This is a genomic window from Nonomuraea sp. NPDC049758, assembly GCF_040674635.1.
Taxonomy (GTDB): Bacteria; Actinomycetota; Actinomycetes; order Streptosporangiales; family Streptosporangiaceae; genus Nonomuraea.
Genome location: NZ_JBFAMZ010000018.1, coordinates 226,377 through 267,716, shown reverse-complemented (window position 1 = coordinate 267,716; position 41,340 = coordinate 226,377). Strand labels below are relative to the sequence as shown.

Sequence of the window (41,340 nt, the reverse complement as noted above, 5' to 3'; positions counted from 1 at the left end):
CATATGGCACAACGATCACACCGGTCAGCCGATCAAGAGATCACTCACCCGCTACGACCACTGATCACCCCGACCCCTTGGACTCAACCATCTAGGAGCCTAGGAGTCCCTTCATGACCACCGTGATGCTGGTCCACGGCGCCTGGCACCGGCCGAGCACCTGGACGAGGCTTGAGCCCGAGTTGCACGCGCTCGGCTACGCCACGCGCACGCCCGCGCTCCCGAGCGCCGGCGAACGTCCCACCGCGGGCATGCACGACGACGCCGCCGTGCTGGCCGCGGAAATCGCCGCGGTCGAAGGCCCGATCGTGCTGCTCGCCCACTCCTACGGGGGCATCCCGACGACCGAGGCCGCCGCCGGAGCCGGCAACGTCGAGCGGCTGATCTACCTGGCCGCGTACCTGCCGGACCGGGGACAGTCGTTGTGCACCCTCCACGGCCTGCCGGACCCCGACGACACGAGCGGCCTGTTCCCCCTCATCGACCAGCCGCGCACCTCGCTCTACGGCGACCTGCCGGACGCCGAGGCCGAGGCCGAGATGAGCCGCCTGGTCAACCAGACCAGGCGGTCCTTCACGGAGAAGGCCGGCACGGCCGGCCGGCACGACATCCCCGCCACCTACATCATCACCGAGCGGGACCAGGCCGTCCCGCCCGCCTTGCAGGAGCGGATGGCAGCCCGAGCCGCCGAGATCCGCAGGCTGGCCAGCGGCCATTGTCCGTTCCTGTCCCAGCCGCACCGTCTGGCCGCTCTCGTCGACGGCATCGTGCGGTCCGCGGCCGGCTGACCTCTGCTCGCCGCGGCCTGTACGCCGACCGGGAGAGAGGCTCGGCGCTGAGCACGCCCGATCTCCAGGCCGGGCGGATCACGCCGCGTGCCTGGTGGGCAGCAGGGCGGTCAGCAGCCAGCCGCCGTCCTCGGCCGGGCCGGCGGTGAGGGTGCCGCCGAGCGCGTGGGCGCGTTCGCGCATGCCGCGCAGCCCTTGCCCGGAGGAGGGCAGGCTGAGCACGGCGGCGGGTGGGGGGCCGTTGCGCACCTCGACGGCCAGCTCGCCGGGGGCCGCGGTGAGGCTCACCCGCACCCGGGTGCCCGCCCCCGCGTGTTTGAGGACGTTGGTGAGCCCCTCCTGGACGATCCGGGCGGCCGAGGCGCGGGCCATCAGAGGCGCCCGCGCCACTTCGGGGCCGATGTCGAGCTCGACGAGCAGCCCCGCCGCGCTCATGCGTTCGGCCGACTGGCGCATCACGGTGGCCGGGTCGGCCAGCAGGTCGGGCTGCTTGTCGGGGTCGCGCAGCAGGTCGAGCAGGCCGCGGAGGTCTTCGAGCACCTGGTGGCCGGCGTCATGGATGTCGGTGAGCGCCTGGCTGGAGGGCCCGCCGGGGTCGGAGTAGCGGGCGGCGCCGGCTCGCAGGACCATGGCGCCGACGTGGTGGGCGACGATGTCGTGCATCTCGCGGGCGATGCTCTCGCGCTCGGCCAGCTGGTCGGCGCGCACCTGAGCCAGGGCGCGTTGTTGCGACTCGCGACGGCGCAGCCGTTCCGCCTGGCTCGCGGCCTGCCGGGCCCGCAGGTAGCGGCCGCTCGCCACGGGGGCCACGACGAGCGTCATCAACGCCAGGACCCGCGTCGGCTGCCTCTCGGCGGCCGGCCCGGCGTGGGCCATGGCGGCGGTGAAGGCGGCGATGGCGAGAACGGCGACGAGGTGGACGACGAACGTCCAGAGCCAGGAGGCCACCCGCATGGCGAACACGCCCACGGTGACCAGGACGAGCATGACACAGGTGGCCGTCGCCTTCTCGAAGTACTGGTCGGCCAGCAGCATGAGGACGACCTGAAGGACGAACACCAGCCCCGGCAGCCGCCGCGCGACGCCCAGGGACAGGCCCGCGAGCACCACCAGCGACGCGGTGACCCAGACCGGCCCGCCGGCGGTGTCCCAGCCCGTCCAGGTGTTCAGGACGGTCAGGGTGAGCCCGCCGCCGGCCAGCAGCACGTCCGGAGTGACGTCGCGCTCGGGTAGGCGTCCGGCCGGGCCGCGCAGGTAGACGCCGATCAGGACGGGCACCACGACGGCTCCGGCGCAGTACCACCAGGCGTTGGCCGTGAAGGGGTGGCCGGGATCGGCCAGGTTGACCGCGGTGGCCACGCCCACGACCAGGGCCGAGCAGGACACGGTGAGCGGCCGCGTCCTGTGGGCGACGACGCCGAGGGCCGCCAGGAGCAGGATCTGCACGGTGTTGACGGTGAACGCGCCGAGCTGGTCGGTGAGGACGAGCAGCCCCGCCAGGTAGCCGGTCACCGCCACCGGCCACCGCCGCAGGAACCCCATGGGAGCCCCGGCCAGCACGGAGAAGGCGCCGCAGATCACCACGGGCGCCGACGCGGTCCCCCAGGTGTGCCAGGTGGTCAGGACGTCGAAGCCGATGGCGGCCGTCACCAGCAGGACATCCAGCGCCTTGCCACGCCATCGCATGCGTCAACGGTATCCAGGCAGATCCGAAGATCGATACTCCCGTAGGAGGAGACCCTCTCCTCCTACTGGCCGATCGAGCCGGCGCCGGCCGAACGCCCGGTGCGCCGGCGCGCGGCACGCCCGGCTACCGTCACGTCGACAGATTCGTCACGCAGCGGATCAGCCTAATTTCGGTGTCACCTGAAAGAACATCGAAAGGGCTGGTCATGAAGACGACGCGGTTGGCGGGGATGGGTCTCGCGGTCGGCACGATGCTTGCGTTGTGCACGATCGCGAGCCCGGTTCAGGCCACTGAGGAGGGCTGGGACCGGGCGGCCGGCTGCGCCGACGCGCGGGCGGAGGTCTCCTCCATCAGCGGCTGGGTGTCGCCCAACGCCTGCACGTTCATCAAGCGGCAGATCACGTTCGGCAAGGTCACCACCCCTGACCGGGTGGGCGCCTATGTCGACATCTGGTCCAAGGACGCGACGCTGTGGGAACCGGCGAAGGCGAGCACTCCGCTGCTCCAGGGTGAGGAGGCCATCAGAAGGTCGATCAGCGGAACGCTCAGCCTGATGCCCGACTTCCGGTTCCGAGGGACGCGCGTCGCGGTGAACGGTCCCGCCGTGATGTTCGAAGCGCGCAACGAGGCCACGGTCAAGGGACACGAGGTCGCCTACGACGCGGTCTACCGGGTCCAGCTGACCGACGGCGGCAAGGTCGTGCAAGGACGCCGCTACTACGACCGGCACACCCTGTTCAGGCCCCTCGCCCCCGAGCTGCCCGACCTGTTCGCCGGCATCGCCGACGGCGGCGCCCCCGACCAGGTCCGCAGGCCGGTCCTCGGCCCCGACGAGCTCGTCGCCCGCGCCAAGGCGTGGAACGACGAGGACGCGCAGGCCCTGACGGCGCGGCTCACCGGTGCGCCGCTGTCCGCCCCCGGCCTGAACGGCGGCACGCTGCGCACCACGCAGGGCAAGCTCGCCTACCTGAACAGGTTCTTCGCACAGGTCAGCGACGTCCGGCTGGAGCCGGGGCAAGCCGTGAAGGTGAACGGCGCGACCTACCTGGAATGGCACGGCACGCTGCTGCCCAAGGGCCAGGCCGAGGCGATCAGCTTCGGCGTCGTCGAGCGCGTCGACGACACCGGCGGCGTCTCGAACGGCTGGACCCTGACCTTCGACCAGCTGCCGCTCGTCGCCGACGAAGCCGAGATCGCCGAGCTGTACGGCAGGCTCAGGTAGCGATCGTCTCAGGCTGGGTCAGCCGTTCAGTACGGATTGCACCAGTGCGGCGTACGCTCGCTGGCCCGCGGGGTTGGGGTGGTAGGAGGCTCCGTTTGTGGTGATGTCGATCGCCCGCACGTACGGGTCGTTGTCGCAGATCGCGTGGCCGGTGAAGGCCGGTACCGGGTCGATGAAGGAGATGTCGACCCCCTGCTGGCGCAGGCGGGCGATGACGGCCGTGCTGACGGCGTTCATCCGGTCGGTCATGTCGTTGAGCCACAGGGCGTCGAGCTGGCCGATGCGGAGGGAGCTGATGCAGGTCAGCGGCGCCTCGTTCTGCACGTTGAACAGGTGCGGGTAGCCCAGGACGATGACGCGGGCGTTCGGCGCCTTCTGGTGGATCTTGGTGAAGGTGTCGGTGAGCGGGCCGTCGAGCGCCGCGATGGCCCGTTCGGTGCTGTCGTCACGGCAGTTGAGGCCGACGGTGCAGCGGCTGATGACGTCGGAGAAGCCGGCGTCGTTGCCGCCGATCGACAGGGTCACCAGGTCGGTGTCGGCGTCCAGGTAGCCCTGGTCGATCTGCGGCGGCTCGCCGTTGGCGTACGCGTCGCCCGCGACGTGCTTGGTCTGGGCGCCCGAGCAGGCCAGCAGGGCGAAGCCGGTGGTGCCGTTGCCGGTGCGCGCCTCGCTCTCGATGGTGGCGGACGAGCCGGGCCATTTGATCATCCGCGCGTAGGCGTCGGCCTTGGACCGGTGGCAGGTCGAGCCGCGGGTGCCGAGGGTGAAGTTGCTGGTCTCGTCGTACGGCTCGTTGCCCTGCCCGGCCGAGTAGGAGTCGCCGAGGCCGACATAGTCGACCTTGGGCTTGCTCGTCGGGATGAAGGCCATGGCGTCGAAGGCGATGTCCCAGTCCCAGTTGCGGCCCTCCTCGCGCCTGGTCAGGTTGCTGAGCGACACACTGGCGCCCGAGTTGAGGTTGAACACGCCGAGGTCCACCCAGGTGTTCTTCTGCCAGTACTGGCCCACGACCCGGTGCCGGGTGGGGGCGTTGCCGCCGGGATCGATGACGTAGTCGGCGAGCTGGGTGTGCGCGCCGATCTCCGGGATGTGCACCTTGATGCGCGTCCACCCGGTCATGGAGCTCGGCGGGCGCCAGATGCCGGTGACGCCGAACTTCAGCTGGCCGACGTTGGTGGCGTCCCTGGTGTGGGTGAACCAGAAGTGGTCGCCGAAGCCGCCGCCGAGCTGGTGGAAGTCGACTCTGGAGACGTAGGGCGCCGGCTCGGTCTCGTTGAAGTACAGCGTGAACGAGCCGTAGTTGCCCCAGGTCCTGCTGCAGCCCGAGCGCACGATCGGCACCGAGGACGGCACGTCGTCCACGACGTAGGCGTTGGCCGGGATGCCGCTGAGCGAGCAGTTGGGCGCGTAGTGGGTGCCGTCGGGTTGCTCGGGATAGGAGGTGTCGAAGCGCAGCAGCTCGTGGCCGCACACGCCGCTGCCGCACATCCGGTACCACGTCGGGGTGTGCCACCAGCACTTCAGGTCGTACTGGCCGGAGGCGTCCTTGTGCTTGCACGGCGCTGCCGCGTCGCCCGGGTCGCAGTCGTTCTTGCCCGGCTCGCAGAAGGACGAGACGAGCGGCTTGGCGGCGTTGCGGTCGTCGACGCTGACCCACCAGGCGGGACGGAAACCGGGGCCGTCAGGGGTGGAGATGGAGTAGGCGGCGAAGCCGATGACCTTCTCCTCGTACGGCCACAGCTGCGGCTCCGCGGGGTCGTGCGGGTTGCTGTTGAAGAAGTGGCGGTTGGCCGGGTAGACGGGGTTGGCGGGGTTGTTGGCCCAGCCCACCCCCCACGGCGAGCCGTCGTGCTGGTCGGGGTGGAAGCCCGAGTTGTAGGCCCAGATGGCGAAGATCCAGTTCTCCAGCCACGCCGAGTCGCCGTTGCTGTGGATCAGGCCGGCGTTGCGCGTCTGGTTCCACTTGTCCTGCAGGATGCGCAGGCCGGCGGCCATGTTCGTGGCGTAGTCGACGGCGATCTCCCGCTGCTGCCAGGCGGGCAGCGCGACCTCGCAGAAGTTCTCGTCCGGCTTGCAGGGACGCTCGTGTCCCTGCTTGCGCATGCCGTCGGTGATCTGGGTGATGCCGTACCCGCAGTCGCTCTTGTCCCAGTTGATCACCCAGTCGTCGGAGGGGTCGTCGTTGTAGAGCTCACGGCCGTAGTAGTTGCCGATCAGCGGGTTGCCGGTGCTTCCCGGCAGCACGTGCCCCGTGGCCTGCCAGAGGTTCGTCTCCTGCGACATGATGCCGAGGAACACCTGGACCGGGACCCGGCCGCCGCCCGCCAGGGAGAGCGGCGGGAACTCGCCCTGCGGCCGCCACTGCGTCAGGCCCGACTGCTTCCAGCCGGTCGGGCGCAGCATCGTCAGGTTGCCGACCACCGCCTGGTCGGCCGCCCACTCCACCTGGCGCGGCGTCGGCTGGTACACCTGCGTGTACGGATCGTTGCGCGGCACGGAACAGTAGGCGCCGGTGTCGACGGTGCCGGTCATCGACGTGGCGGCCGTCACCGCGAGGGAACCGGCGGCGGCGCCGGTGTCGGGCACGCCGTCCGAGGTCCGTACCGTGAAACCGGTCTCCCGGCCGGTGGTCGTGATCCTGGTCTTCAGATGGACGACCTGGGGCTCGTCGGGGCGCTGTGACGTCATCGACCGCACCCATTCCGCGGACGGCTCCCGGCCCGATCCCATCGACGGCCGCTGCTGCGGCAGGACGGCCAGCCGCCCGTGCGAGGAGAGCCGGGCCGTGGCGGGGACGTCCACGCGGGTCACCGGGGCGGGCAGCGGCCGCGCGGTCGTGACGCTCCCCGTCAGGAACACCTTGCCGCCCGTGCCGGCGCGCACGTCGACCTCGGTGAGCGGCCCCGAGGCCAGCTCCGCCGCCTCGCCCCCGGCGACGGGCACGCGGCGCACGCGGGCGACGTCCCCCTGGTGCTCCATGAAGACCACGCCGCCGCCGGCGTCGGCGGCCAGCCTGAACGGCACCGACGCCGCCCTGGCGAGATCGCGCGGCTTCCCGCGCGCGGGAAGGAACCGCAGGCTGCTGCCGGCGGCGGCCACGATGCCGCCGTTCACGGGGATGGCGGACGTGATCTGCCCGGCCTGCTCGACGGGCGCGGCCATCCGTCCCGAGGCCGCGTCGAGCACGGACAGCCGGGTGCGCGCCGGTGGGCCGCCCGGCTGGTCCCCTCCCCTGGCCTGCGTGATCACGCTGCGCTCTCCCTGGCCGCAGCCGGGGTTGAAGTAGGCGAGCGAGGAGTGGATCGGCAGCTTGGTGACCTTGCCGGTGGGCACGTCGATGAGCGCGGTGAAGGCCCCGCGGTCGAACAGGTCCGCCTGGTTGGTGAAGGCGCGCGGCGCGTACACGGCCACCGCCTTCCTGCCGGAGGCGGTGAAGCAGACGTTGCCGATCCAGCGGTCGGTCTCGAAGCCGGGCTCGCTCAGCGTCGCCAGCGTGCGCCAGGTGTAGCCGGTGCGTTCCTCGGCCGTCAGCAGGTGGAAGCCGGTCGCGTCGCCCTCGGTGGTCCAGGCGAGGTCCGGCGAGGTACGCCAGTCCGCGGCCAGCACGCGGTCCCGCTCGGCCGGGGCCACCGACGAGGAAGGCTCCTGCGGCGGCGGGGTGTCCGGCGGAGCGGCCGCGCCCGCCGGGACGGTCAGCCCGGCCGTGAGCAGCGCGACGGCCGCGCCGATGCCGAGCGCTCTGATCGTGGATCTGTTCATGACGGGCTCCAAGGGGGGTGGCGGATGGCCGGCGGAACCGCAGAACCTGGAGGTCAGCCGGTGAAGCAGGCGTAGACGTCCACCGAGATCTTGACCGGGGAGGCGCCGGTGTTCCTCAGCACGACCGTGCCGTCCGGGCGGAGCGCGGCCGTGGCGAAGCCGACCGTGTTCCGGCCCGCCGTGTACGCGACCGTCCGCACGCCGGTGGCGCTGCCGGCGGGGACGACCTCGACCGTGCCGTTCGCCGTCCCGGTGGCGGTGACGGCGACGCCGACGGCCGTGACGCCCGCCGAGGGGACGTCGCCGCCGGAGGGACGCAGCACGTACGTGCCGCCGGCGGCGACCGTCACGCCGTCGCCGACCCGGACCGGGGCGATCGCCTTGACGAGTGAGGCGCGTTCGGCGGCGGTGTAGTAGCCGCTCACCTCGACCGAGACCTCGGCTGCGCCGCCGCCCAGATTGTGCAGATTGATCTTCCCGTCGGCGCCGGGCCTGACGATGGTGAAGAACTGCACGGGGGTGTTGGCGGGGTAGTCCACGTTGGCGTCGGCCGGGAAGGCGTCCCCCGCGGGATAGACCCGGATCGTGCCGGTGGAGGCGCTCTTGACCAGCACCGTCAGGGCTACGCTCTGCGGGGACGGCAGGCCGGGCGTCGTGAGTTCGAGATTCCCCAGCGCCGCGACCGGCACCCGGTCGGCGATCCGCGACGGCGCGACCGGGTGGTAGGTGCCGCCGACGTCGGACGCGGCGTGGTCGAGGGTGTAGCCGTGCACGTCGAGGTAGACGCGGACGGCCTGGCCGCTGCGGTTCTCCAGCTTGAGCGCGCCGTCCTCGCCGACCTTCGCCACGACCATGGTGGAGGCGTACCGGCTGGCGTCGTAGAACAGCACGTCACCCTTCGGTTCGGGCTCGCCGGACGGGTAGACGGCCAGCGAGCCGGTGTTGAAGAAGTCGCCCTTGGCGGCGATGTTGACCGCGACGGCGGCGATGCCGTCGGCGGGGAGCCCGGCGACGCCCGCGAGGGGGACGGTCAACGTCGAGTTCGCGCTGATCTGGACGTTGCCGAGGACGCGGGTGCGGGTCTGGAAGAGCTGGTGCGGGCCGGGGCGGGCCGCGGAGCCGAGAGCGGCCTCGTCGAGCTGGATGCGGGGAGCGGTGCCGCCGCCGTAGGCGATGGGCTTGCCGGTGTCCTTCAGCGCCGCCTCGATCTCGGCCGGCGTGGCGTCGGGACGCGCCTGGCGCAGCACCGCCAGAGCTCCGGCGACGTGCGGGGCGGCCATCGACGTGCCGCTCATGGACTGCCACCGGCCGCCCGGCACCGACGAGACGATGTCCGTCCCGGGGGCGAACAGGTCCAGCAGCGGGCCGCGATTGCTGAAGGAGGACACCTCGTCCTGGTCGGTGGTGCTGCCCACCGCGACGGCGGAGGAGACACAGGCCGGGGCGCTGACGGCGTCGGTGTAGCCGTTGTTGCCCGCGGCCACCACCGTGAGGGCCCCGGCGGCGAGCAGCCGGTCGATCGCGGGTTTGCGCGGATCGTCGTCGCACGGGGAGGTGTACCTGCCGCTGCCCAGGCTGAGGTTGACCGCGGCCACCGGGACGCCCTCGTCGATCAGCTCCAGGACCTTCTCCATCCCCGCGAGCTGGGCGCTGACGAAGCTCAGCAGGCACGGCGGCCCGGCGCTCCCGCAGTAGGAGAAGGAGTCGAACCTGCTGTAGACCTGGACGGCGACGAGGCCGGCCCCCGGAGCGACCCCGCCCGCCGCGTCGCCGGTCTCCTGCCCGGCGACGATCCCCGCCACGTGCGTGCCATGGGCGCAGTCCAGGTACGCGCACGGCCCGCTGTCGGCGTCCGCCGCTCCGGGCCCTTCCTGCTGGTCGGCGCCGTCCGGGCACAGGCTGGAGGCTCCGTAGGCGGCGTCGCTGGGCGAGAAACACGCCTCGGCCACGACGCGCCCGCCGAAGAACGGGTGATGAACCGCGACACCCGAGTCCAGGACGGCCACCGCGCCGCCCTCGCCGGTCAGCCCCGCCTCCCTGGTGCGGTCCGCGCCGATGAGGGGCACGCTCTCGGCGAGCGTGGGCGGGACCGGCACGTCCTCCGACACGCTGACCACGCCCGGCTGGGCCGCCAGCCGGTCCACCTCCGCGCGGCCGGCGCGCACGGTGAGCACCGGTAATCGCGACAGCGACTGGATCACCCGTCCGGGGCCGGCCGCGGCGGCCGCGGCGGACAGGCCGGCGCGGTCCCGCGTCACCACGTTCACCCGGACCTCGCCGCCCGCGGACAGCTTCGCCGCCAGCCCGGGATCCACGCGGGGGCCGGACGCCGCCGCCGAGGCCGCCTGCGACGGCTCGGGCGGCGCCGCGACGAGGGCCGTCATGAGGGCCGTCATGAGGGCGGCCGCGGTGATGAGGCGGCGGACCAGGGGTTGCTTCATGTGCACTCCGCTCGACGAAGGACGTGCCTCGGCAGGATCACTGGCCCGCCAGTACCGCCTTGGCACGCCGCACCCAGGTGGTGAAGACGGACAGCGACTCGGTCAGCGCCTGCCGCTGGTCGCGGACCATGACCTCTTCGTAGGCGCGCTTCGCCGCGCGGTACGTCGGCAGCAGGCCGGCGCCGTCCGCGCAGGCGGCGTCGTCGGCCGCGACCTGCTTCTCCGCCTGCGTGGCGGCCACGCCGGGCTCCCGGCCGGCCCAGCGCAGGTCGGCGCGGGCGCTCATCGGGCTGTCGTAGGCGTACCCCTTGGCCGTCATGCAGCTCACCCACTGGTTCAGGGCCCGTGCGACGGCGGTGTGCTCCAGGGCGAGGAAGCTCGCGTCGTCGGCCAGCAGCCGGGGGTCGGCGGCCAGCGCGTGGTCCTGGCCCAGGACGCTGGTCTCGCCGCTGGTCGCGCAGCCGCCCTGGGGGATGGACTCCCCCGGCCCGGTCGTGGCGGCCGTGCCGTCGTAGGCCGCCATCTCCTCCGCCGTGGGCGCACGCTGGTCGGCGGGCTCCGCGGCGGCGGCCGCCACGGCCGGGTCGAGCGCGGGCCTCGGGTATCCGGACCGGGAGGCCGCCGTCGCGTCGAGGGGTTCGATCAGGTCGGCCTCGACGTAGTCCTCGGGGTTCCAGTTCCGCACGACGCCCGCCGTCCAGGCGGAGAAGCCGAGCGACTGCATGCACGTGGCGGTCGCGGCGTCCTTGGCCAGGTCGATGGTGTGGATGTCGGCCATGGACGTCATGTACGGATCGAGCGGCATCGGCAGACCCGGATCCGACGGGACGGCGGTGAGCGCCGGCTCCGGGATCGGGGACGGCTCCGGTCCGAGCGTCCCCGTGGGCCCGGGAACCGGCAGCACCTCGCCCGTGGTGGGCAGCGGGTCCGGGTCGAGGGTCGGGGAGGCGGCCGAGCTGTACGCGGCCGGCTGGAGGTTGACCGCGGCGATCCCCATGGTCAGCAGGACGGCCCCGGCGGCCAGCAGCGGTGGTGTGCCCTTTCTCATTTGCCGTTCCTCCTCCAGAAGCACTCGCCCTTGCCGATCCATCTGCCCTCGGTGCAGTAATCGCGCGAGTAGAGAATGACGTTGGAATAATGGAAGGGCTGCAGCACGCCCAGGGTGTCGTGCCATCTGTCGCCCCGGCAGCCTTGCCAGTTGTACCAAATGAGGAATCGGCGGTTGTAGATGCGGCTGTAGACGCTGCGGCCCTTCCACTGCTGCTGCAGCCCGCCCCACCAGCTCCATTGCGTGACCGGGCACGCGGCGCCGTTGTAGGCGGGGGTGAAGGCCGAATTCCAGCGGTCCATCGATTTGCCGCTGTTCACGTTGCGGACGCGGTAATAGCCGGCGCTGGTCTTGGTGTCCTTCCACAGCTGGTTCTTGGCGCCGTTGTAGGGCCAGACGGAGACGATGCCGCCATTGGCCTTCGATTTCTTGTAGACCTCCAGATACTGGCGCGTGTATTCGTTCTGCCAGCGGTATGTGCCGTCCGCGTGCGCGGCGGCGGGGAGGACGGCCGCCACGGTCGCGACCGCGGCGGCGACCGTCACCGCGGCCCGCGTGGCCGTGCGGACGGCGGGACGAGAGCCTTTCATCGTGTGGATCTCCCTTCTGTGCGGAAGGTGCGAGGGGTTTCGGCCGGCAGGGGGACGTACCGGCCGGCGGCGGCTGCTCACGAACCCTGGACGTGCCACCATCTCGTGCACCTCCAGCTGCTGCCGCCCTTCACGCAGGCCCTGAAGTAGCGGCCGGTCACCTCGTTGACGCCGCCCGTGGTCCCGCTGCTCGCGCCGCTGGGGATCGTCTTGTGGCAGGCGTGGTAGGAGGAGCCGCCGGTGTCGGACCAGTCGAGCGAGACCTTGTCGCCCGATCGCAGGCCGCTGCCCCAGGCCCACCAGATGCTGGAGTTCCACGTACCGCTGTAGAGGCCCGCCCCGCCGCGAGAGGTCCCGGCCACGTACTCCAGCCGGGACCTGTCGCCCTTGGCGGGGTAGTAGTCGTACGGGTTGTAGTTGGGCCCGCAGGAGTAGTTGATCAGTCCCGCCGCGTGGACCTCCTCCGAGATGATCACGTCGCCGTCGTCGGTCGCCGGCTCGCGGGACGGGGTCGGCGACGGCTGGGGCGAGTGGGCCAGCGCGGGCGGCGTGGTGAGGAGAGCGGCGGCGGCCACGCCGAGTACCAGGGCGGAAGCGACTCGTACTGCTTTCACGTGTTGTCACCTTTCGGAGGGCTGGATGCCGCGCCTCGACGTCCGAGCGCGGGCGCGGCACCCGTCGCCGCGGGTGAAGGACGGGCACGTTCGCCCGGATCTGCCTGACGGTCGGTCGAGGAACCGCTTCGAGGTGAGTTCAGGCCGGTGAGGCGGGGGGCCGGCCCGCCGTACGCGATGCGGCGGGCCGGTCGTTCGTGCGCCAATGTATCCACGGGCAGTCTTGACTGTCGTCAATCAGCCGATGGACGTACGCCTCCACCCACCGCAGTAGCCCCTGCCGCCGTGTCAACCAGCGTCGTATTCCTCACCCCGGGTCCCGGGTGGCGCCCGGCCCGGCCCCGTGGCCGGGTTCACCGGGCTGCCCGCCCGAGTCAGACGGGCTGGCCGATCGGACGGATCGTCACCTTGTTGAGGTCGACGCCCGCCGGCTGGCCGAGCGCGAAGGCGATCGCCTCGGCCACCGCGTCGAGCGACCCGGAGCGCGCCACCGTGCTGGTGACCGCCGTGTTCGCGGACTCCCGGTCGGAGGCATCCGCCACCAGGCCCAGGACGCGGTCCGCGTGACCGGCGTCGTCGGGGAAGCCCTTGAGCCGGCCGGGGTCGCGCCCGGTGACGGCGACCCGGTGGCCACGCGCGAGCAGGAGCCGAGCGGTCGCGGCGCCGATCCCGCTCGTGCCACCGGTGATCAGGACCGTCTTTCCCACGACCGGCGATGCGCCGGAGTCAGTGAGTGAGGTGTGCACGCGCCCGGCCCGCGGCGCCGCGTCCCCGGGCTGCGTCGAGACGAGGTCTCCGTTCTGGCCGGCGCCTCGGTGGAGTATTACACCGAGCTCGAACGCGGCCCCGGCTCGCCGCCCTGTCCGCGCACCACGGCCGCGCGGCGAGCTTCAGCGGCACGGACGGAGGATGCGCATGGGGAGTGACGCCACATGCCCGGCATGAAGCTTTATACACTAGAAACCGATGATACGCGGCGGCTCGGCCCCTACCGGCTGCTGCGGCGGTCGCCACGGGTGGCATGGGCCGCATCCATCTCGCCCGCCAGGAGGCACCCGGAACCGCCGCCGGAGACGGGCCGGAGCTCACCGTCCCGGAACCGCTCGGCTCCGCCTCGTACCAGGCATGACGAGTTTGGCCTCCGGCGCTGTCGCGGTCAGGCGGCGCTGAGATGCGCGGCTCGTCCGGTCCCAGATGGTCGGTCAACCAATGATCGTCCTCCTCCGCCGTGGTCGCCGGGCCGCGCCCGGCCTTGGGCGGAGGCGAGCTCGACGCCGCGTGATCACCGCCTCACGATTTTTCGCTGCCCTGCCCAAGCAGCCCGGCCTCGCGAGAATCGCGGACGAGCCGCGTCCGGCTCGGGCGCATCAGCCACACGGCGGCGGCCAGCGTGAGCATCCAGCCGATCACCTCGATGAGCAGGTGATCCGTGGCGTCGGGGACGGATTGCAGCAGGTACACGCGGACGCTGTTGATCGCCCCGTGCGTCAGGACCGCGGGCCAGACGCTCCCCGACCGCCGGCGAAGCGCGAGCAGCAGCGGCGCCCACGGCAGCATGCCCGCGAAGTAGATGACGATGTCCCAGAGGGGGCGATCACCGATGACGGCGAGGACCGGCAGGTGCCAGACGATCCAGACCAGACCGCTGACCAGGGCCAGCGGCCAGAATCCCCATGACGCGGCGCGCGTCGCCAGCCAGCCGCGCCAGCCGAACTCCTCGCCGATGGCGAAGACCGACTGCATGAGGAAGACCGGAACGATCCATATGGTCGCCGCGAAGATCTGGTCAAGCGGGTTGAGCTGCCAGATCCCCGATGCCAGTGCGATGGCGGTCTGGATCGCGGCGATCGCGGCGATGAGGCCGATGCCGATGCCGGCCCACTTGGGCGTGCCGCGCCACCTTATGGCGAACGTCTCCCGGAACGTCCCGGGCCGTCGGGCAAGCCACATGATGATCGCCGCGAGCAGCGGGGATTGCTGCATGATCGGAGTGATCAGGTTGTAGAAGTCCGTCGGGACGAGCCGGAAGACCATCGGAACGGACAGCGCGAAACACAGCAGGACGGCGACCGCGAAGAACCACGTGACATCGATGGCGGTTGATCTGGCAGAACGGGAACGCGTGGAGGACGCGGTCATGCTGACCTCGTTTCGTCCGGACGCGAGGATCCAGCGGCTGCGACGCCCGGCGTGCCGTGGACGGAGCGGTAGTCCCCGGCATGGGCCGGGGCTGTCCAGCCGACGAGCATGACGACGCTGAGAGGTATGAGACATAGGAAACGCACAACGTCGAAGCTAGGCCGGAGGAATCGGCCCGGCCTCACCCGAAGGGGTGAACCTGGTACCGCCCGTCAGGATGGAATCCGTGGCGAGCGACGAGCCCCGTTCTCGTAGGCGTAGATCACCACGTGCCCACGGTCACGCAGGTCCAGCTTCTGCATGATGGCCCGGACGCTGCGACGCCCGGGCCAGGGTGGCACCGCCGCGCAGCCTGGTCCGAAGCCGCCGCTGCGTCATGCCGCAGTCCAAGCGCACATCGACCGGGCCCTGCACATAGGGTCGGCACGTCGGTGTCGGCTCGCCAGACCGAAGGCAACCTGCCCGCTTCCAGTCCATCGCGCCGCGCGATGAACAGCACCAGACGCCCGCCTCGGGACGATGATCAGGACATCCGGACGGTCACAGCCGCGCCCGCCGCCGAGCCAGTTCGCCGCCGAGAAGGCCCCTCTCACCGACGATGACGACCCTCATGGCAGGTCACCAGAATTGACCGTCCCTCGGGACGTCATGGGGCCTGGCCTGGATCTCGCCGGCCGGATGGTGCGGCGGACCGGGCTTTCAGCAGGCGGTGGGCTGATCAGGTGTCCGCTCTGGAGCGCGCCGGCGAATCGCAGGTGTCGCCGGTGCGCTCCAGTTCCCCCCAGCGACCGCGCCCACACGTCCAGCTCGATCGGCATCCGAAGTGCGCTCGACTGCCGTGAAGACGCCGACGTGCTCGACCTCGTGCACGGCCCCGCGGGGTGCCACCCGCCGTCGGCGGCTGGCCAACGGCTGCGGCTGGTTCTACGGTGAGGGTCCGTCCTTCGACCATGAGGGGGATCAGCGTGGATCCGATCGTTTTGGCCGCCGGCACCGCGCTGGTGACCGCCATGGCCACCGATGCCTGGCGGTCGGCACGTGATGGCGCGGTGACGTTGTGGCGCAAGGTCCGGCCCGAGCAGGCCGAGATCGTCGAGGCGGAGCTGGTCGAGGTGCGCGAGCAGGTGCTTGAGGCCCGCCGACAAGGTGATGCCGACACCGAGCAGGCGCTGGCCGGGGCTTGGCAGGTTCGGCTGCAGCAGCTGCTGCGCGTCGATCCGTCGCTGGCGGGCGAATTGCAGCGGGTGCTGGATGAGGTGCTTGACCCGGCCCTGGCACCGGCCGACAAGGAACGGATCGGCTCACTGGTGATGAAGGCGAAGGCCGACGGGCACGGCCGCGTCTATCAGGCCGGCCGCGACCAGACCATCCACGAGCGGTGACCTCGCCCTCTGGAGGCCCCGACGAGCGTGAGCACCAGCCGCAGATCCGGCTGGAGGCCACTGCTTCCGGACATGCCCGCGTGTACCAGGCTGGGCGTGACCAGTTCATCAGCGAGACGGTGCTGCCCGAGGTGGTGCTGCGGCCGGTCACCGAGGTGGCCGCGCCGCCGCGGCTGGTGAATCTGCCGCGGCGCACGCGCACGTTCGTCGGGCGCGACGACGAGCTGGCCGCGCTGGCGACGGCGTTGCGCGGTGGGGGTGAGGTCGTGGTGGCCGCGGTGCACGGGCTGGGCGGGGTGGGCAAGTCCACGCTGGCTGCCCATTACGCGCTTGCGCAGGCCGGCGGGCGGCCCGTGCCAGGACAGGAATCTGAGGCCGGCAGCGGGCTGAACCCCGTGTGGTGGATCACCGCCGACTCCCGCCCGGCGGTGGAGGCCGGCCTGGCCGGCCTGACGGTCGCGTTGCAGCCGGAGCTGACCACGGTGTTGCCGCTGGAGGCGCTGGCCGAGCGGGCCACCGCGTGGCTGGCCGCTCATGACAGGTGGCTGCTGGTGCTGGACAACGTCGTCGACCCCGCCGATGTGCGGCCGTTGCTGGAGCGGACGCTGAGCGGGCAGGTACTGGTGACCAGCCGGCTGGGCGAGGGCTGGCACCATTTGGACGCCCATGTGTTGCGCCTGGACGTGCTGGGCGAGCGTGAGGCGATCGAGCTGCTGGCCCGCATCGCCACCCCGGACCTGGCCCGCGACGTGCTCCAGGCCGCCCTCGACGAGCAAGACCTGCCCGAGCACTTGGACGGGGCGATCGACCTGGTACGCGAGCTGGGGTGGCTGCCGCTGGCGATCGAGCAGGCGGGCGCGTACCTGCACCAGACCCGGCTGACCCCGCGCGCCTACCTGAACCTGCTGCGCGAACAGCCGGCGGTGATGTACGACCGGACCGCCCGCGGCGGCGACGCCGAACGCACCATCGCCCGCATCTGGCGCGTTACCCTCGACCACTTGGCCGGCACCCCGCTGACCGGCGATCTGCTGCGCATCCTGGCCTGGTGCGGCGCCGAACCGATCCCCCGTAGCCTGCTGGACGGCCTGGACACCGACGCGCCGGAGGTTCAGCACGCCGCGGGCGAGCTGGCGGCCTACAACATGATCACCCTCAGCTCCGAAACGGTCACCGTGCACCGGTTGGTCCAAGCCGTCGCCCGCACCCCCGATCGCCAGGACCCGCACCGGCAGGCGGCGGCGATCGACACCGCCCGCGCTCAAGCCACCAGCCTGCTCCATGACGCTCTCCCGAACTCGGCGAAAGACCCTGCCGGGTGGCCGACGTGGCGAGCACTCCTGCCGCACATCACCGCCCTGACCGACCGCATATCCCCCGGCGCCGAGACCAGCGACACCATCCATCTGACCAACCAGGCCGGACTCTTCCTGCACGATCAGGGCGCCGTCGACCGCGCGATCGCCTGCTTCGAACGGGCATGCACGGCGAACGAACGCATGCTCGGCGCCGACCATCCCGACACGCTGTGCTTCCGCAACAACCTGGCCGCCGCCTACCACTCAAGGGGAGAGCTGGGCCGTGCCTTCCCGTTGTACGAGCAGACGCTGACCGACCACGAGCGGGTGCTCGGCGCCGACCACCCCCGCACCCTGGCCTCTCGCAACAACCTGGCCTACGCCTGCTGGGGGACGGGTGATGTGGACCGGGCCATCGCCTTGTTCGAGCAGTCGCTGGCCGACCACGAACAGATGCTGGGCGTCGACCATTCCGACACATTTACCGCGCGCAACAACCTGGCCGCAGCCTATGAGTCCGTGGGAGAGCTGGACCGTGCCTTCCCGTTGTACGAGCAGGCGCTGGCCGACTACGAGCGGGTGCTCGGCGCCGACCATCCCGACACGCTGAACGCGCGCAACAACCTGGCCGGCGCCCATCGGGCGGCAGGCGATCTGAGCCAGGCCATCGCCCTGCACGAGCGGACGCTGGCCGACCGTGAGCGGGTGCTGGGCGTCGATCACCCCCACACGCTGATCTCTCGTACCAACCTGGCCGGCGCCCATCGGGCGGCAGGCGATCTGAGCCAGGCCATCGCCCTGTTCGAGCAGGCGCTGGCCGACTGCGAGCGGGTGCTGGGCGCGGATCATCCCGACACGCTGGTCGTGCGCAACAACCTGGCCGGCACGTACGAGTTGAGGGGTGATCTGGGCCGGGCCATCGCCCTGTTCGAGCGGACGCTGGCCGACCGTGAGCGGGTGCTGGGTACGGACCATCCCGACACGCTGGGCTCCCGTAACAACCTGGCCGGCGCCTATGAGTCGGCGGGGGACCTGGACCGGGCCATCCCATTGTTCGAGCAGGCGCTGGCCGACCACGAGCGGGTACTCGGCGCCGACCACCCTGGCACCCTGACCTCTCGCAACAACCTCGCCTACGCCTACCAGGCGGCGGGAGATCCGGGCCGGGCCATCCCGCTCTACGAGCAGACGCTGGCCGACCGTGAGCGGGTGCTGGGTACGGACCATCCCGACACGCTGGGCTCCCGCATCAACCTGGCCAGTGCCTATCGGGCGACGGATGACCTGGGGCGGGTCATTCCCCTGTCGGAGCAGACGCTGGCCGACTGCGAGCGGGTGCTCGGCACGGATCATCCCGCCACGCTGGCGTCTCGTAACAACCTGGCCGGCGCCTATCGGGCGGCGGGGAATCTGGACCGGGCCATCCCGCTGTTCGAGCAGGCGCTGGCCGACTGCGAGCGGCTGCTGGACGCCGACCACCCGGACACCCTGATCTCCCGCAACAACCTCGCCTACGCCTACCAGGCAGCGGGAGATCCGGGCCGGGCCATCCCGCTCTACGAGCAGACGTTGGCCGACTGCTTGCGGGTGCTGGGCGCCGACCACCCTACGACGAAGATAGTACGGGGCAATCTGGAGGCGCTCAGGTGAGCCCCGCGCGGCCCTCCTGCAACCGACAGCCTCCGCTCGCCGACGAGCTCGTTGATGTGCCCGCCTTCACGAAGCCGACGCAGGCCGGGGATGTGGTTGTACAGCCTCCCCGGACTGATGCCGAGCAGCTTCGCGATCTAGGTGGGCCGGTCCAGATCGCCTGGGAGCATGTTGCGTGATCTTGTCCACGGTGTACGCCGTCACAGAGGGGTCGCACCGGTAACTGCCGAATCAGGCCAGAGCCGTGGCGAACGGCACCGTCGAGGGCTCTCCTGTGAGGTTCGTCGAACCTGACGGAGCACATGCACCTCGCCGACGATGAAACGGCGAGGTCACAGGTGGTCGAGCACGTAGTTGAAGGGGTGCGGGTGGTGTTTGCCGCCGGCCGCGCAGTCACTGTCCGCGTTGTGCGGCCAGTAGAACAGCACGAAGCACCGGTCGCAGAAGCGCCAGTCGTTCTGCTGCCCCGGCCTGAGGGGTGTGTCGAACGGCAGGAAGAAGTCCTGCCCACCCGCCTCCGCCACGTGACCGGGCCGGGGCGCCGACCATGATTTCGGCGGTCGCCTTGACCTCCTTGGCGATGTCCTGCATGGATACCACGATGACCTCCTCGGTGCTCCAGCTCGTCCCCCGGACGCACGTCGGGAGAGGTCGGACTGGTACGCGACAACCGGACGGTACTTCGGAATCTCCCGTCCGGACAGATCCTCAGGAAAAGGAGGGGCCGGCCGGCGGACAGCGCTCCAGGACGGTGGCTGCCAGGCGCCGGGTCCGCCCGGTCAGCCGACCCGGCATCTGCCATCAGGTCAGGGGTTTCCAGAAGGCGCAGCGGTGCTCGCGGGCGAGGTTCACCGCGTGGATCCCGTTCCGGCCGGTGGCGAGCGACAGCACCTGGCCGCCCTGCGCGTCGTAGGGCGGCCAGCCGGTCGCCCGGTCGCCGTTGGGGTCGCCGGTGTGGGCGAAGCGGGTCCAGTAGCCGATCATCTCGTCGGAGAGCCGCCGCTGCTCCGGTGACAGGTCATGGCCGGCGTACGCGCGCGAGAACAGGTACTGGAGCTCCCCCGCGTGGTAGGCGCCTGTCGGATAGCTCTGCGGGGAAGCCTCCTTGAACCACGGCGCCGTCCGGTCCGAGAACTCGTAGGCGAAGGTGGGCACGTACCGGCCCAGCAGCCCGTTCATCTCGACCGCGGGGCAGGCCCAGGCCCAGTCGGTGAGCGTGCTCGCCATCGCCCAGCTCGTCGAGCCCTTGTAGTCGCTCAGCGGGTAGCGGCGGATCACCTTCGCGGTCTGCTTGTCCTCCAGGCCCAGGAACGTGCCGAGCACCGCGGGATAGTCCTTGGGGGCGATCGGGCCGCCCGCCTCGGCGTCGAAGCCGACCTGGAAGGTGACGTGCTCGTCCCGGGTGATGCCGTGCATGACCGGCACTTTCGCGAACGCGCCGGACCTGAGCAGGCGTACCGGATCCTGCGGAAGCACTCCGGCGCCGTAGGCCGGCGCGAGCCCGCGCGGACCGACGGCCTTCAGCAGCACGGACACCGGCTTGGAACGCAGGCAGGCAGCCGCCGTGCGAAGGTCGGCGCAGCCGGCCGCGGCGGCGATCTCGACGGCCTGCCGCTCCGCCTGCGCCCGCGGCTTGGGACGCCAGGTCTCCGCGTCCGGTCCGGCCGTGCTCGGGGCCCACGGCCAGCGCAGGGTGCACGGCCCGCTCTGCATGATGACGCGCTGGAACAGCCCTCGCGATCCCGGGGCGGTCAGGTGGACGCAGCTCGACATCCCGCCGGCTGACTCCCCGAAGAGGGTGACGTTGTGCGGGTCGCCGCCGAACGCCGCCGCGTTCGCCCGCACCCAGCGCAGCACCGCCTGCTGGTCCTCGATGCCGAAGTTGCCGGACCCGTGCCGGGCCGGGCCGCCGTTCAGCGCGGGGTGCGCCAGGAATCCGAGCGCGTTGAGCCGGTAGTTGAAGGTCACCACCATGACGTCGCCCTTGGCGGCCAGCCGTTCGGCGCCGTAGATCGCTCCGGAGCCGCCCAGGAAGCCGCCGCCGTGGATCCACACCATGACGGGCAGCTTCCCGGTGGTGCGCCTCGGCGTGGTGACGTTGAGGTACAGGCAGTCCTCGGCGGTGCTCGGCTTGTCGCCGATGAAGTCCATGACCTGGGCGCACGCGGGGCCGGGACGGGTCGCAGGGCGCACCCCCCTCCACCCGGCGGCGGGTCGCGGCGATCCCCATCTCAGCGGCCCTACGGGCGGCGCCGCGTACGGGATGCCCTGGAAGAGCCGATATTCGTCGCGCAGCACGCCGCGGACGAGGCCCGTCTGGACGCGCACCAGCGCCGGATCATCGCCGGCCCGACGGCCCGCGGCCGTCGCCGGTGGGGCTGTGGCGAGCGCGGTGACCAGGCAGGCGAGCACGGTCATGGGCGTCCGAAGGACGTTTCTCATGAGATTCCTCAATGTGGGTGAGACGGGAGAGCCCTGGCTCAGGAGGCCGGAGACCCGATCACTTCGACGGGGCCGCGCCGCATGGCGGACCGGGACGAGACGAGCGTGACCGGCACCACGATCACCACGATCACGGCGATCATCGCCGGGAGCACCCACAACGGGCCCGTCGGCACGATCGATCCGACCGCGACGGCCGTGGGAAGGACGGTGAACGCGGCGATCACCGCGCCGGCCGCCATGCTGATCGCGGCCACGACGGAGACCTCCACGAGGAGCATCCGCCGTACCTGCCGGCGGGTGGAGCCGGCCAGGCGCTGGGCGGCGAACTCCCGGCGCCGGGACAGCACGGACACGGCCATCGTGTTGACGGCGGCCACGGCGGCGTACGCGATGGCCAGGGCGGCCAGCAGGTAGCTGATCCAGGCCTGCACCCCCAGCTCCGCGGAGAACATCGCCGACAGGCGGCTCCGGTCCCCGACGGCGAGGCCCGGCCGGCCCGCCGTCTGCCGTTCGAGCCTGCTGACCAGCGTGTCCTGACCCGGGACGGCGCGTACGAGGATCGCGGACGGCAGGCCCGCGGTCGTGTGCGGGGCGAGCAGCGCGGCGGGCAGCACGACGGCGCCGTGGTCGGGGGAACTGTCGAGCAAGGCGACGACCTTCACCTCGACCGGTGTGCCGTCGCCGAGCCGTACCGTGATCCGGTCTCCCAGCCTGATGCCGAGGTCCTCCGCCTGAGCCGCGGGCAGGGCGGCGCTCTCGCCGGTGAGGTCGCGCAGCGAGCCCGAGGTGACCGCGGCGGCCAGGATCGGCGCCTCGTCCTGGACGTCGATGCCCAGCAGGGTGCCCGGGTCGCTGCCGCGGGAGTCATAGGGCTTCTCGATCCAGCCCCTGCTCGACACGAGCGGCGAGGCGCCGGCCAGGCCCGGTGTCCGGCGGATCTGTGCCAGGAGAGCGGCCGGGACGCCGGTCTCGGCGGTGATGACGGCGTCCGCCTGGAACTGCGCCGCCTGGCGGCGTACGGCGGCGTCGTCCTGGGTGGTCTGGGCGTACACGTTGCTCAGCGTGATGGCGGTGGCCAGCACGAGCGGCGTGAGCACGGATGCGAAATGCACGGCTCTGACCCGCGTGTTGATGACGGCGAGCACGCTGCCCCGCCCGCCGATCCTCCTGATGAGGGGGGCCGCCCTGCCGACCAGCCGGTCGAGGAGCTCGGGGCCGACCAGCGCGACGGCGACGCCTCCGGTCAGGACCGCCGGGCCGCCGACAGCCGAGGCGGTGTCCGGGTCCAGGAACATCGTCGTCGCGGCCAGGGCCACGGTCGCGCCTGCCAGCAGGACGGCGAGCAGCCGGCGCGTCGGCCCGACGGCCGCCGCGGGGATCGCGGCCTCGGTCAATGCCTGGACGGGCCGTACGCGGGCGGCGGGCAACGCCGCGAGTGCGGCGGCCGGCCACGGGATCAGCAGGGCCAGCAGGAGCCCGGCGGCGAACGCGATGACGCTCGGCCGGAACCGCAGCTCCGGCGGCACGACACCGCGTTGCGCGCTCAGCTCGAAGATCGAACGGCCGAGCAGGCCCCCGAGCGGTGTTCCGGCGAGTGCGGCGAGCACGGACACGATCATCGTCTCGGCCACCACCATGCGATGGACCTGCCGGGGTGTCGCGCCGGCGGACCTGAGCAGCGCCAGCTCCCGCCGCCGCCCGCGTACCGAAAGACTGATCGTCGCGGACACCACGAGTGCCATGACCACGAGCACCAGGCCGCCGAAGATGCTCGACAGCAGGATCAGGGGCAGCCGGCTCGCGGCGAGGCCGGGGAACTCGGCCCTGCCGCGATCGGCGCCGGTGAGGATCGTCAGGTCAGGGGGCAGCCGGCCCTCCAGTCGCCGCGCCAGGTCCTCGGCCGAGGTGCCGGGGGCGGGCAGCACGCCGATGACGTCGGCCGTCCCGGGGCGGGGGGAGAATCGCCTCGCGTCGGAGGCCGAGAAGAAGATCGCGAGGGTGTCGACGCGGTGTCGTGGCCGCGCGACACCGGTCACCGTGAAGGGCTGCGACTGGCCGCCGGCCACGACGTCCACCGTGTCGCCCGGCTGCTTGCCCGCCCGGCCGGCCAGGGCGGCGTCGAGCACGACCTGACCGGCGACGCGCGGCTCCGCACCCCGGATGAGCTCGTACGGGGCGAGCGCGGCCGAAGCCCACCCGTGTCCCGTCAGCGGCGTCCCCAGCAGCCGGTCGCCCACGACCACGGCCGCCGGGAAGGACACGTCCGTGATCGCCCGGCCGACGCCGGGAACGCCATGAACCTGAGCCGCCAGGGACGTGTCCACGCGCGGCCGTTCGGCGTAGGGCACGGTCTCCGACTCCTCGTCGGGCAGGTGGAAACCGGCTGATCCGGCGATGACGACGGGGGTCCCGGCGAGCCGTTGCACCGAAGCTTCGAGGCGGACGGCCGACTCGAAGAGCCCGGCGCACGCGATGAGGAGCGAGCAGCCCAGCAGCACGGCGGCGAAGGTGGCGAGGGACTGCGCGGCGCGGAAGCGCAGGCCGGCCAGGGAGAGTCTGATCACCGCCGGCCCCGCGCCGTCTCGTGCGCATTCGCCGGGGAGCCGAGCCGGGCCAGATGGTCGGCCACCTCCGCCACCGTGGGTGAGGGGAGCTCCGCCACGAACCGGCCGTCGAGGAGGAAGATCACGTTGTCGGCGTACGACGCGGCGACCGGGTCGTGGGTCACCATCACGATGGTCCGCCCGGTGCGGGCGAGGTCGCGGATCAGCGTGAGCACCTCGACCGCCGTCCGGCTGTCCAGCGCTCCCGTCGGCTCGTCCGCGAAGATCACCGGCGCTCTGCTCGCCAGCGCACGGGCGATGGCCACCCGTTGCTGCTGGCCGCCGGAGAGCTCGCCCGGCCGGTGCGTGATCCGGTCCTTGAGTCCGACCCGGCCGATGACCTCCGACACCCGGTCGGGGTCGGGGTCACGACCGGCCAGCAGGTCGGGCAGGGTGACGTTCTGGCGGACGTCGAGCGCGGGCATGAGGTTGAACGCCTGGAAGACGAAGGCGACGTGATCGCGGCGCAGGAGAGTCAGGCCGGTCTCGCTCATCCCGGTCAGCGACCGGCCGGCGAGGGTCACCGTGCCGGAGGTCGGCTCGTCGAGCCCGGCTGCGCAGTGGAGCAGCGTGCTCTTGCCCGAACCGGACGGCCCCATGACCGCGGTGAAGCTGCCCGGCGGGAAGCCGACGGACACCTCGGCGAGCGCCGTCACCGCGTTGCCGCCGTCTCCGTAGGTCTTGCGCACCCGGTCGAGGAGGACCGGCGGGTCAGCCGGCGTCATCGGGAGTCTCCCGACAGCCGGCCGCGGTACTGCCCTTCGGCGGCGAGCCACACCGCGCCCACCACGACACCGCCGACCACCACGCTCCATAACCACCACGCGTCGGCCAACCGCGCGGTGACGGCACAGATCACCAGCCAGACGACGAACTGGACAAGGACCATGCCGGACCACACCAGCGTGACGACGCTCAGCAGGCGCGGCAGGACCGTCGGCGCCACGCCCGGCAGGCCCGTCAGGGCCGCGCCCAGGGCGTCCCGCGTTCCGGCGGTGGACGCCTTGGCGTGCCGTTCGTCGGCCTGCTCTGCCGAGATCGATCCGCCGAGTCTCGCTCGGTCGATCCGGTCGGCCGCCGCCTGGCGCTCCTCCGGCGACACGGGGATCCGGCCGGGGGTGAGCAGGCGCGTCGGCAGAGTCCGTGCGCTGCTTGTGTCGCTCATTTCCGGCCTCCGGCTTCTGGGCGCGAATCAGTGCAGGACATGAAAGGTCTCCGATCTCTTGGAGTGGCGGCTTCTTGGAGTGGCGGCGCAGTCTTGCGCCGCCACTGCTCGACGAATGCGTGGGAGTCGCATCCTTTTTCTCGCTGTTCGATCTGTTTCCGGCCTATTGCGTAGGGGCCGCGACCGCGGCCGTTCCGGCGCCGGGGGCCGCGGGGGCGGTACGGCGAGCGCCGCGCAGCAGGCTGACGCTGACGGCGAGGGTCCACAGACTCCAGAGGGCGCCCATGCTGGCGGTGGTGCCCCAGCCTTGTGCGCTGTAGAAGTCGGCGGCGTCGTCGCCGAAGTACACGGCGGGCAGGAAGGCGAGGTTGATCGCAGCCAGGACGTAGGCCGAGCGCGCCACCCAGCGCGGGAGCAGCCCGAGCCGGGACACCGCGATCCCCAGGGCGATCAGGAAGAGGCCCATGAGGAGCCTGGAGACGGCGCCCTGCATGAGGTACTGGGCGCCGGCGAAGGGCCCTTCCATGGTGGTGTCGATGTCGTGGTCCACCGTGATCGCCGCGCCCACCTCCATGGACTGCGGGACGAACACCATGGCCACCCACAGCAGGCCGGCGTTCTGGACGATGCCGGCGACCCAGTCGTAGGCCGGGTCGACGTGGCGGATGAGCTGGCGGAGCCCGACGAAGTAGACGATGTAGACGGTGCAGCCGGTGATGCCGAGCAGGCTGCGGGTCAGGACGTCCCAGTCCGGCGGGGTCTCGTAGATGAAGTACAGCGGGACCTGGATGACGATCAGGAGACTGGCGACCAGGCCGGCCAGGCCGGCGTACCTGCGGATGGCGGTCTCGGACACGACGGTGTCCTCCTCACGAGAGGCGTGACAAATAAAACTGGGATCTCGTTAACCGATCCTCAACGTAGCCCTACAGCTTCGCTAATACAACCCCGGTTTTCTTAGCTGCCTATTTCGGCATTCAAAGGAGACTCCGGTTGCGTTAGACTGGTGGTCACGCGAGCGAAGGAGCATGTGTTGTCCGAGGACCGCCCGGCACCGGGCACGATGCGACCGCGCGGGCGTACCGAACGGGTGCGCGCCGCCGTCCTGGCCGCCACCCGTGCCGAGCTGGAGGCCCACGGGTACGCGGAGCTGAGCATGGAACGCGTGGCCGAGATCGCAGGCGTCGCCAAGAGCACGGTGTACCGGCGATGGCGCGACCCGGTGGGCCTGCTGGTCGAGCTCATCGCCGACCTGTCCAGCTCCGAGGTGCCGCTCCTGGACACCGGGTCGATCGAGGTGGACCTGCGCGGGCTCGCGGTGGGCATCCACCGCTTCTACAACGACCCGGTCCGGCGCCCGGCGATGCTCGGACTGATCACGGCGGCAGTGCTGGACCCGAGGGCGGCGCAGGCATTGCACGACTTTTTCCGGACCCGCAACGACCTGGCCGCGGAGTCGGTGCGGCACGCGATCGAACGCGGCGACCTCCCGCCCGACACCGACCCGATCCAGGTGATCCGATCGGTCGGCGCGCCGTTCTACTACCGGATGCTCGTCAGCCATGAACCCATCGACGAGACCGTCGCCGAACAGGCCGCCGCGGCCGCCATCGCCGCCGCGAAGGCCGGAGCGTATACCGTCCGGCCGGATCAGAAGGGTTGACAGGCGCGTTCACCGAGGCCGAGCCGCTCGTGATGCCGTCGTTTCCGTACAAGACGGTCGCGGTGACCGGCTCGTAGCATGAGCGCAGGCGTTCCGCCGCTGCGCCGGCATGGCGTGCGGCCCCCGCCTGCCGATCCACCTGGCGACCCCGTGTCGCCGGACCATGAGGAGAACAGCACATGCGTGATCTGATTTATACCGGTTTCATGTCGCTTGACGGCGTTGTGGACTCCCCGGGCGGTGGGCCGGGCGAGGAGCACCGCAGCGGCGGCTGGGTGGTCAAGGACATCGAATTCCTGCCCGAGGCCTTCTCGCTGAAAGGCGAGGAGCTTGAGGAGACGACGGCGCTGATGTTCGGCCGCCGGAGCTACGAGGCGTTCGCGCCGATCTGGCGCGACTCGGATGATCACGCCGCCTACAAGGATCTGCCCAAGTACGTGGTCTCGACCACGCTGTCCGAGGACGCCCTCGTCGAGGGATGGGGGCCGACGACGATCCTGCGCTCGGCCGAGGACGTCGTCGAGCTCAAGAAGAGCGAAGGTGGCGCGATCTTCATCCATGGCAGCGCGGAGCTCGCCCGGCGGCTGTCGGAGGCGGGCCTGATCGACCGGTACCACCTTCTCGTCTTCCCGGTGCTGCTCGGGGCCGGGAAGAGCCTGTTCACCGAAGCGGACAGGGACAAGCAGGTGCTGAGCCTCCGGGCGTCGGCTGCCTACCCCAACGGGATCGTGAAGCTGATCTACGACGTCGTCAGCTGATCCAGGTCCAGGGCGATCGCACCGCCGGTGCCCTCCCGGAGTTGCCGCGCCGTGCGCCCGACGTACCGGCGCAGCGCACGGGCCAGATGTGGCTCGTCGAAATACGCCAGCCCCGAGACGACATCGGCGACCGGGACGCCGGCGGCCAGGAGCGCCGAGGCCCTGCGTGCACGCTCGATCTGCCGTATGGCGCCCTGGGTCAGCCCGGTCGCCGCCCGGAACCGGCGTTCGACGGTTCGTCCCGAGACCGCTGGACGATGACCTCGGCGAACGTCGGCGACGAGCGGGTCACGGACCAGGGCCCCGGCGCGGACCAGACGGCCGACCAGAGCCTCGGCGTCGTCGGGGGCCGGGGATTCCCAGCGGACGCCGTCCAGCACGAAGGTCCGGCCCGTGGTGTCAGGGAGCTCGATGCCGCCGTCGACCAGGGCCGGCGGGGGGACGGCGCGCAGCGACGTGCCTACGGCGAACTCGATGCCGACGAAGGTGGAGCCCTCCGGCACCGGCGCGGTGCCGGACCTGGTCTCGGGACCGGAGATGCCCGCGTGCGCCCTGCCCTCTCGCTCCCAGAAGACAAGGCCCCAGCTCACCGCTGCGACGGAGGTCATCTCCGCGACGTGCTCGCTCGTACAGCTCCACACGGCCTCGACCCACGGTGAATCGGACGCGCGTGTCTCGAACCGCAATGCCACGAAGGAAGGATACGCGCGAGGGCCTGCGGGCCCACGAACGGATCATGGGTGAGACGTAAGGAAGTGGTGAGGAATTTCCACCGAAAGGCCCCTTACGTTGATCGCGACACCGATCCGCCCCCCGAAGGGACCTTCAGCATGCGTCGATCCCTCCGCCCCCTCATGGCCACGGCCCTGACCATGGTCGCGCTCACGTGCTCGGCCCCGCTCGCGTCCCCGGCAGCCGCCGCGGCCGGCACGGCGGCACCGCTGCGCGCCACCCACCTCGGCACCCTCGGCGGCACGTGGAGCATCGCCCGAGGCATCAACGACCACGGCCACGTCGTCGGGGACAGTGCGCTGAAGTCCGGGCTCAGCCACGCGTTCCTCTGGAAGAACGGCAAGATGACCGATCTCGGCACGCTCGGCGGCCAGAGCAGCTTCGCCTCCGACATCGACGACGACGGGCGCGTCGTCGGCTGCAGCGAACTGGCCTCGGGCGAGTGGAGTCCGTTCCTGTGGGAGAACGGCAGGATGACCGATCTCGATGCGCACGGCGCCCCCGGCTTCTGCGGCGCGGACGTCGCCCGCGGGCACGTCATAGCCACCTACGCCCCCTCCCCCGGCTTCACCGAACAGCGGGCCTTCCTGCTGTCCGGTGGCGTCAGGACCGTCATCGACCGCCGTCCCGGCGTGACGGCCGCCGCCGTCAACGACCGGGGGCAGGTGGTGGGCGCCGACAATTACACGGCGAGTGACACCGGCTCGCCGCTGCCGACATACCGGGCGTATCTGTGGCACGACGGCACCGGACGCGAACTCGGCACGCTCGGCGGGCCGAGCTCACCCAGCTCGATCAACAATCTGGGCCAGGTGGTCGGCAACTCCGACACGACCGACGGCCGCCGCCGCGGCTTCTTCTGGGACGGCTCCGCCATGACGGCCCTCCCCCTGCCGGCCGACGCCTCCGACTACGCCGGCGCCGATGCCGTCAACGACAGCGGGCAGATCGTCGGCTCCTACAGCAAGGCCGGCGAGGTGTACGGCTTCGCCGCCCTCTGGGCCGGCCCCACCGCCCTGCCGCGCAGGCTGCCGCTGCCCACCGACGTGCGGGTGAACTCCTCCCAGGCTTTCGACATCAGCAACCGGGGATGGATCGTCGGCTTCATCGACTACTACTGGAACACCGGTCTCGGCACCCAGGCCGTCATCTGGCGCGGGGAATGACGTGATCACCCACGGCCGCCGGCCCCGGCGGGTGGAAGGCAGATCCGGGAGTCGTTGTCGACCCGACGGGTGTGGCCCCGGGCGTCGAGGTACTCCAGGAGCGGTACGGCGACGCGGCGGCTCGTTCCCAGGGCTGTGCGGGCCTGGCTGACGGTGAAGGGCGCGGGCAGCGTGCTCAGCACGGCGACCGCCAGCTCCGGCGCGTCCGGCAGGAGGACGACGTTCCTCCCGATGTGCAGCAACGCCGCCGCACGCATGGCCGCGCCGAGGGCGGCGCCGGTCAGTTGCAGCTCGGTCAGGCGCTCGGCGGTGGGGGCGTCGAAGGGACGGCCGGCGAGGTCGCTCCGCAGCCGGGCGACGGCCTTCTCGACCTGCGGCGGCATCGGCGCCCGCGCCAAGTCGCCGTTGACGATCACCCCTGCTCTGATGGTCAACGGCTCGGCGACGAGCGCCCGTGCCAGCCGCCGGTCGGGCAGGCCGAGCAGCCGGGCGGCGGCCTCCACCGTGATTCCCTGGTCGCGCTGCGACACCTGCTCCGTCAGGCGGCGCCGCAGCTCGGACCAGTGGCCGGGGTCGGCGAACCAGTCGCCCGTCACCGGCGCCCCGTCAGGGACGGCGCCCATCGCGGTCAGCTCGGCCCGGCTCAGCAGTCCGTGCCAGCGCAGCAGGTCGGCAGCGGTGGGCACGGTCACCCCGGCGAGCGCGGCCCCCCTGACCGCCGCGGCTCCCCGTCGCCGCAGGGGCGCCGGCCGTACGTCGAGGACGCGGACCCCCGCCACGATCATCCGGCGGCCGGGATCGCGCAGCAGGCCGTGGTCACCGGCCCTGAGCGGCAGGGGCCGGGCCAGGGTGAGACGGGCCGTGCCCGCGCCGAGAGGGCGCAGCCGGACCGGAACGGCGGCGGAGCCCAGGTGGAAGACGAGTTCCCGGCCGACGTCCGCGCCGGGCTCCAGGCGAACGTCCGCCGACCGGGTGGTGATCCAGGCGTCCGGGGTCAGCAGCGGGGTGCCTCGGGGCAGCGTGTCGCGGTCGGCGCCCCTGACGTTGACGGCGACGCGGGCCGTCGCCGACACCGCGTCCCGCCGCTGGTTGAGCGCCTGAAGGCCGCGGACCTGGAGCCGGTCCGGCCCGGCGAGCAGTTCGTCGCCCACCCGCAGCGTGCCGTGCGTGAGTGTGCCGGTGACGACGGTCCCGGCCCCGGTGACGGTGAACGCCCGATCGATCCACAACCGCACCGGGCCGTCCCGGCGCGGTTCCGGGAGGCCGGCCGCGAGCCGGTCGAGCGCGGCGGACAACTCGGGCAGGCCCTGCCCGGTCCGGGCGCTGACGGAGACGGCGTCGATCCCCGACAGGCTCGTCCCCTCCAGGTGGAGGCGGGCCTCCTCCAGCGCCGGTCCGGGATCGGCGAGGTCGGTGCGGGTGACCACCAGCAGGCCGTGCCGCACGTCCAGGGCGTGCAGGGCGGCCAGGTGCTCGGCGGACTGGGCCCGCCACCCCTCGTCCGCCGCCACCACGAACATGACCGCGGGGCACGGGCCGACGCCGGCGAGCATGTTGGTGACGAACCGCTCGTGCCCGGGAACGTCGACGAACGCCAACTGCCGGCCCGAGCTGAGCGTGGTCCAGGCGAAGCCGAGGTCGATGGTCATGCCCCGGCGTCGTTCCTCGGCCCAGCGGTCAGGGTCCATCCCGGTGAGCGCGCGGACCAGGGCCGACTTGCCGTGGTCCACGTGCCCGGCGGTGGCGATCACCCACATGCGCGCTCGGCGGCCGTCAGCCTCGTGTCCGTGCCTGGTTCGCCCGGACCGCGTGGCCGGGTGAGGGCGGCGGGGCGGCTCACCCTCAGCCCGTCCGCGATCCACGCCTGGAAGCCGCCGATCACGTCGGTGGCGTTCGCCAGCCCGATCTGCCTGAGAGCCGCGGCGGCGAGGCTGGAGGAGTATCCCTCGTCGCACAGGACGATCCAGCGGATGTGCGCCGAGGTGGCCTCGGGGATCCGCGCGTCGCAACGGGGATCGAGCCGCCACTCCAGATGGTTGCGTTCGATCACGATGGCGCCGGGCACCTCGCCGCCGCTGCGCCGCTGAAATTCCGGCCGGGTGTCCACGATGAAGGCGTCACCACGACTCGCCGCCGCGAAGGCCTCGGCAGGCGGCAGGCGGCGCAGCCCGGCACGTGCCCGGGCCAGTAACGCGTCGATGCTCAGCAGGACTCCAGGGGTGAGGTCTGGCGGAGGCGGACGGGAATCGAACCCGCCGCGCCGAGATGCTCGGCGCCATCGGTTTTGAAGACCGAGAGGGCCACCAGGCACCCGGACGCCTCCGCTGGTGATCTTAACCCGCTCCGGGGCTCCGACTGAAGATCTTTCTCACGCCGAGCCACTCACTCGCGGACGGCGACCACGGCGCCGAAGGTGATCCACTGACGTCTGGCCACCTCCGGCACCGCGGTGTACAACTGGATAATGATCTTCAAAGGTGTACGCAGGGGATCGATCTGGGCGGCGCTGGTGGCGCTGCTGCCGTCCTTGACCGCTTGTGCCGCCGGGGAGGCCGACGCGCGAACGGCGGCGCAGTCGTCCGGCCGGCCGGGAAGCCTGGCGAATCCGCGGGTGCTGAACTGCGCGAACCGCAACGGCGAGTTCCCGGAAGAGAAGACGGCGAGCCGCACGGCCGAGCCGGACGACCTCGTGGTCGGGCCGTTGCTCATCCCCGGGCTGCTCGCGTGGGGCGACGCCCGGGCCGAGCAGTACGGAAGCGACCACAGGTTCAAGGTCGGCGCGCTGGTCAGGAAGGGCAAGACGATCACGGTGTCCATCCCGGCGAAGTTCCACGACAGCGCGGGCCTGCTCTACTCCGAGCCGTCCAGGAACGCCCGCACCCCGGCCGAGGCCGATCACTCGGTGTCCTTCACCGCGTGCTCGGACCACGACACGATGTTCGTGGGCGGCTTCTACGTGAAGGAGCCCGCCTGCGTCCCGCTTGAGTTCCGGGTGCCGGGCGAGCCCGTCGTCCGGCGTGAGATCTCCTTCTTCAACGGCGCCTGCTGACCTTCGACGCGCCGCCCGCGCGAGCGGCGGGCGGCGCGTCAGCCCAGGAACGACGAAGCGACGACGCCGGCGAACACGACCGTGAGCAGGCCCAGCATCAGCCGCCTGACCGGCTTCTCCTTCTCCATGAGCCAGTCGATCAGCCACATCGGCTCAGGGATCTCCACCAGGTCCTTCGACGACGGCACGATCGCGACCAGCGCGAAACCCGGCCAGGTGAAGCCGATCGCGTAGGCGAGACCCGCCCACCACGGCACCAGCCCGAACAGCGTGACGCCGAGCGCCGCCCAGGTGAGCGAGGTGACCCGGAACGTGGTCAGGACCAGGCCGGTGTCCAGCCCCCACAGGAGCGCTCCCCTGGCCGGGCCGAACCGGTAGAAATGCTGCTGCGGAGTCTGGCGCCGCCACATGGGCGTGCGCAGCCCGAACAGGCCGGAGTCGATGACCAGGCAGGCGAGCATCACCGTCGCCGCGGCGAGCTTGGCGCCCGTCCCCGGCATCCCGCCGAACAGGCCGGAGCCGAGCAGATGCACCAGCCCGTACGCGAGCAGCGCGGAGAGGCTGAAGCCGAGCATGAGCATGAGGATCGGCCGGTACATGGGCTTCTCCCCGGGAACTCTCCCCTGGACCAGGGGGCGGAGGTATCCGACGAAGGAAAGGCCTCAAAAGCTGAACAACTGCGCGAAGCCCGCGCTCGCGATGAGCAGGAGCAGCGCGAAGGTCAGCCAGGTGTCAAGGGACACGACATCCTCCATCCGGAGTGGCCGGCCGCGGCCATCGCGCCGGACCGGCCACCCGGTCGCTGTCAGCAGCCGTTGGCGTTGACGGTCCAGCCGGCCGAGCAGATGAACGGGCCCGAACCGCAGTCGGCGCCCTTCGTGCACTCACCGCAGGCGTACTTCCGCTGGTACGGCGCCGAGCCGCTACAGCACTGCCACACCTTCATGCTGTAGCCGGACGGGCAGACGTACTGCCCGCTGCTGTTGGTCTTGCAGAAGGTGTTGGGGAGGGCGAGGTTGCAGCAACGCCAGTTCGCCGCCGCCGCCGGCTTGGTCATCACGGTCGCGCCCGCGACCGCGCCGATCGCCGCGACACCGACCCTGCCCATCCAGCCGAGGAATCCTCGCCGGTTCGACGCGTCCGGTCCTTCCGACATCTTGTGGAGGTGATCCATATTGGCCTCTCTGGCCGTGGGGTGAAATCGGATCAGTGCCGTACGGAGGGCTTGCCGGCCAGGTTGTGCTTGTAGGGAACGGGAGCGGCCGCGTACATCTGCCTGACCGTCGGCACCGTGTGGGCCCGTGTCAGCTTCCCCTCGGTGACGTGGAGTGCGACGGGTGTGATGTCGAGCCCGATGCTGCCGACGATGCTCTCGTCCTCGTCGAGAACGACCCGCTCGCCGTACAGCCCGAACTCGGCGATGAACTCGTTGCCGTCCCCGGACACCGGGACGACCACGACCCACATCGATGGCGGCACCGCTCCCCCACGCAGTGCCGACGCCAGGTTGTGGCAGGTCTCGCACTTGTTGGACAGGAACAGCACCATGGCCCGCTCGGCCTCGTCGAGGGCCGCCGGCAGGCCGAAGCGGCTCGGCGGGGCACCCTCCAGGGTGCCCAGCTCCACCGGGGTGGGCTTGTCCTCCATGTCGAGGTAGCCCCGGATCTGCTTGACCTGCTGGAAGAGTTCCACCTGCGCGCCGATCTGGACGAACAGCACCACGGCCAGCAGGCAGATCACGATGAGCAGCACCGTCGTCATGCGGCGTGCACCTCCGCTTCGGGTTGGGTGGGGTCGGGAAGCACCATCCGGTCCTCCCGCAGCGGGCGCAACAGGCGCAGTTCGGCCCTCAGCTTCCAGGCGACCATGGCCAGCAGCGCCACGGCCAGGCCGAACAGGCCCTCCTGCCCGGTCCAGGTCGGCGGGTTCGCCTCGGCCAGCACGACAAGCGCCGACCACAGCGGGAGGTACAGCACCTGGCGCCAGCCGAGCACCGCGCCGCCGTTCCCGAAACAACCGCACTTGATCTTCTCGCCACGGCTCAGCGCGCGGATCCCGGCGCTGGCGAACGCCAGCGCCAGCAGCACGATGAGCGCGCGGGGCCACAAGGCGGACGGCGCCACCGTCAGGCCGATCACGGCCAGCATCTCGACGCCGATCACCGCGATCGCGGCATGCCATCCCAGAGCCGCCGGACCCAGTTGTGCGATGGTCCGGCCGAGTTCGCGGTGGGTTATGGTCTTTGACAGTGCCGCTATCAGGAAAACCACGATGAGTACGACCTGAGCAGCGGCTCCGGTCGCAACTGCCGCATTCAGATTCATCCGTCGCTCCCGTCAGGGTCGGATGAACGAAAAAGTATGGTACGGGCCTTAAATGATCAACTCTTGACAAGATCGATTTCGCGGGATACCCGAGGACGGCGCCCGGTCGGTCATGCTTTGAGCAAGTGCGTACCGTCGTCCAGCCTTACAGATCACCGATGAGGTCAACCGGCACGCCGTGCCACGAAGACGAACTCTCTTCCCGGCCGATCAGGCGCGTCGCGAACGTCCTTATACGTGGGCGGCCAGATCTCTCTCGACGGGGCCGACGCCGGGGATCCCCGTCACGCGGCAGGAGAGCTCGCGCGCGTGAACTCCTCCGCCATCCGGAGGTAGGCGTCGAGATCACTGCGGTCGGCGAACGGCTACCGGGTTTCGGGACGGCGGGTGCCGGCACGCACGTCCAGCGCACCCCTGGAATCCTCGGGCGGCGCGCGAAAGATCGACAGAGGGCCCAGAATGCCACCCATGTCGCCTGTTCCGCTCACCCCTTCGGATCCGCACCGGCTCGGTGACTACTGGCTGGCGAGACGGCTCGGCGCAGGCGGCCAGGGCGTGGTCTACGAGGCCTACGACGAGGCAGGCCGGCGGGTGGCCGTCAAGGTGCCCAGGCTGAGCGACACCGCCTCGCGCGCCCGGCTGCGCAAGGAGGCGGCAGCCGCCCAGCGGGTGTCGTCGTTCTGCACCGCCCGGGTGATCGAGGTCAGCACCGACGTCGCCGAGCCGTACATCGTCAGCGAGTACGTACCCGGCCCCACCCTGCGTCAGGTGGTCGCCGAGGCCGGGCCGTACGGAGGCGACGCGCTGCGGCGGCTGGCCATCGGTGTCGCGACCGCGCTGACGGCCATTCACCAGGTGGGCGTCGTCCATCGCGATCTCAAGCCGGACAACATCATCCTGGGCCCCGACGGGCCGAGAGTGATCGACTTCGGGGTGGCCCGAGAGGTCGGGCCGCTGACGACGACCGGTCCGATCATGGGCACGCCCAACTACATGGCGCCGGAGGTCTTCGCGGGGAGCGAGGCCGCGGCGGCCGCCGACATGTGGGCCTGGGCATTGGTCGTCCTGTTCGCCGCGCTCGGCCGCGACCCGATTCCGGGGCAGGAGCCGCTGTCGGTGGTCAACACCGTGCTCGGCTTCCGGCCCGATCCCGGCGTCCTGCCCGAGCTGCTCGACGCGCTGGTCACGGCGGCGACCTCCCGGAACCCGGATGAACGGCCCTCAGCCAGAACAGTGCTGCTCGGCCTGCTCGACGTCCGCGACGACGACCGCGACGACGACCGGCTGCTGGTGGAGGGCGGCGACGTCGCCGCGGCGGTGCGGGCGCCGCTACCGGCCGAGCCCGATCTGGGCACCATCGCGGAGGAGCTGTTCGGAGAGCTCTCCGACGGAGAGCGGACCCTCGCGCCTGATCTCTTCCTCCGGATGGTGGGTCTCACGGAGGAGGACGACGAGACCGTCAGGCACGTCCCCCGCGATGAGCTGGCGGCGACCGGACCTGTCGAGTCGCTGTTGTCCCTGTACATGGCCGCCGGTCTCATCACCGAGGTCGACTCCGCCTACACCCTGGCCAGCCCGGCCCTGATGCAGGCCTGGCCGCGGCTGCGGCACTGGGTGGCGGACAACCGCGAGGGCCTGCACATTCACCGGCGGCTCACCGCGGCCGCCCGGTTCTGGGACGAGCACGGCCGCAAGCCCGCCGACCTGCTGCACGGCTCCGGCCTCGACAGGACGCTGGGCTGGGCTTCCTCCGAGCGCCGGGACATCACGCCGCAGGCGCTGGAGCGCGAGTTCCTCGACGTCTCGGCCAAGCAGGCCAGGCGGCAGTCCAAGCGCCGCGGCCTGATCGCGGTCACGCTCGTCGTCCTGCTCGTGGCGACGCTCGGCGGGCTCGGCCTGGCGGAGCACCTGCGGGAAGTCTCCAGCCGCCAGCGCGACGAGGCGACGGCTCGTTCGCTCCTGCTGCGCGCGGCCGACCTGCGCCGGCGTGACCCCCGGCTGGCCATGCGGCTGAGCGTGGCGGCATGGCGGCTCAGCCCCTCGATCCCCCAGTCGCGCGGCGGTCTGTACGACTCGCTGTCGGACGACGGGCTCGACTCGTTCACCGATCCGGACGTGACCGCCGACACCGTCTACGCGACCAGCCGGGACGGGCGCACCCTGGTGAGCGTCAGGGCCGGCCTGGTGAGGCTCTGGGACGTACGCGAACGCCGGAAGGCCGGCGAGTTCTCGGGCGTGAGTCCTACGGCGGTGATGGGCGCGCTGAGTCCCGATGGACGAGTCCTGGCGGTCCAGGACGACCGCGAGGTGCGGTTGTGGGATGTCCCGACCGGTACGGCGATGGGGAACGGCTTCGCGAGCGGAGCGAGCCAGGGCAACGCGGGCAGGTTGGCGTTCGACCCCGCCGGACGGTTCCTCTCCGTCCCCGACCTTTCACGCAGCCGCACCGGCGCGCACTGGTGGGACCTGGCCACCCGTCGCCAGATCCGCGCCGGATCCGGCGCGGGCGTGGACGCGGTGAACGCCGACGGCACCCTGGGTGTCGTCTACTCCACCGGAGACGGACGGGCGGAGCTCTGGGCGCTGAGGACGAACCGAGCGCTCCCGGCGGACTGGCTGCCTCAGAAGAAGGACGTCCAAGGTGCCGTGTTCAGCGAGGACAGCCGGACACTGGCCGTCACGGCCTCCGTCCCGCCGCCGCCTGGTCAGGCCGGTGTGGCGGGGAGCAAGCTCTTGCTGAGAAGGGTGCCCTCGGGAACCGCGCTCAAGGGGGACGGAGCTGGGCCGGCAGGGAAGATCCACTCCTTCGGCTACAACGACCGGTTTCTCGCTTACGAAGGTGAGGGTGCGAAGAGCCTGACCGTGCTGCGACTCACTGATGGTCAGATGGTCCTGCAGCGCGAACTCGGCGCGCCGATCGACCAGGTCCGTTTCGACGAGCCGGACCACGTCATGAGGGTCCGCCTGACGAGCACCGTGTCGACGATGGATCTGAGGAGCCTGCACGACCGCCCCGCCCTGCCCGGGACGGCTGAGGGGAAGGCCCTCCTCGGGCCGGGGGGTCGGATACTCGCCCTGTACGGAGCCGGCCGGGTGCGGTTGTGGGACGTGGCCGGCCGGAGAAGTCTCGGTCAGCCCATCGACGTCGGCGAAGGGACGTTGCATCGTCCTGCGCTCGCCTTCAGCAGGGATGGGAGAAAGCTCGCCATAGGCGGCATGCCACGCACGGCCAACTCCTCCGGGTCCCATGCCGGAGTGGTGATCGTGGACACGTCCACGGCCCTGCCGATCAGCTCTTTCGGGGTCGCGGGCAAGCAGGCGGACAGCGTCGCCGGTCTCGCCTTCAGTCCTGACGGCGCCACGCTCGCCGTCGCTCCCGCTCATTGGACCGTGGACGGGGCCATGTCCTCCCCGCTCGAACTGTGGACGGTGGCCTCCTCCACCGTGAGGACGGTGAAGCAGGTGAACGGATCGGAGAACATGGCCTTCCGTCCTGACGGAAAGCTGCTGGTGACCGGGTTCGCACCGGAGATCACGCTGGTGGATCCGCTGCGCGGCGCCCGGTTGCCGCGGGCGGAAGGAGCGGGAAGCCTGCCCGGCGGGCCGTATGCGTTCAGCCCTGACGGTGGACGCGTGGCCGTCAGCATGGACGCCGAGCCGCTGTCGCTCTGGAATCCGGATTTCACCGGCACCAGCGGCTTCCGGTTCCCGGCCGTGGATGATGGCGGCATCTACACCCTTGTCTGGTCTCCGGACGGACGAACCATCGCCACGTACGCAGCCGGCGACAGAATCCGGCTGTGGGACGCGGACACGCGGCAACCCCTGGGGATGATCTTCGACGGCCATACCGATGTGGGCTTCGAGAGCAACGCGACGCTGGCGTTCAGCGCGGACGGCCGAACGCTGTTCAGCGCCACACCGGACGGCGTGGTGCGCGCGCATCCCCTCGACGGTGAGCGAGTCGCCACGGCGGTCTGCGACCGGGCACGCGGACCGTTGAGCCCAGCGGAGTGGAAGAGATACATCCGCGAGGTCGAGTACTTCAACACGTGCGCATAGGCCACCGGCCGATCAGACGGGCCGCACCCCGGGAACGAACGCTTCGTACGGGCTTGACGTCGGGTGAACGGGTCAATACCCCACTCACGGCTGTGAGCTGCAGGTTTGCCTTGACCGCCAGGGTGGCGCCGGCCTACTAGTGGTTACTGCGCTGCCGGCCGGGTTTCCGGGGTCAGCCGGGGTGGCGGTCGAGGAGGTCGGCGAAGGCCGCCGCCGCGTTGTCGGCGCGCGCCGGGTCCGCGGCGACCATGCGGTCGAGCGCCAGGCCGTCGAGTGTGGCGAGGATGAGGTCGGCGAGCGGCTCCGCCTCGCCCGCCGCGACCCCCAGGGCGAGGAGGCCGCTTCGCAACGGCTCGCGCCACGGCCCGCGCAGTTGTTCGACGGCGGCCCTCCAGCGTTCGGGTTCCTTGGCGGCGAGGACGGAGAGGTCGAGATAGAGCCGGGTGGCCTGCGTGCCGCTCGGGTGCGCGAGGCTGGACCACAGATGCCTGACGAGGTCGGCGACGCTGCGCACCGCCTCGCCGGGAGGTTCGGCCGCCGCGGCCAGCCGCTGCTGCGCGAGCGCGAGGGCGGCGCCGACGAGCCGTTCCTTGCTGCCGAAGTGGTAGATCAGCATGCGGTCGCTGGTGTTCAGGGCGGTGGCCAGCGGACGCAGCGACAACCCGATCAGACCGTGTTCGAGCACGTAGTCCAGCACTTGCTCGGCCAGCTCGGCACGACGATCCATGGCTCGACCGTAGCAGTCCCACCCGTGAATGTAGCGCATGCTACATTCATATGCATGTAGCGACTGCTACAGGTGAAGGGGTGGCGATGATCATGAACAGGGTTGCGCCCGTACTCGCACCGCTGGTGTGGGGAGCGGTCGCGGGGGTGAGTACGCCGCGCGGGCCGCTGACCCCGGCAGCGGCGCTGACCAGCATCGGGCTCAGCCTGGTCGTGGGCGGGGTCGCCGGATACCTCGCCAGGTCGCGATGGGCGATGATCGCGGCGCCGGCGGTGTTCGCCCTGGTCTTCGAGATCGTCCGGACCGGCGCGGAAGGGCCGAGCGTCGACGCGCCGCAGGGTGGGCTGTTCGGAGTGCTCGCGTTCCTCGCCGGGCGGGGCGTGCACGGGCTGCTCGCGTTGCTTCCGATGCTCGTCGGCGCTGCCTGGGGAACCGGCCTCGCCCGCTCAGGACAGGGAACCGGCCTCGCCCGCTCAGGATCGGGAGCAGGCCGCGTCCGGCGCTGGCTCGGCCGGGCGCTGATCGGCGTGCTCGCGGTGATCGTCGCCGCGCTGGCGGTCGGCGTCGCGCTGCCCGCGAGCACCGCCCCGATCGCCGGTGAGCGTGCCGTCGCCGAGCTGACGACCGTCCCGAGCGGCTCACACCGGCTCGGGCTGATGATCCGCGGCCGGGACACGGCCAAGCCGGTCCTGTTGTTCGTCCCCGGCGCGCCCGGCGCGGCCGAACGCGGAGCGGTGCGCAGGCACCTGTCCGCGCTGGAGGACCACGTCGTCGTCGCCACCCTCGACCGACGTGGCGGCGGCAGCTCCTACCCGACGCTCGAACCCACCGCCACGCTGACCCCGGCGAGCGAGACCGGCGACATTCTCGCCGCCGCGAACTACCTCAGAACCCGATTCGGCAAGGACCGGATCTACCTCCTGGCGCACTCCGGGGGCACCCTGCCGGCGGTGCTCGCCGTGCAACGGCGGCCCGAGTTGTTCCACGCCTACGTCGGCGTCGGTCAAGCAGTGAACACCGGCGCCGCCGACCGCGTCCAGTACGCCGACACCCTCGCCTGGGCGCGCGGCCACCGTGACCGCGACCTCGCCGCCGCGCTGGAGGCCGCCGGGCCCCCGCCCTATGCCGGCATGTACGGCTACGAGCCGATGCTGCTCGCCGAGAGCAAGGTCTACGCGACCGGGAACGGACAGGGCGGCCTCGACGAGAGCCTGGCCGCGCCCGAATACTCCTTGCTGGACAAGGTGCACCTCGTCACCGGCTTCCTCGACGCCTATGACCGCTACTACCCGCGGGCCCGCGACCTCGACCTGCGGACGCGCGTCCCGCGGCTCGCCGTCCCCGTCTACTTCATCGACGGCGCCGACGAGGTCCCGGCACGCAGCCGGCTGCTGGACGACTGGTACGCCACCCTCGTGGCGCCCCAAAAGGAGCACACCGTCCTGCCCGGCGCCGGGCACCGGTCGCTGTTCGAGCAGCCGGACAGGTTCACCGACATCCTCGTCGGGCGCGTCCTGTCCACCGGCGCCAGAACCTGAGCACGGCGACCACGTCCGCGACGGCTGGGGCTCGTCTCATGCCTGCCTGCGCCAGGCTCGCCTTCCCTGGCCGGGGCGCGATTGCTCAAGGTCTGGGCCGGGAATCCCGCACGGGCCACAGCCGCCGGTGCCGGGCCCGGGGCGCGTTGACGTCCCGGTTCAAGGTGCGCTCACCCCCCCGACGCCTCGATGGACGACCCACCACCCACCGAACCTGAGGCCGTCCACCACGCCCGGCCCGACCTCGGCTCACGGTCGCAGTTGTTCTTCCAGGGCCGACTGCAGCCGCGCGACCTGTTCCGGTGTGGCACGTGGGGCGACCACGGAGGCCAGCTCGGACAGCGGCAGGCGCAACCCGCGAGCGGCCAGGGCCGCCGGATCACCGGTCACGCCATGGGCGGTCATCACCTGTGTCAGGCGCTCCCACAACAGGGCGTCGTCGACGGCGTCCGCGATCACTTCCGGTGACGCCGGCGGCGGCAGCTCGGCT

At 71.4% G+C, this 41,340-nt stretch carries 33 protein-coding genes, 1 tRNA gene and 1 pseudogene (1 of these 35 cut by a window edge); 11 read left to right on the top strand and 24 right to left on the bottom strand.

Annotation, left to right across the window (positions count from 1 at the left end):
- The first annotated feature begins 113 nt into the window (after window positions 1–113).
- The gene (locus AB0J46_RS38195; RefSeq protein WP_364339306.1) at window positions 114–788 is read left to right on the top strand and encodes an alpha/beta hydrolase; all 675 of its coding nucleotides are present in this window, start codon (window positions 114–116) and stop codon (window positions 786–788) included.
- 78 nt (window positions 789–866) lie between these two features.
- Here AB0J46_RS38195 and AB0J46_RS38190 read toward each other — a convergent pair whose 3' ends face one another.
- The gene (locus AB0J46_RS38190) at window positions 867–2,474 is read right to left on the bottom strand and encodes a histidine kinase (protein ID WP_364339304.1); all 1,608 of its coding nucleotides are present in this window, start codon (window positions 2,472–2,474) and stop codon (window positions 867–869) included.
- Window positions 2,475–2,680: 206 nt separating this feature from the next.
- Here AB0J46_RS38190 and AB0J46_RS38185 point away from each other — a divergent pair, with 206 nt between their 5' ends.
- On the top strand, window positions 2,681–3,697 hold the full coding sequence (locus tag AB0J46_RS38185; protein WP_364339302.1) for a nuclear transport factor 2 family protein: 1,017 nt from the start codon (window positions 2,681–2,683) through the stop codon (window positions 3,695–3,697).
- Between the two features lie 18 nt (window positions 3,698–3,715).
- Here the strand turns inward: AB0J46_RS38185 and AB0J46_RS38180 are convergent, their stop codons facing one another.
- From AB0J46_RS38180 to AB0J46_RS38155, 6 genes are all read right to left on the bottom strand, one after another.
- On the bottom strand, window positions 3,716–7,456 hold the full coding sequence (locus tag AB0J46_RS38180; protein ID WP_364339300.1) for a GDSL-type esterase/lipase family protein: 3,741 nt from the start codon (window positions 7,454–7,456) through the stop codon (window positions 3,716–3,718).
- Between the two features lie 53 nt (window positions 7,457–7,509).
- Window positions 7,510–9,897, bottom strand: a complete 2,388-nt coding sequence (locus tag AB0J46_RS38175; RefSeq protein WP_364339298.1) for a S8 family serine peptidase — start codon at window positions 9,895–9,897, stop codon at window positions 7,510–7,512.
- 37 nt (window positions 9,898–9,934) lie between these two features.
- A complete protein-coding gene (locus AB0J46_RS38170; protein ID WP_364339296.1) occupies window positions 9,935–10,945 on the bottom strand; it encodes a hypothetical protein in 1,011 nt (336 codons plus the stop codon).
- Window positions 10,942–11,535 (bottom strand): RICIN domain-containing protein, encoded by a 594-nt coding sequence (locus AB0J46_RS38165; protein WP_364339294.1) that lies wholly within the window; start codon window positions 11,533–11,535, stop codon window positions 10,942–10,944. Before AB0J46_RS38165 ends, AB0J46_RS38170 begins: the two co-directional genes overlap by 4 nt.
- 77 nt (window positions 11,536–11,612) lie before the next feature.
- The gene (locus tag AB0J46_RS38160; protein WP_364339292.1) at window positions 11,613–12,149 is read right to left on the bottom strand and encodes a hypothetical protein; all 537 of its coding nucleotides are present in this window, start codon (window positions 12,147–12,149) and stop codon (window positions 11,613–11,615) included.
- 374 nt (window positions 12,150–12,523) lie between these two features.
- Window positions 12,524–12,856 (bottom strand): SDR family NAD(P)-dependent oxidoreductase, encoded by a 333-nt coding sequence (locus AB0J46_RS38155; RefSeq protein WP_364339290.1) that lies wholly within the window; start codon window positions 12,854–12,856, stop codon window positions 12,524–12,526.
- Between the two features lie 42 nt (window positions 12,857–12,898).
- Between AB0J46_RS38155 and AB0J46_RS38150 the strand changes: the two are divergent.
- Window positions 12,899–12,994: pseudogene (locus tag AB0J46_RS38150) on the top strand (transcriptional regulator); the annotation flags it as partial.
- Between the two features lie 445 nt (window positions 12,995–13,439).
- Here AB0J46_RS38150 and AB0J46_RS38145 read toward each other — a convergent pair.
- The gene (locus AB0J46_RS38145; RefSeq protein ID WP_364339288.1) at window positions 13,440–14,288 is read right to left on the bottom strand and encodes a CPBP family intramembrane glutamic endopeptidase; all 849 of its coding nucleotides are present in this window, start codon (window positions 14,286–14,288) and stop codon (window positions 13,440–13,442) included.
- 965 nt (window positions 14,289–15,253) lie between these two features.
- On the opposite strand from AB0J46_RS38145, the gene AB0J46_RS38140 reads away from it, so the two are divergent.
- Both AB0J46_RS38140 and AB0J46_RS38135 read left to right on the top strand, forming a co-directional pair.
- On the top strand, window positions 15,254–15,670 hold the full coding sequence (locus AB0J46_RS38140; RefSeq protein ID WP_364339286.1) for a hypothetical protein: 417 nt from the start codon (window positions 15,254–15,256) through the stop codon (window positions 15,668–15,670).
- The gene (locus AB0J46_RS38135) at window positions 15,667–18,618 is read left to right on the top strand and encodes a tetratricopeptide repeat protein (RefSeq protein ID WP_364339284.1); all 2,952 of its coding nucleotides are present in this window, start codon (window positions 15,667–15,669) and stop codon (window positions 18,616–18,618) included. Before AB0J46_RS38140 ends, AB0J46_RS38135 begins: the two co-directional genes overlap by 4 nt.
- A 332-nt stretch (window positions 18,619–18,950) precedes the next feature.
- On the opposite strand, the gene AB0J46_RS38130 is transcribed toward AB0J46_RS38135, so the two are convergent.
- The 6 genes from AB0J46_RS38130 to AB0J46_RS38105 form a co-directional block, all read right to left on the bottom strand.
- On the bottom strand, window positions 18,951–19,142 hold the full coding sequence (locus tag AB0J46_RS38130; protein ID WP_364339282.1) for a hypothetical protein: 192 nt from the start codon (window positions 19,140–19,142) through the stop codon (window positions 18,951–18,953).
- 277 nt (window positions 19,143–19,419) lie between these two features.
- Complete coding sequence (locus AB0J46_RS38125) at window positions 19,420–21,060, bottom strand: carboxylesterase family protein (RefSeq protein ID WP_364339279.1); 1,641 nt, start codon at window positions 21,058–21,060, stop codon at window positions 19,420–19,422.
- Between the two features lie 38 nt (window positions 21,061–21,098).
- Complete coding sequence (locus AB0J46_RS38120; RefSeq protein ID WP_364339277.1) at window positions 21,099–23,627, bottom strand: FtsX-like permease family protein; 2,529 nt, start codon at window positions 23,625–23,627, stop codon at window positions 21,099–21,101.
- Window positions 23,624–24,391 carry an ABC transporter ATP-binding protein gene (locus tag AB0J46_RS38115; RefSeq protein WP_364339274.1) on the bottom strand — a complete coding sequence of 256 codons (768 nt, stop codon included), beginning with the start codon at window positions 24,389–24,391 and terminating at the stop codon, window positions 23,624–23,626. Before AB0J46_RS38115 ends, AB0J46_RS38120 begins: the two co-directional genes overlap by 4 nt.
- A complete protein-coding gene (locus AB0J46_RS38110) occupies window positions 24,388–24,831 on the bottom strand; it encodes a DUF1707 domain-containing protein (protein WP_364339271.1) in 444 nt (147 codons plus the stop codon). Before AB0J46_RS38110 ends, AB0J46_RS38115 begins: the two co-directional genes overlap by 4 nt.
- A gap of 163 nt (window positions 24,832–24,994) precedes the next feature.
- A complete protein-coding gene (locus AB0J46_RS38105; RefSeq protein ID WP_364339268.1) occupies window positions 24,995–25,687 on the bottom strand; it encodes a hypothetical protein in 693 nt (230 codons plus the stop codon).
- Window positions 25,688–25,864: 177 nt separating this feature from the next.
- On the opposite strand from AB0J46_RS38105, the gene AB0J46_RS38100 reads away from it, so the two are divergent.
- Window positions 25,865–26,494, top strand: a complete 630-nt coding sequence (locus AB0J46_RS38100) for a TetR/AcrR family transcriptional regulator (protein WP_364339267.1) — start codon at window positions 25,865–25,867, stop codon at window positions 26,492–26,494.
- A 179-nt stretch (window positions 26,495–26,673) separates the two neighbouring features.
- Window positions 26,674–27,252 carry a dihydrofolate reductase family protein gene (locus AB0J46_RS38095; RefSeq protein ID WP_364339264.1) on the top strand — a complete coding sequence of 193 codons (579 nt, stop codon included), beginning with the start codon at window positions 26,674–26,676 and terminating at the stop codon, window positions 27,250–27,252.
- On the opposite strand, the gene AB0J46_RS38090 is transcribed toward AB0J46_RS38095, so the two are convergent.
- Window positions 27,234–27,944: a helix-turn-helix domain-containing protein gene (locus tag AB0J46_RS38090; protein WP_364339262.1), complete on the bottom strand. Its 711-nt coding sequence runs from the start codon at window positions 27,942–27,944 to the stop codon at window positions 27,234–27,236. The genes AB0J46_RS38095 and AB0J46_RS38090 overlap by 19 nt on opposite strands.
- Before the next feature lie 138 nt (window positions 27,945–28,082).
- Between AB0J46_RS38090 and AB0J46_RS38085 the strand changes: the two genes are divergently transcribed.
- Window positions 28,083–29,150, top strand: coding sequence for a hypothetical protein (locus tag AB0J46_RS38085; RefSeq protein ID WP_364339259.1), 1,068 nt, complete (start codon window positions 28,083–28,085; stop codon window positions 29,148–29,150).
- 5 nt (window positions 29,151–29,155) lie between these two features.
- Here AB0J46_RS38085 and selB read toward each other — a convergent pair whose 3' ends face one another.
- From selB to AB0J46_RS38070, 3 genes are all read right to left on the bottom strand, one after another.
- Window positions 29,156–30,907 (bottom strand): selenocysteine-specific translation elongation factor, encoded by a 1,752-nt coding sequence (selB, locus tag AB0J46_RS38080; protein ID WP_364339257.1) that lies wholly within the window; start codon window positions 30,905–30,907, stop codon window positions 29,156–29,158.
- Entirely contained in the window at window positions 30,898–31,308 is a 411-nt protein-coding gene (locus tag AB0J46_RS38075) for a rhodanese-like domain-containing protein (protein ID WP_364339315.1), read from the bottom strand. The genes selB and AB0J46_RS38075 overlap by 10 nt, the downstream gene beginning before the upstream one ends.
- A 69-nt stretch (window positions 31,309–31,377) precedes the next feature.
- Window positions 31,378–31,473 (bottom strand) — tRNA-Sec (locus AB0J46_RS38070).
- A gap of 141 nt (window positions 31,474–31,614) precedes the next feature.
- Between AB0J46_RS38070 and AB0J46_RS38065 the strand changes: the two genes are divergently transcribed.
- A complete protein-coding gene (locus tag AB0J46_RS38065; RefSeq protein ID WP_364339255.1) occupies window positions 31,615–32,199 on the top strand; it encodes a hypothetical protein in 585 nt (194 codons plus the stop codon).
- A 38-nt stretch (window positions 32,200–32,237) separates the two neighbouring features.
- Here the strand turns inward: AB0J46_RS38065 and AB0J46_RS38060 are convergent, their stop codons facing one another.
- The 4 genes from AB0J46_RS38060 to AB0J46_RS38045 all read right to left on the bottom strand — a co-directional run bounded on the left by AB0J46_RS38060 (window position 32,238) and on the right by AB0J46_RS38045 (window position 34,523).
- Window positions 32,238–32,798: a hypothetical protein gene (locus tag AB0J46_RS38060; protein ID WP_358298058.1), complete on the bottom strand. Its 561-nt coding sequence runs from the start codon at window positions 32,796–32,798 to the stop codon at window positions 32,238–32,240.
- Between the two features lie 206 nt (window positions 32,799–33,004).
- Entirely contained in the window at window positions 33,005–33,307 is a 303-nt protein-coding gene (locus AB0J46_RS38055) for a hypothetical protein (RefSeq protein ID WP_357703959.1), read from the bottom strand.
- 98 nt (window positions 33,308–33,405) lie between these two features.
- On the bottom strand, window positions 33,406–33,960 hold the full coding sequence (locus tag AB0J46_RS38050; protein WP_352354283.1) for a hypothetical protein: 555 nt from the start codon (window positions 33,958–33,960) through the stop codon (window positions 33,406–33,408).
- Window positions 33,957–34,523, bottom strand: coding sequence for a MauE/DoxX family redox-associated membrane protein (locus AB0J46_RS38045; protein WP_364339251.1), 567 nt, complete (start codon window positions 34,521–34,523; stop codon window positions 33,957–33,959). The genes AB0J46_RS38050 and AB0J46_RS38045 overlap by 4 nt, the downstream gene beginning before the upstream one ends.
- A 468-nt stretch (window positions 34,524–34,991) precedes the next feature.
- On the opposite strand from AB0J46_RS38045, the gene AB0J46_RS38040 reads away from it, so the two are divergent.
- Window positions 34,992–38,585 (top strand): serine/threonine-protein kinase, encoded by a 3,594-nt coding sequence (locus AB0J46_RS38040; RefSeq protein WP_364339249.1) that lies wholly within the window; start codon window positions 34,992–34,994, stop codon window positions 38,583–38,585.
- A gap of 172 nt (window positions 38,586–38,757) precedes the next feature.
- On the opposite strand, the gene AB0J46_RS38035 is transcribed toward AB0J46_RS38040, so the two are convergent.
- Window positions 38,758–39,312: a TetR/AcrR family transcriptional regulator gene (locus tag AB0J46_RS38035; RefSeq protein ID WP_358298068.1), complete on the bottom strand. Its 555-nt coding sequence runs from the start codon at window positions 39,310–39,312 to the stop codon at window positions 38,758–38,760.
- 92 nt (window positions 39,313–39,404) lie between these two features.
- On the opposite strand from AB0J46_RS38035, the gene AB0J46_RS38030 reads away from it, so the two are divergent.
- Window positions 39,405–40,850, top strand: coding sequence for an alpha/beta hydrolase (locus AB0J46_RS38030; RefSeq protein ID WP_364339246.1), 1,446 nt, complete (start codon window positions 39,405–39,407; stop codon window positions 40,848–40,850).
- Window positions 40,851–41,099: 249 nt separating this feature from the next.
- Here the strand turns inward: AB0J46_RS38030 and AB0J46_RS38025 are convergent, their stop codons facing one another.
- Window positions 41,100–41,340, bottom strand: the 3' portion of a protein-coding gene (locus AB0J46_RS38025; RefSeq protein WP_364339244.1) for a family 78 glycoside hydrolase catalytic domain. It continues 2,465 nt past the right edge of the window; 241 of the gene's 2,706 nt are visible here — the last part of the coding sequence; its start codon lies beyond the right edge, outside the window — the gene reads right to left on this strand; it ends in the stop codon at window positions 41,100–41,102.

Excerpts from the sequence above, each read along its gene's own strand:
- AB0J46_RS38195 (WP_364339306.1), top strand. The coding sequence starts at position 114 with ATGACCACCGTGATGCTGGTCCACGGCGCCTGGCACCGGCCGAGCACC.
- AB0J46_RS38190 (WP_364339304.1), bottom strand. The coding sequence starts at position 2,474 with ATGCGATGGCGTGGCAAGGCGCTGGATGTCCTGCTGGTGACGGCCGCC.
- AB0J46_RS38185 (WP_364339302.1), top strand. The coding sequence starts at position 2,681 with ATGAAGACGACGCGGTTGGCGGGGATGGGTCTCGCGGTCGGCACGATG.
- AB0J46_RS38180 (WP_364339300.1), bottom strand. The coding sequence starts at position 7,456 with ATGAACAGATCCACGATCAGAGCGCTCGGCATCGGCGCGGCCGTCGCG.
- AB0J46_RS38175 (WP_364339298.1), bottom strand. The coding sequence starts at position 9,897 with ATGAAGCAACCCCTGGTCCGCCGCCTCATCACCGCGGCCGCCCTCATG.
- AB0J46_RS38170 (WP_364339296.1), bottom strand. The coding sequence starts at position 10,945 with ATGAGAAAGGGCACACCACCGCTGCTGGCCGCCGGGGCCGTCCTGCTG.
- AB0J46_RS38165 (WP_364339294.1), bottom strand. The coding sequence starts at position 11,535 with ATGAAAGGCTCTCGTCCCGCCGTCCGCACGGCCACGCGGGCCGCGGTG.
- AB0J46_RS38145 (WP_364339288.1), bottom strand. The coding sequence starts at position 14,288 with ATGACCGCGTCCTCCACGCGTTCCCGTTCTGCCAGATCAACCGCCATC.
- AB0J46_RS38125 (WP_364339279.1), bottom strand. The coding sequence starts at position 21,060 with ATGAGAAACGTCCTTCGGACGCCCATGACCGTGCTCGCCTGCCTGGTC.
- AB0J46_RS38115 (WP_364339274.1), bottom strand. The coding sequence starts at position 24,391 with ATGACGCCGGCTGACCCGCCGGTCCTCCTCGACCGGGTGCGCAAGACC.
- AB0J46_RS38110 (WP_364339271.1), bottom strand. The coding sequence starts at position 24,831 with ATGAGCGACACAAGCAGCGCACGGACTCTGCCGACGCGCCTGCTCACC.
- AB0J46_RS38095 (WP_364339264.1), top strand. The coding sequence starts at position 26,674 with ATGCGTGATCTGATTTATACCGGTTTCATGTCGCTTGACGGCGTTGTG.
- AB0J46_RS38085 (WP_364339259.1), top strand. The coding sequence starts at position 28,083 with ATGCGTCGATCCCTCCGCCCCCTCATGGCCACGGCCCTGACCATGGTC.
- selB (WP_364339257.1), bottom strand. The coding sequence starts at position 30,907 with ATGTGGGTGATCGCCACCGCCGGGCACGTGGACCACGGCAAGTCGGCC.
- AB0J46_RS38065 (WP_364339255.1), top strand. The coding sequence starts at position 31,615 with ATGATCTTCAAAGGTGTACGCAGGGGATCGATCTGGGCGGCGCTGGTG.
- AB0J46_RS38060 (WP_358298058.1), bottom strand. The coding sequence starts at position 32,798 with ATGTACCGGCCGATCCTCATGCTCATGCTCGGCTTCAGCCTCTCCGCG.
- AB0J46_RS38055 (WP_357703959.1), bottom strand. The coding sequence starts at position 33,307 with ATGGGCAGGGTCGGTGTCGCGGCGATCGGCGCGGTCGCGGGCGCGACC.
- AB0J46_RS38050 (WP_352354283.1), bottom strand. The coding sequence starts at position 33,960 with ATGACGACGGTGCTGCTCATCGTGATCTGCCTGCTGGCCGTGGTGCTG.
- AB0J46_RS38045 (WP_364339251.1), bottom strand. The coding sequence starts at position 34,523 with ATGAATCTGAATGCGGCAGTTGCGACCGGAGCCGCTGCTCAGGTCGTA.
- AB0J46_RS38040 (WP_364339249.1), top strand. The coding sequence starts at position 34,992 with ATGTCGCCTGTTCCGCTCACCCCTTCGGATCCGCACCGGCTCGGTGAC.
- AB0J46_RS38035 (WP_358298068.1), bottom strand. The coding sequence starts at position 39,312 with ATGGATCGTCGTGCCGAGCTGGCCGAGCAAGTGCTGGACTACGTGCTC.
- AB0J46_RS38030 (WP_364339246.1), top strand. The coding sequence starts at position 39,405 with ATGAACAGGGTTGCGCCCGTACTCGCACCGCTGGTGTGGGGAGCGGTC.